Origin of the sequence: Dentiradicibacter hellwigii, from assembly GCF_041770905.1 — a bacterium.
GTDB lineage: Bacteria > Pseudomonadota > Gammaproteobacteria > Burkholderiales > Rhodocyclaceae > Propionivibrio > Propionivibrio hellwigii.
The window spans coordinates 52,679-110,349 of the sequence record NZ_JBEUWX010000001.1; the positions used below are offsets into that span (position 1 = coordinate 52,679).

45 protein-coding genes and 1 riboswitch (2 of these 46 running past the window's edge) are annotated in these 57,671 nt (G+C 59.0%); of the genes, 19 read left to right on the forward strand and 26 right to left on the reverse strand.

The genetic code is table 11. The features are described from left to right. From ABCS64_RS00370 to ABCS64_RS00410, 9 genes are all read right to left on the reverse strand, one after another. Positions 1-2,093, reverse strand: the 5' portion of a protein-coding gene (locus ABCS64_RS00370; RefSeq protein WP_418889965.1) for a TonB-dependent receptor. The gene continues 91 nt to the left of window position 1, outside the view; 2,093 of the gene's 2,184 nt are visible here — the first part of the coding sequence; its start codon is at positions 2,091-2,093; the stop codon falls past the left edge of the window. Between the two features lie 481 nt (positions 2,094-2,574). After that, positions 2,575-4,854, reverse strand: coding sequence for a TonB-dependent receptor plug domain-containing protein (locus tag ABCS64_RS00375; RefSeq protein ID WP_418889966.1), 2,280 nt, complete (start codon positions 4,852-4,854; stop codon positions 2,575-2,577). 126 nt (positions 4,855-4,980) lie between these two features. Continuing rightward, a complete protein-coding gene (locus ABCS64_RS00380) occupies positions 4,981-6,519 on the reverse strand; it encodes a PepSY domain-containing protein (RefSeq protein ID WP_418889967.1) in 1,539 nt (512 codons plus the stop codon). Positions 6,520-6,522: 3 nt separating this feature from the next. After that, entirely contained in the window at positions 6,523-8,649 is a 2,127-nt protein-coding gene (locus tag ABCS64_RS00385; RefSeq protein ID WP_418889968.1) for a TonB-dependent receptor, read from the reverse strand. A gap of 29 nt (positions 8,650-8,678) precedes the next feature. Continuing rightward, on the reverse strand, positions 8,679-10,850 hold the full coding sequence (locus tag ABCS64_RS00390; protein WP_418889969.1) for a TonB-dependent receptor: 2,172 nt from the start codon (positions 10,848-10,850) through the stop codon (positions 8,679-8,681). Between the two features lie 548 nt (positions 10,851-11,398). Further along, entirely contained in the window at positions 11,399-12,565 is a 1,167-nt protein-coding gene (gene meaB, locus ABCS64_RS00395) for a methylmalonyl Co-A mutase-associated GTPase MeaB (protein WP_418889970.1), read from the reverse strand. A 234-nt stretch (positions 12,566-12,799) separates the two neighbouring features. Further along, complete coding sequence (scpA, locus tag ABCS64_RS00400) at positions 12,800-14,971, reverse strand: methylmalonyl-CoA mutase (RefSeq protein ID WP_418889971.1); 2,172 nt, start codon at positions 14,969-14,971, stop codon at positions 12,800-12,802. A 6-nt stretch (positions 14,972-14,977) separates the two neighbouring features. Beyond that, entirely contained in the window at positions 14,978-17,158 is a 2,181-nt protein-coding gene (locus ABCS64_RS00405) for a methylmalonyl-CoA mutase family protein (protein ID WP_418889972.1), read from the reverse strand. Then, on the reverse strand, positions 17,151-17,600 hold the full coding sequence (locus tag ABCS64_RS00410; protein WP_418889973.1) for a hypothetical protein: 450 nt from the start codon (positions 17,598-17,600) through the stop codon (positions 17,151-17,153). Before ABCS64_RS00410 ends, ABCS64_RS00405 begins: the two co-directional genes overlap by 8 nt. 215 nt (positions 17,601-17,815) lie before the next feature. After that, a riboswitch (cobalamin riboswitch) is annotated at positions 17,816-18,041 on the reverse strand. Positions 18,042-18,490: 449 nt separating this feature from the next. Between ABCS64_RS00410 and ltnD the strand changes: the two genes are divergently transcribed. From ltnD to ABCS64_RS00440, 6 genes are all read left to right on the forward strand, one after another. Further along, on the forward strand, positions 18,491-19,387 hold the full coding sequence (gene ltnD, locus ABCS64_RS00415; RefSeq protein ID WP_418889974.1) for an L-threonate dehydrogenase: 897 nt from the start codon (positions 18,491-18,493) through the stop codon (positions 19,385-19,387). A gap of 1 nt (position 19,388) precedes the next feature. Next, on the forward strand, positions 19,389-20,639 hold the full coding sequence (gene otnK / locus ABCS64_RS00420) for a 3-oxo-tetronate kinase (RefSeq protein WP_418889975.1): 1,251 nt from the start codon (positions 19,389-19,391) through the stop codon (positions 20,637-20,639). Next, positions 20,636-21,268 carry a 3-oxo-tetronate 4-phosphate decarboxylase gene (otnC, locus tag ABCS64_RS00425; RefSeq protein ID WP_418889976.1) on the forward strand — a complete coding sequence of 211 codons (633 nt, stop codon included), beginning with the start codon at positions 20,636-20,638 and terminating at the stop codon, positions 21,266-21,268. The genes otnK and otnC overlap by 4 nt, the downstream gene beginning before the upstream one ends. A 2-nt stretch (positions 21,269-21,270) precedes the next feature. Further along, positions 21,271-22,053 (forward strand): 2-oxo-tetronate isomerase, encoded by a 783-nt coding sequence (gene otnI, locus ABCS64_RS00430; protein ID WP_418889977.1) that lies wholly within the window; start codon positions 21,271-21,273, stop codon positions 22,051-22,053. 25 nt (positions 22,054-22,078) lie between these two features. Continuing rightward, positions 22,079-23,719 carry a GntP family permease gene (locus ABCS64_RS00435; protein WP_418889978.1) on the forward strand — a complete coding sequence of 547 codons (1,641 nt, stop codon included), beginning with the start codon at positions 22,079-22,081 and terminating at the stop codon, positions 23,717-23,719. Between the two features lie 315 nt (positions 23,720-24,034). Further along, positions 24,035-25,819 carry an alpha/beta hydrolase gene (locus tag ABCS64_RS00440; RefSeq protein WP_418889979.1) on the forward strand — a complete coding sequence of 595 codons (1,785 nt, stop codon included), beginning with the start codon at positions 24,035-24,037 and terminating at the stop codon, positions 25,817-25,819. A gap of 231 nt (positions 25,820-26,050) precedes the next feature. Here ABCS64_RS00440 and ABCS64_RS00445 read toward each other — a convergent pair whose 3' ends face one another. The 3 genes from ABCS64_RS00445 to clpS all read right to left on the reverse strand — a co-directional run bounded on the left by ABCS64_RS00445 (position 26,051) and on the right by clpS (position 30,368). Further along, complete coding sequence (locus ABCS64_RS00445) at positions 26,051-27,430, reverse strand: IS1380 family transposase (RefSeq protein WP_418889980.1); 1,380 nt, start codon at positions 27,428-27,430, stop codon at positions 26,051-26,053. Positions 27,431-27,791: 361 nt separating this feature from the next. After that, positions 27,792-30,056: an ATP-dependent Clp protease ATP-binding subunit ClpA gene (gene clpA / locus ABCS64_RS00450; protein ID WP_418889981.1), complete on the reverse strand. Its 2,265-nt coding sequence runs from the start codon at positions 30,054-30,056 to the stop codon at positions 27,792-27,794. Then, positions 30,057-30,368 carry an ATP-dependent Clp protease adapter ClpS gene (gene clpS, locus ABCS64_RS00455; RefSeq protein ID WP_418889982.1) on the reverse strand — a complete coding sequence of 104 codons (312 nt, stop codon included), beginning with the start codon at positions 30,366-30,368 and terminating at the stop codon, positions 30,057-30,059. A gap of 235 nt (positions 30,369-30,603) precedes the next feature. On the opposite strand from clpS, the gene ABCS64_RS00460 reads away from it, so the two are divergent. The 3 genes from ABCS64_RS00460 (at position 30,604) to ABCS64_RS00470 (ending at position 32,831) form a co-directional block, all read left to right on the forward strand. Further along, positions 30,604-30,807 (forward strand): cold-shock protein, encoded by a 204-nt coding sequence (locus ABCS64_RS00460; protein WP_418889983.1) that lies wholly within the window; start codon positions 30,604-30,606, stop codon positions 30,805-30,807. A 198-nt stretch (positions 30,808-31,005) separates the two neighbouring features. After that, a complete protein-coding gene (locus ABCS64_RS00465) occupies positions 31,006-32,547 on the forward strand; it encodes a beta-barrel assembly-enhancing protease (RefSeq protein WP_418889984.1) in 1,542 nt (513 codons plus the stop codon). A gap of 56 nt (positions 32,548-32,603) precedes the next feature. Beyond that, positions 32,604-32,831 carry a sulfurtransferase TusA family protein gene (locus ABCS64_RS00470; protein WP_418889985.1) on the forward strand — a complete coding sequence of 76 codons (228 nt, stop codon included), beginning with the start codon at positions 32,604-32,606 and terminating at the stop codon, positions 32,829-32,831. Positions 32,832-33,000: 169 nt separating this feature from the next. On the opposite strand, the gene ABCS64_RS00475 is transcribed toward ABCS64_RS00470, so the two are convergent. Then, positions 33,001-33,600, reverse strand: coding sequence for an LOG family protein (locus ABCS64_RS00475; RefSeq protein WP_418889986.1), 600 nt, complete (start codon positions 33,598-33,600; stop codon positions 33,001-33,003). 446 nt (positions 33,601-34,046) lie between these two features. Further along, positions 34,047-34,475 (reverse strand): FAD assembly factor SdhE, encoded by a 429-nt coding sequence (locus ABCS64_RS00480; protein ID WP_418889987.1) that lies wholly within the window; start codon positions 34,473-34,475, stop codon positions 34,047-34,049. 229 nt (positions 34,476-34,704) lie between these two features. Here ABCS64_RS00480 and ABCS64_RS00485 point away from each other — a divergent pair, with 229 nt between their 5' ends. The 3 genes from ABCS64_RS00485 to ABCS64_RS00495 all read left to right on the forward strand — a co-directional run bounded on the left by ABCS64_RS00485 (position 34,705) and on the right by ABCS64_RS00495 (position 37,233). Further along, the gene (locus ABCS64_RS00485; protein WP_418889988.1) at positions 34,705-35,691 is read left to right on the forward strand and encodes a malate dehydrogenase; all 987 of its coding nucleotides are present in this window, start codon (positions 34,705-34,707) and stop codon (positions 35,689-35,691) included. A gap of 144 nt (positions 35,692-35,835) precedes the next feature. Then, positions 35,836-36,819 carry an HpcH/HpaI aldolase/citrate lyase family protein gene (locus ABCS64_RS00490; RefSeq protein WP_418889989.1) on the forward strand — a complete coding sequence of 328 codons (984 nt, stop codon included), beginning with the start codon at positions 35,836-35,838 and terminating at the stop codon, positions 36,817-36,819. Between the two features lie 57 nt (positions 36,820-36,876). Further along, a complete protein-coding gene (locus tag ABCS64_RS00495) occupies positions 36,877-37,233 on the forward strand; it encodes a nucleotide pyrophosphohydrolase (protein WP_418889990.1) in 357 nt (118 codons plus the stop codon). A 349-nt stretch (positions 37,234-37,582) separates the two neighbouring features. Here the strand turns inward: ABCS64_RS00495 and ABCS64_RS00500 are convergent, their stop codons facing one another. The 5 genes from ABCS64_RS00500 to ABCS64_RS00520 form a co-directional block, all read right to left on the reverse strand. Further along, positions 37,583-38,149 carry an IS256 family transposase, variant Zn-binding type gene (locus ABCS64_RS00500; RefSeq protein ID WP_418889991.1) on the reverse strand — a complete coding sequence of 189 codons (567 nt, stop codon included), beginning with the start codon at positions 38,147-38,149 and terminating at the stop codon, positions 37,583-37,585. 751 nt (positions 38,150-38,900) lie between these two features. After that, positions 38,901-40,988 carry a TonB-dependent copper receptor gene (locus ABCS64_RS00505; protein WP_418889992.1) on the reverse strand — a complete coding sequence of 696 codons (2,088 nt, stop codon included), beginning with the start codon at positions 40,986-40,988 and terminating at the stop codon, positions 38,901-38,903. A 125-nt stretch (positions 40,989-41,113) separates the two neighbouring features. Then, the gene (locus tag ABCS64_RS00510) at positions 41,114-41,533 is read right to left on the reverse strand and encodes a cupin domain-containing protein (RefSeq protein WP_418889993.1); all 420 of its coding nucleotides are present in this window, start codon (positions 41,531-41,533) and stop codon (positions 41,114-41,116) included. 218 nt (positions 41,534-41,751) lie between these two features. After that, positions 41,752-42,633: a 23S rRNA (adenine(2030)-N(6))-methyltransferase RlmJ gene (locus ABCS64_RS00515; RefSeq protein ID WP_418889994.1), complete on the reverse strand. Its 882-nt coding sequence runs from the start codon at positions 42,631-42,633 to the stop codon at positions 41,752-41,754. Between the two features lie 71 nt (positions 42,634-42,704). After that, positions 42,705-43,631: an AEC family transporter gene (locus ABCS64_RS00520; RefSeq protein ID WP_418889995.1), complete on the reverse strand. Its 927-nt coding sequence runs from the start codon at positions 43,629-43,631 to the stop codon at positions 42,705-42,707. Positions 43,632-43,868: 237 nt separating this feature from the next. Here ABCS64_RS00520 and ABCS64_RS00525 point away from each other — a divergent pair, with 237 nt between their 5' ends. The 4 genes from ABCS64_RS00525 to ABCS64_RS00540 all read left to right on the forward strand — a co-directional run bounded on the left by ABCS64_RS00525 (position 43,869) and on the right by ABCS64_RS00540 (position 46,010). Further along, a complete protein-coding gene (locus ABCS64_RS00525) occupies positions 43,869-44,015 on the forward strand; it encodes a hypothetical protein (protein WP_418889996.1) in 147 nt (48 codons plus the stop codon). Between the two features lie 4 nt (positions 44,016-44,019). Then, entirely contained in the window at positions 44,020-44,235 is a 216-nt protein-coding gene (locus ABCS64_RS00530; RefSeq protein ID WP_418889997.1) for a LysR substrate-binding domain-containing protein, read from the forward strand. 186 nt (positions 44,236-44,421) lie between these two features. Then, a complete protein-coding gene (locus ABCS64_RS00535) occupies positions 44,422-44,748 on the forward strand; it encodes a PepSY domain-containing protein (RefSeq protein WP_418889998.1) in 327 nt (108 codons plus the stop codon). 134 nt (positions 44,749-44,882) lie between these two features. Then, the gene (locus tag ABCS64_RS00540; protein ID WP_418889999.1) at positions 44,883-46,010 is read left to right on the forward strand and encodes an NADH-dependent flavin oxidoreductase; all 1,128 of its coding nucleotides are present in this window, start codon (positions 44,883-44,885) and stop codon (positions 46,008-46,010) included. A 1,850-nt stretch (positions 46,011-47,860) separates the two neighbouring features. Here ABCS64_RS00540 and ypfJ read toward each other — a convergent pair. Both ypfJ and ABCS64_RS00550 read right to left on the reverse strand, forming a co-directional pair. Then, positions 47,861-48,730, reverse strand: a complete 870-nt coding sequence (gene ypfJ / locus ABCS64_RS00545) for a KPN_02809 family neutral zinc metallopeptidase (protein ID WP_418890000.1) — start codon at positions 48,728-48,730, stop codon at positions 47,861-47,863. Further along, entirely contained in the window at positions 48,721-48,990 is a 270-nt protein-coding gene (locus ABCS64_RS00550) for a hypothetical protein (RefSeq protein ID WP_418890001.1), read from the reverse strand. The genes ypfJ and ABCS64_RS00550 overlap by 10 nt, the downstream gene beginning before the upstream one ends. Positions 48,991-49,100: 110 nt before the next feature. On the opposite strand from ABCS64_RS00550, the gene ABCS64_RS00555 reads away from it, so the two are divergent. Together ABCS64_RS00555 and thpR are read left to right on the forward strand one after the other, a co-directional pair. Next, complete coding sequence (locus ABCS64_RS00555; RefSeq protein ID WP_418890002.1) at positions 49,101-49,343, forward strand: hypothetical protein; 243 nt, start codon at positions 49,101-49,103, stop codon at positions 49,341-49,343. Positions 49,344-49,512: 169 nt separating this feature from the next. Beyond that, the gene (gene thpR, locus ABCS64_RS00560) at positions 49,513-50,058 is read left to right on the forward strand and encodes an RNA 2',3'-cyclic phosphodiesterase (protein WP_418890003.1); all 546 of its coding nucleotides are present in this window, start codon (positions 49,513-49,515) and stop codon (positions 50,056-50,058) included. 133 nt (positions 50,059-50,191) lie between these two features. On the opposite strand, the gene pta is transcribed toward thpR, so the two are convergent. Next, on the reverse strand, positions 50,192-52,243 hold the full coding sequence (gene pta / locus ABCS64_RS00565; protein WP_418890004.1) for a phosphate acetyltransferase: 2,052 nt from the start codon (positions 52,241-52,243) through the stop codon (positions 50,192-50,194). Positions 52,244-52,812: 569 nt separating this feature from the next. Between pta and ABCS64_RS00570 the strand changes: the two genes are divergently transcribed. Continuing rightward, positions 52,813-53,493, forward strand: coding sequence for a hypothetical protein (locus ABCS64_RS00570; RefSeq protein ID WP_418890005.1), 681 nt, complete (start codon positions 52,813-52,815; stop codon positions 53,491-53,493). A gap of 316 nt (positions 53,494-53,809) precedes the next feature. Here ABCS64_RS00570 and ABCS64_RS00575 read toward each other — a convergent pair whose 3' ends face one another. The 4 genes from ABCS64_RS00575 to ABCS64_RS00590 all read right to left on the reverse strand — a co-directional run. Next, entirely contained in the window at positions 53,810-54,187 is a 378-nt protein-coding gene (locus ABCS64_RS00575) for a DUF2195 family protein (RefSeq protein ID WP_418890006.1), read from the reverse strand. Further along, the gene (locus ABCS64_RS00580; RefSeq protein ID WP_418890007.1) at positions 54,180-54,683 is read right to left on the reverse strand and encodes a tlde1 domain-containing protein; all 504 of its coding nucleotides are present in this window, start codon (positions 54,681-54,683) and stop codon (positions 54,180-54,182) included. Before ABCS64_RS00580 ends, ABCS64_RS00575 begins: the two co-directional genes overlap by 8 nt. Before the next feature lie 265 nt (positions 54,684-54,948). After that, a complete protein-coding gene (locus ABCS64_RS00585) occupies positions 54,949-56,010 on the reverse strand; it encodes an ABC transporter ATP-binding protein (protein ID WP_418890008.1) in 1,062 nt (353 codons plus the stop codon). A gap of 9 nt (positions 56,011-56,019) precedes the next feature. Beyond that, a protein-coding gene (locus ABCS64_RS00590; protein WP_418890009.1) for an ABC transporter permease crosses the window boundary here: on the reverse strand, positions 56,020-57,671 show its 3' portion. It continues 58 nt past the right edge of the window; only the last 1,652 of its 1,710 coding nucleotides appear in the window; its start codon lies beyond the right edge, outside the window; its stop codon occupies positions 56,020-56,022.

A 57,671-nucleotide genomic window follows, 5' to 3' on the forward strand; every position in this document is an offset into this window, starting at 1 on the left:
GGCTGCTCGTCGAGACCGAGGAAGATCGGGTGTTCGTTAACGTTAAACAGGTTGTTGACGGCGGCGAAGAGCTTGACGTTGGGCGTCAGTCCGAATTCACCACGCAGATTGACCACGGTGAACGGTGATTTGCGGTGGATGTAACTGCGGCTCGGTTCCGCCCAAGCGTGCAGGTTCTCTTCGGTGTCGTACCACATCGGCCCGCGCAGAACGCCTTCGACGAGCAGCGACCAGGGATGCGCGATGCCGCTTTGTCCGATGCGCGTCCCCAGCGCAGCCTGATACTGGTAGGCGCGCTGCGGTTTGTCGGAGTTCGCCGTCGCGCTCACGCCCTTGTCTTGCATCTTGAAGTTGTAGCCACCGTTGGCAAAGACCGACCAGCGCCAGGCCGTGTTCTGGTGGCCGAGCAGCGGCAGCAGGTTGGCGTTGGCCTGGATTTCGATGCCGCGGATAAGAATGTCGCCGCTGTTGTTGATGTAGTCGGAGGTGTTGGCGACGCCAGGGCGCAGGCGCGAGATGATGCGATCCCGGATCGTGTTCTGGAACAGGGCGAGGTCGATTTGCCAGTCGCGCGCCGCGTAGGCTGCGCCGACTTCGAACTGGCGGCTGCTTTCCGGCTTGATGCCGGGGTTGCCGAAGATGCGGCCGCCGCCGAGCGTGACGAAATCGGCCGCCAGCTCGGAAGCCGTCGGCGCGCGGAAGCCGGTCGAGATGCCGGCGCGCAGCGTCAGGGCCTGCGTCGCCTTGAACGTGCTACCGAAGGAGTACGTCGTCTGGCGATAGTTTTGGCTACGCGGCCGCAGCGCGGAAAGGTTCGGCGTTTTTTCGAGCGAAGTCTTGCCGAAGGTCCGGCGCACGCCGCCGCGAATGACCAGCCGGTCGTCAAACAGTTTTTGCGAATCCTCGAAATACAGCGCATTGACCGTTTCGCTCTGGTTGATGTCCTGCGGCGCGACCTGCGCGAGATTGTTGCCAGGCACGCCCAGGCGGAAGCGGTCGGAACGCAGGCGGCTGTGTTCCCAGTCCCAGCCGACGAGCAGGTCGTTGCCATGCCAGAGCGTTGCGCCGGGCTGCACGCGCAGGCCTTCGATGTCGAGCGTGCGCGTGTTGTGGTCGACCCGGGTGCCGCGCGCCGGTTTGCCCGTGCTGCTACGGATGACGGGCGAGGCCCATTTGAAGTCGTCGATGTCGCGGATGGCGTAGGCATGCGTCAGCCAGCGCACGCGGTTGTCCGGCAACTTGCCGGAATAGACGAGGTCGGCGGAACGGTTGCTGCGGTCATCCTTGCTGTGGATGTTGGCGCCCGATCCGCGGAAGCCTGCATCGTAGATGCCATCGGCGCGCAGCGACAGATCCAGCCGGTGGTTATCGTTGACCTGCCAGCCCAGCCCGGCGGCCACGCCATGGCGATCCCAGTCGGTGTTGGCCAGCTTGCTGCCGCCGGAGCCGGAGTGATAATTGCCGCTTGCGCCAGCCGTGACGCCGGCGTACCAGTCGAACGCGCCGCTTTGTCCGCCGGTCTGCGCGCGCCCTTGCCACAGCCCCCAGGAACCGGCCGAAGCTTCAAGCAGCGTGCCTGGCGCCGTGCGCCCGTTCTTCATGATGATGTTGATGATGCCGCCGATATTCTGGCTGCCATAGACGACGGAGGAGGGGCCGCGCACGATTTCGACGCGCTCGACATCCGAGGGCGAGAGCTTGGAAAGATTGGCGGTGCCGGCGCGGCGGCCGTTGACGAGCACCAGCACCTGGCTGCGAAAGTCTTTCCCTTGCCCGTCGGAAGCGCCGCCGCGGATGTTGATCGAGGTCTGCGCTGGCGTCCACTGACTGAAGAAGCCGACGGCGTTTTCGGCCAGCAGTTCGGTCACCGAACGGGCGGAGGATTCCTCAATGCGGCGAGCGTCGATGACCTGCACCGTGCCGGCGATCTGCGCGCGCTGTTCGGGTTTGCCGGTGGCCGTGACGACAACGTCGCCAAGCGTGGCCTCCTGTTCCTCCGCGGCAGCGGAAAAGCCCATCAGTGACAAGGACAAGGCGATCGCTTTCATCGCCAAGCGTCTTGCCGTGCCGCGGTGTTGTGGTGTTGCGTGCATTGTTGATTCTCCTGTTTTACGTTGATAAAAATTATTGGATAGTGTGTGATGGCGTCCTTGCGGGCAAGCGGCTTCTGACAAGGCCTTGCGAAGGATTTGACTGGCTCCCGATCGCCGCGCCATAGAATTGGAGGCCGCTGCTGACCTGGCCGCCGGCATAGGCGGGCGACAGTGCGTTCGTCTTGCCGATTACTTCCATGGATGGCAACTGCGTCGCTGTGTTGCGCGCCGAGTCGTGCTTTTCATGCCGCGGTATCATGTTTCCCTGGTGTTTTCGGTTGTGGCGCAGAAGTCCGGCGCCACAGAACGCGGAGCATGAAGTAGCCAGATGCATTGTATATCGCCTCAATGGTTTCACTAATCTCTGGGCGTTCATTTTTTCAGGTACCCGGTGGCGCGGCCATTCGGGGGCGTTGGCAATTTGTTGCCATACCCGCTAAAAGACGCCCGCCTTTCCGCCATCTGCGTCCCCTGGGTGTCATCAGAAGCTTGCCTCCATTTCCACGTAAGCATTACGTCCCGGCATCCGGTAAAACTCGTAATATTCTTTGTCGAACAGGTTGTTGATGCCGGCGGAGAGCTTCAGATACTTGTCGAAGGCATAGCTGACGCGCAGGTTGGTCAGCCAGTATTTGCTGGCGCTGCCATAGACATTTTTGACAACGTCGCTATTATTTTCGCTCGAGAATTGCAGGCCGGTATACGTCGTACTCAGATTGGCACGCCAGTTCTGCCACTTGGCGTCCAGTGCAAAACTGGCCAGATCACGCGGCACATTACGCAGTTTCTTGCCTTCCAGGCCGGAACCGCTTTCGTCCTTGGTGATCCGCGTGTCAGTTCGACTATAGCTGGCCGAGGCACGCAGCCATTTCGTCAGCGGGATTTCGCCGCTCAGCTCCAGACCGCGCACGTAGGCCTTACCGGCATTGGTCGGTGTTGAAACATCTGTCACTGTAATAAGCGTGCCGGTCTTCGGCCCGGTGTATGGGCTGATCTTGTTGTAGATCATGTCCTTCATCCGCCGTTCGTAATAGGCAGCTTTCAGGACCCCCTCATTGGGCAAAGCCTTCTCGATGCCGAGATCCCAGGAGAGCGAGCGCTCCGGCTTAACATTGGGGTTGGGAAGAAGGATCTGGTATTGGCCGTGTTGCATGGGGGTGGCATACAAGCTGAAGTTACTCGGTGCCTTGAAACCACTCCCTACTGAACCGCGTACGGTCAAGGTATCCGTCCAGCGATAAACGGCGGCGAATTTTGGCGAGAAGGCCGAGTGCGTGCGCGCCGGTGAATCAAAGACGCCCGTAGGCGAGCCAACGTATTTCTTCGCCACGCCGTGTGTCGTCCAGCGGTCGTAACGGCCGCCGAGATAGAGCGTCAGCGCATCGTTGAGGAAGAACTGGTCTTGCAGGAAAAGCGCATGGTTCGTGCTCGTGCCCGACGATTCTTCATTGACCCGCGTGCGCGAGCCTTCCGGGTCGCGCCAGCGGGAGAGCTGGTAGATCTTGCGGTCGAGCGTGCCGCGCGTGAGCGCGTAGCCGCCGATCAGATAGTGTTTTTCGCTGATCGCCGTACCCAGCTGTACTGAGCCGTCGAGCGTGGTATTCGGTGTATTGGTGTTTGTTCCCGGGCCATCACGGAAAGTCGCGCCCCTACCGGAAGCCACATAGTAGCCTTTGCGAGTGAAATAACCCACATTGACCTTGAGGTCGTATTTTTCTCCCAGTTTGCCGTCGTAGCCGACGATATAGCGGTTTTCCTCGCGCAGGTTTGGGTTGCTGGTATCCCAGAAGCTGGTCGGCCGCACCGTACCGAGACGATCCCCGTTGATCGAGACATTGTTGGTCGGCAGATTGAGCGGTCGGCCGTTACGCGTCAGGTAATTGTGGAAGTCGTTGAAGCCGACATGCGATTGGGTATATGCAAAACTGGCAAAGAAACGCGATTTTGCGTCCAGCGCATAGTACAGCCTGGCGTTGAAGTAAGCGGCATGTGAAGGCGTCGCGCCACGATCGCCGACGACGTAAGCCGGTACACCCGCGGATGTCATCGTTTTCCTGCCACCTTGTACGGCATTGCGGCCATTCCCGGCGCCGGTTACCGGCAGCACGACCGGGTTGTTGTCGACAAAACCGGCCATATCCTCGTAACGGGCGGTCAGCGCGAGCGCGAGTCCATTCTCCCAGTGGTCGCGGTAGCTTGCTTCGGCGATGTTTCGCTTGGCATCGTTGAAGCCGCGTAGATATTTCAGGCGATATTCTTTCTTGGTTGGCATCTTGGTGATGACGTTGATCACGCCGCCGACCGCCTCGCTGCCGTACAAGGCCGAAGCAGAACCGGGCACAACTTCGATTCGATCGATATCACTGATGTTGATGCTCGTCAAACTGCTGAGCGATCCGGCATTGCCGTCACTCAGGCTGATGCCGTCAAGCATCATACGGACGCCGCCCGGACCGCGCAGGCTGACGACTGGCCCGCCGTTGATCCGTGTTGATGTGCCCAAGCCACCACGCATGTACAGGCTCGGCACCTTGGCCGTCAGCGCATCGCCGACGCGTATGGCGCCGGATGTTTCGATTTTGTCGCGGTTGACGACGGATACATTGGCCGGCGACTCCAGCGTGTTTTGTTCGATGCGTGCGGCAGAAACGACGACATCACGCATCGTAGCCTCGTCCTTGTTGTCGGCTGCTACTGCCTCGCCGATGGTGCACTGGCCAGCAAACATAAGGACGATCAGGGTTCGGGATGGTAATTTCATTTTCCTCTCCTGAATGGGGGGACGGATTGTTGATGAAAGACGTCGAACTTCATTTGGCTATTCGAACTATTCGAAGGCCTGCCTTTGCGGGAATGTTTGGATCCGTATGTTCATGGGGTGTCCTGATCATCGCCGGAAACGTTTCCAGGCCAGCACACCTGCGCCGATGCAAAGTGCGATGCCGATCGCCGAAGTGACGAGGATGAGGGCGATGCGCCCGTTTTCCCAGAAGTCGAGCGGTGGAAAATCGAAGCGGTGCAAGGCGCTGAACAGCCAGCGGTAGCGCCGACTGTTATCGTCGATCTTGCGCACGACGCTGCCGTTGGCCGGATCAATGTAGTAGGCCGTCCCGTTGGCATCATCAAAACGGATGCGCACGACAGGTAGTGTGGGCGCACGATGCCGGCGCGGGTAGTATTCGCTATCTGGTTTTTCCAGCCACTCGGCCGTGTGGATGCGGGCATCCGGTAACAAACCCGCTGCGCGCTTGGCAATTTCTTCCAGTGAAAGCCTGGCAAATGGTGGTTTGTCTGTGCCGAGGGCGACCAGGCGCGATGTTTCCGCGCTTTGCAGCAGGATGAGCGGTTGACCGGCAAAACGCAGCCAGCGGATTTCCCGCACATCTGCCGGCAATTCATGCGGTGGGGCATGTTGCAAAAGCTCGGCATCAAGCGCGCCGCCAGTCAGCCACTGCCTTTCCTCAATGGATAGTTGTCCGCCCCGAAGCAGGCCCAATGGCGCCATCGAAATCCAGCCGCTGAACAACCAGGCGATCAGGAAAACGCTGCCGGCCAGCCCCAGCCAGTGGTGCCAGAGTTTCCAGCCGTCACGATAGGGCGAAAAGCGCCCGCCCGGATAAGGTTGTCGGATGCGCAGGCGCTGGATGCCCAGCCAGAGGCCGGAAATCGCCATCAGCAGGGCGGTGAAGCTCAGCCAGATGACGACTTGCCGCCAGACTTTCGGCGCGGCGCGCAGCGGGGTGATGTAAATCCAATGGACGGTCGTGCCGAACCAGTTCCAAAGGCGTTCGGCGCGTGTCATGTCGAGAACGACTTCGCCGGTTTGCCTTGATACGTAGAAGGTCTGGCCGTCGGCATCATTGAGCTCGACGCGGTAAAACGGACGCAGCGGATCAAAGCGCGCCGTGACCGTCCATTGATCGCGCGCGATGAGAGTAACGGTGGGCGCCGGGCTGCCGAGGCCGGCTGCATTGGAAGCGTCTGCATGGCGACCGGTTTTTGCGGCGCTGGCTTCAAGCGCACGACGGATGGCGGCTTCGGCGGTAAAGTCTTCCACCGTCAGGCGGCGTCCGTCCGCGGCATCGACCGTCAGCCAGGCGGGGTCGCGGGTCTGGAAACGGTACACACTGCGTTCGCCGATCCGGTGCAGGCGCACGCTTTCGGGCAGGTCATCCCGCCCAAGCGCGCGCCAGGCCTCCCAGGGCGGCATGGGCGGCTGCCATGCGGCGTGTGCTGTCTGCGTGAGGTCGGCTGTCAGCAAAGGCAGCGCCGCCAGACGTTCCTCCTCGCTCCAGCGCGGGCGTGCTACGAATACCATGATGATTCCGGAAACGAACCAGGCTAATACCAAGGCGCCCAGTGCGATGCCTGACCAACGATGGAAGAGATGGAGGATGCGCAGCAATGCGGCCGGTGTCTTGAACATTTTTTAAAACTTCATTTCGGCGATTAAATCAAAGCGGCGCGGCTCGCCGAGGAAAAATTGCGTGTTATAGGCGTTCGTCGCATACACCTTGTCGGTCAGGTTGCGCCCAAGCAGGCGGAACGTCAGCCGGTCGCTGTAATGCCAGGTCAGGCTGGCGTCGGCGACGGTATAGGCTTTCATCGTGAAGGTATTGGCATTGTCCCGGTAACGCTTGCCGACGTGGCGCAGGCCGAGCGAAGCCTGCCATTGCCCGAAGCGGTAATGCCCCCACAGGTTGGCAACCTGCTGCGGCACGTTGGATGGCGTGTTGCCGGCGCGTGAAACGCTGCGGCCGCCGGAAGATTCGTTCAGTTCGTCGAACTTGGCGGTGAGGTAGGTGTAGTTGCCCTCAAAACGCCAGTTTTTAACAGGCGAGATGTTTGCCGCCAGTTCGATGCCCTGCGAATGCATGCTGCCGCCCTGGACGGAGATTCGGGGATTGTTGGGATCGCGCGTGATGATGTCGTCCTTCTCGATGCGGTAGAGTGCGGCCGTCCATTCGCCGAGACCGCCGCCCAGCGTCTGCTTGATGCCGACTTCGACTTGTCGTCCGGTCGTCAGCTTGAAGCGGGCATTGCTCAGATTCATGGTAACCAGACTGGTGACCGGATCGTGTCCGGCGCTGATTTGCCCGTACACGCTGGTGTCGCGCGTCAGATGGTGGGTGAGGCCAAGTCGCCAGGCGGTGCCGTTGATCCGGGCCGAAAAGTCCGTGCCGGAAATCAGCTGGGTGCGCGAAATTCTGGCAAGGTCGCGGCGGATGCCGGCCATCAGCAGCCAGCGATCGTTAATCTGCCAGGCGTCTTCGACGTAAAAGGCGTTGAGCGTCGTGTCGGTGTCGAAAGAAGCCCGAATGGGGTCGGGGCTGTTCCATGAACCGTGATTAGGATGATCGACAGATACGATGGACGAGCCGCGATAGGGTGAATTGTTGGTATGCCGGAAATTGATTTTGGCGATTTCCCAACCCGCCACGGCGCGGTGTCCCGCCCCTTTGAACGAGGCTTCCAGCCGGTTGCCGGTCTGATCGAGGTTGTGTTGGATGTACAGATAGTCGCTGCGCTCGATGGTGTTGTTACGTAAATTCAGCGTCTGCCCTTCGATGTTCTTCCAGATTCGCTCGGTTTCCAGATAATACAGTTCGTTGCTCAAGCTCAGCCAGTCGTTCGCCCGCCAGTCGGCCTTGGCGCGCAGGCGCGTATCTTCGTAGCGAAGCTCCGCGTCGGCGGCATTATAGTTTTTATCGCGCAATGATTTGATGATGCGGCCGCCCGGTGCATACGGCGTACCGAAGTAACGCTCCGGATGCGTCAGGCTGTAGTCCGCCGTCAGGTCGATACGCAGGTCAGAATTCGGCTGCAGCCGCAGCCGGCTCATCAGCTTGCCGCCGTGCGCTTTGCCCAGGTCACGATAACCATCATTGTGGAAACCGTAAGCGTCGACGCGATAGCTGGCGATCTCGCCAACCGGCCCGGCGGCGCCGACGCCCAATTGTTTGTAGCCGTCGGTACCCAGTCCTGTCATCAATTCGTAGCGGCGTGTCCGGCTCGGCTCTTTGCGGACGGCGTTAATCGTTGCACCGATGGTCCCGCTGCCATAAACGATAGAAGCCGGACCGCGCAGGACTTCGATGCGTTCGTAGCCCCAGACATTGGAAGGATAGTTCTGTGTGCCCGACGCGGTCTGGAGACGCACGCCGTCTTCGGCAATGCCGACGGAACCGGTGCCCGCAAAACCGCGGCTGGAAAACGACAGGCCGCCATTGCCGGGGGAAGCGTTGTTGGTCAGCCCAGTTGTCCGCACGATGGCCTCGCCGATTTGCGTGTCGCCGCGCTCGCGTATCGTTTCGCCGTCGAGGATTTCCATGCTGGCAGGCAGTTCTTTTGTCGTGACGCCGGTCCGGCTGCCGCTTTGCGTCGGCTGGTTGAGGTGGAGCGTTGCGGCATCACGCGTGCTGCGCACATTGACCGTCCCCAGCATCGTTTCTTCCGCATGGGAGAGCGGGCCGAATGCGGCAAGCAGCGCCCCGGCCAGTAATGAGGCACAAAAGGGCGGATAAGAATGATGACTGGAAAGAATTGAGGGGTTCATGGAAATGCCTTTCTTTAGGGCTGGATGGGTTAAAACTTCATTTCGGCGATCAGATCGAAGCGGCGCGGGCTTCCCAACGAGCCTCGGATTCCGGATCCGGTTTTTACATACATCTTGTCGGCCAAATTGCGGGCGAGCAGGCGGAACGTGGTTCTGCTGTCATAATGCCAGGCCAGGCTGGCGTCGGCGACGGTATAGGGTTTCAGCTTGAGGGTATTGGCGTTGTCGCTATAGCGCTTGCCGACGTGACGCAGGCCAAGCGAGGCCTGCCATTGCCCAAAGCGATAGTGGCCCCACAGATTGGCGACATGCTGTGGCACGTTGGATGGCGTATTGCCCGCGCGTGAAACGCTGCGGCCGCCGACGGATTCGTTCAGTTCGTCGAACTTGGCGGTGAGGTAGGTGTAGTTGCCGTCGAAGCGCCAGTTTCTGGTTGGCGAGATACTTGCCGACAGCTCGACCCCCTGCGAATGCATACTGCCGCCCTGGACGGAGAGCGCCGAATTGTTCGGGTCGCGCGTGATGATGTCATCCTTCTCGATGCGGTAGAGTGCGGCTGTCCATTCGCCGAGGCCGTTGCCCAGCGTCTGCTTGAGGCCGACTTCGGCCTGCCGCCCCGTGGTCAGGCGATATTTTGTTCTGCCCATGTAGGACAGGGTCGTGGTCGGGTCGTGACCGACGCTCACCTGACCATAAAGACTGGTGTCGCGCGTCAGATGGTGGGTGAGACCGAGCCGCCAGGCGGTGCCATTGAGCGAATGCGGGAAATCGCCGCCCGTAGCCAGTTCATGACGCAAAATGCGGATGAAGTCGCGGCGGATGCCGGCCATCAGCAGCCAGCGATCGTTGATCTGCCAGGCGTCTTCGGTATAGACAGAGTCGATATCCGTACTGGTGTCGAAAACGGGGCGGATTGGATCGGGGCTGTTCCAGACGCCGTGGTCCGGATTACTAGCTGAAACGATCGAGGAACCGCCATAGGGCGAACTGTTCGTATGGCGAAAATCGACCTTGGTCATTTCCCAGCCGAGGACGGCGCGATGGTCGGCCGTGTTGATCCTCGCTTCCAGGCGGTTGCCACGCTGATCGTGGTCGTGATGGGCATAGACGTAACTTGTCCGCGTCACGGTATCGGCCCTCAGGTCGAGCTTGTAGTTTTCTACGTTTTTCCAGAGGCGATCCGATTCGAGAAAATAGACTTCGTTGCTCAGCCCCAGCCAGTCGTTGACCTGCCAGTCGACCTTGGCGCGCAGCCGCGTGTCCTCGTAACGCATTTGCGCGTCGTTGATGTTGTAATTCTTTTTGCGCAATGCCCTGGGTACCTGGCCGTCAGGCCCATAGGGAGTGCCCCAGTAGCGCTCGGGATGTTCGAGGCTGTAGTCGGCGGTCAGGTCGATGCGCAGATTGGCCGTAGGTTGCAGCCGTAGCCGGCTCATCAGCTTACCACCGCGCGAATCGCCCAGCTCGCGAAAGCCCCTGTCATTGTGTCCGTAGACGTCGATCCGGTAGCTGGCGATTTCTCCAATCGGCCCGGCGGCGCCGAAGCCAAGCTGTTTGTAGCCATCGGTACCCAGTCCCGCCATCAATTCGTAGCTGCGTGTCCGGCTCGGCTCTTTGCGGATGGCGTTGATCATCGCGCCGACCGTTCCTGTGCCATAGACGACAGAGGCCGAACCGCGGGAAATATCGAAACGCTCATAGCCCCAAGTGTTGCCTGGGTAGGTCTGAGCGCCTGGCGTGACGCGTATGCCGTCGTCGGCGATACCGACCGAGGTCTCCCCGGTAAAGCCGCGGCTTGAAAACGACAGGCGGCCGGTGTCGGTCAGGCCGACTGTCCGGCTGAGCGTATCCCGCATCTGGGTATCGCCGCGCTCGCGTATCGTTTCGCTGTCGATGATTGCCATGCTGGCGGGCAGTTCTTTTGCCGTGACGCCGGTGCGGCTGCCGCTCTGGCTCGGCTGGTCGAGGTGAAGCGTGGCGGCATCGCGCGTGCTGCGCACGTCGACGGTGCCGAGTACGGTTTCCTCTGCGTTAGCGGAGGTGGCGAGCGCCGCGCCCGCCAGTGCGGCAAATAGTGCGCCGGCGAGCGGCATTGTGCGCAACGGACAGGGCATGTGCGCCTGCGTGTTGCCCGACAAGCCGCCTGGAATTGAGGGATGCCGAATTCGCAAACCGTCAACGGAACGTAATAAATGCCCCATGATGTTTCCTCCTTGAAATAGGGATTGAGGGCCATTCCGTTTCCGAATTGTCGGAATTCATCGGCGACGGCGCCGTTTTTTGGCCGCGTTGAGCGGCGTTCCGATCCCGACCTGTTATTGCCGGGGCTGTATTGGGTTTTATTTGTTTTTTAGCCCAATCTTTACATCCAGGATGGCCTTGTTTGCCTTGCCGTATATGCGGTCACGCAATCGCTTGGCGATAGCAAATTCCGGCTTTCTCTAAGAATGTAAATAGGTCAGGTGATGTTTTTTACGGCGCGCCGCGGCATGTGCCATATGCAAGGCGTCCGGATGTTGCCGGGAGCGTGAGAAAAACCGCACGGCAATGGCAACGAAGCGGGTAATGAAACATATCGGCGGACGGCACAGCCGCCGTCCGCCGTGTGGAAATTGTGCTGGAATCCCGAAAACCGCGCATGCGCTGGCATCCGTGACCCGCGAACAGCAGGCTGACCAGGCATTTGTCCTGTGATCCCAATAAACATGCGGCATCACGCTTCCGGGCTCCTTCCAGCTCCAAGCGCCTGTTAAGTCAGACTGACGACGTTTTGCTGCTCGAACAGATCGAGCAGCATCAATGCCGCCTGCGTCGAGGAAAGTTCGCCGGCGCGGATTTTCTCCTCGATGGCCGGCAAGTTGATACGGATGTTGGGGTGGCCGTAGAACGTGCGCTTGAGGTGTTCGGAAACGAGGTTATGCACCCAGTCAATGTTCTGCTGCTGGCGGCGACGCATCAGCACGCCGGAAGCTTCCGTCGTCTGGCGGAATTCTTCGATCGCTTTCCAGACTTCCGGCACGTTGTCGCCCGTGTAGGCCGAGCAGGCCAGCGCCCTTGTCTTCCAGCCTTCGGTCGACGGCTGGAGGAAATGGATAATGCGTTCGTAGTCGGCGCGCGCGGCCTCGGCGCGCAGCTTGTTATCGCCGTCGGCCTTGTTGACAAGAATCAGGTCGCAGCGCTCCATGACGCCTTTTTTGATGCCTTGCAGTTCATCGCCGGCGCCGGCAATCTGAACAAGTAGAAACATATCGACCATCGAACGCACGGTGATTTCGCTTTGTCCGACGCCGACGGTTTCGACCAGAAGGACGTCGAAACCGGCTGCTTCGCAGACGATCATCGTTTCTCGCGTTTTACGCGCGACGCCGCCGAGGACGCCGCCGCTGGGCGAGGGGCGGATATAGGCGCGTTTGTCGCGCGAGAGTTTTTCCATGCGCGTTTTGTCGCCGAGGATGCTGCCGCCGGTGACGCTGCTGCTCGGATCGACGGCGAGCACGGCGGGGCGATGTCCCATATCGCACAGTTGCAGCCCGAGCGTCTCAATCAGCGAGCTTTTGCCGGCGCCGGGAACGCCGGTGATGCCGACGCGAATCGTCTGGCCGGCGTGCGGCAGCAGGCGCGACAGCATTTCCTGTGCCATTTCCTGATGCCGGTCGGCGTTGCTTTCGACCAGCGTGATGGCGCGCGCCAGAATGGCGCGGTCGCCGGAGAGCACGCCGTCAACGTACTCATCGATGGAAAGCTCGTGCTTGCGCGCCACCAGCTTGTAGGCGGCATTCTGGGTGTTCTGTGCGTAATTGCCTGGCATGCCGTCATGCCGGCTTTCGATGCCGGACATCACGTTGGTTGTGAACCCCTTGTGGTGCTCGTCGTCTTCCGGGAACCATTCCGGACGTATCAGTTTTTCGTCACTCATCAATCCGCGCCTTGATAGTAAAAAAGGGTTGCCGCCAGCAAGACAGCAAAAATCGGCGGCAACCTGAGGAGAAAGTCTGGAGACCCATTGTCAGAAAACCGGCGGCTGCCCGGAAAATGGATTAAGGGATCAAGAGATCTGATGTTTCTCCCAGGTTTTCCGTCGCGTTTAACCGGCTTTAGCGTATCCCGCCGACGCCAGCGTAGCCGGCGCCGGCAGGATACGTAACGAACGTCAGCCGAGCTGCTCGTTGAGCTTTTCGAGAACTTTCTTCGCTGCGACAGGAATGACGGTGCCGGGTCCGAAGATCAGCGCTGCGCCGTTCTTGTAGAGGAAGTCATAGTCCTGAGCCGGAATGACGCCGCCGATACAGGCGAGAATATCTCCCCGGCCGCGTTTTTTCAGTTCCTGCACGAGCTGCGGCAGCAGGGTATTGTGGCCGGCCGCCAGCGAACTGAAGCCGACGACATGTACGTCGTTTTCCACCGCCATGTCGGCGGCTTCTTCCGGCGTCATGAACAACGGGCTGACGTCCACGTCGAAGCCCAGGTCGGAGAAAGCGGTGGCAATGACCTTGGCGCCCCGGTCGTGGCCGTCCTGGCCGATTTTAGCGACCAGCATACGCGGCCGGCGACCGTGCTTCTTCTCGAATTCGGCGCACATATTCTGCACTTCCTTCAGGTCGGAGTTTTCCGCGTACTCTGAACTATAGACGCCCGAGATGGAGCGAATGACCGCCTTGTGACGCGGGAAGACCTTTTCGATGGCATCGGAGATTTCACCCAGGCTGGCGCGCGCCTTGGCCGCTTCCACCGACAGTTCGAGCAGGTTGCCGTTTTCGCGCGATTCTGCAGCACGCGTAATGGCTTCCAGAATCTGTTTGACGCGGGCGTTGTCACGGTTGTCGCGCAGTTTCTTGAGCCGCTCGATCTGCGCAGCGCGCACGGCGGTGTTGTCGATGGAGAGGATGTCGATCGGGTCCTCGTGTTCGAGACGGTATTTATTGACACCGATGATCGGCTCGGCGCGCGAGTCGATGCGCGCCTGACGCCGCGCTGCCGCTTCCTCGATACGCATCTTCGGCAAGCCGGTTTCGATGGCCTTGGCCATGCCGCCGAGGCGTTCGACTTCGACGATGTGTCCCCAGGCCCGTTTGCGTAACTGATCGGTCAGCCACTCGACGTAGTACGAACCGCCCCACGGGTCGATCGTCTTGCAAATGCCGGTTTCGCTTTGCAGATAAATCTGCGTGTTGCGCGCGATGCGGGCGGAAAAGTCGGTCGGCAGGGCGATGGCTTCGTCCAGCGCGTTGGTGTGCAGCGACTGCGTGTGACCGAGAGTGGCGGCCATCGCCTCAATGCAGGTGCGCGCGACGTTGTTGAATGGATCCTGCTCGGTGAGGCTCCAGCCCGAGGTTTGCGAGTGCGTGCGCAGCGCCAGCGATTTTGGATTCTTCGGGTTGAACTGCTTGAGCAGTTTGGCCCACAGCAAGCGGCCGGCGCGCAGTTTGGACACTTCCATGAAGTAGTTCATACCTTCGGCCCAGAAGAACGACAGGCGTGGCGCGAACTTGTCTACGTCGATGCCGGCGGCGATACCGGTGCGCACGTATTCCAGACCGTCGGCGATGGTGTAGGCCAGTTCAATGTCGGCGGTCGCGCCGGCTTCCTGCATATGGTATCCGGAGATACTGATGCTGTTGAACTTAGGCATGAACTTCGAGGTGTATTCGAAGATGTCGCCGATGATGCGCATCGAACCTTTCGGCTCGTAGATGTAGGTGTTACGCACCATGAACTCTTTGAGAATGTCGTTCTGGATGGTGCCGGCCAGTTGGTCGAGGCGGGCGCCCTGTTCAAGACCAGCGACGATATAGAAGGCCAGTACCGGTAGCACCGCGCCGTTCATCGTCATCGAGACTGACATTTCATGCAGCGGAATGCCGGAGAAGAGGATTTCGGCGTCGAGAATCGAGTCGACCGCCACACCGGCCTTACCTACGTCACCGACGACGCGCGGGTGGTCAGAGTCATAGCCGCGGTGGGTCGCCAGGTCAAAGGCGACTGACAGCCCTTTTTGCCCCATCGCCAGATTGCGGCGATAGAAGGCGTTACTTTCTTCGGCGGTCGAGAAACCGGCGTACTGGCGGATCGTCCAGGGGCGCTGGACATACATCGTCGGGTAGGGGCCGCGCAGGTTGGGCGCCAAGCCGGCCAAAAAGCCCAGATGTTCGATGCCCTTGATGTCGGCTTCGGTATACAGCGATTTGACCGGAATCTGTTCGTTGGTCATCCAGATCGGGTCTTGGTCGATACGCGCTTCCAGTGCTTTCTTCCAGGTCTTTTCATCGACCTTGGCGACCTTCGGCTGGTAATCCATTTCGGTGAAATTCGGGAATGTGCTCATCGTGATTTACCCCATGTACTTTTCTTGCAGTTTTTTGTTGATTTCGTAGCAGTTGGCGCGAACGTGGATGTAATCGTCCACCCCGGCCGCATTGAACGTCTCGGTGACTTCGGGCGGTTGCTTGCCAGCGACGATGACCGTGGTATTCGGCTTGGCCGCTTTGATCCGTTTTGCGACAGTCGGCACATAGTCGGGATAGGTGGCATCGGTCGAGCAAATGACGACGACCGGTGCGCCGGAAGCCAGCGCTGCGTCCGCCGCTTCTTCCGCCGTGGCGAAGCCCTCGTTGCCGATGACCTCAAAGCCGGCGACTTCGAAAAATCCGCGGGCGAAGTCCGCGCGCGGCTTGTGCTGGGGAATCGGCCCCATGTTGGCGAGGAAGAGACGGAGTTTTTCGCCTTTTTCCGCAAACCGGGTTTCGACATCCTGGCGCAGATGCTCGAACGCCTCTGCCAGACGGGCGATCTTGAGCGGTTCGGCGGTAGGACGTTCACTGTCGAAACTGCTTAGCACTTCAAAGAGCTGGCTCAGCGTTGCGCCTTTATCCACCGCGTCGATAGCCAGTTCGACGGACGCGCCGACCGGGCTGGAAAAGCCTTTTTCGATATTGGTGAGATCGAATCCCAGCGTGTAGTCCTGATTGATGTGGGCGTGCTGCGCAACATCATCGACGCGCGTTTGCTTGAGCGCTTTCCGATCGACAAGCGGCACTTCGATTTTCTTCTCGACCAAGTTGGCGTACATATTGGTGCCGAGAATGACATCGCTGCGTGTTTCGACAGCCTTGGCGCGTTTTGCTGCAGTGGCTGCGGCCATTTTTTGCGGCAGGCCGGCCATGATTGCGGCGGACATGCCGCCATTCTTTTCGATTTCCTGGAAAATTTTCCAGGCGGACTGACCGAATTCATGCGTCAGCTTTTCGATGGAGTAGGCGCCGCCGCCCAGGTCGATCGGCATGGTGAAGCGCGATTCTTCCTGGAGCATGACCTGTACGTTGCGCGCGATGCGGCGTGAGAAACGATCCGGCGTGCGAATCGGTTCGTCGAACGGCGACAGATGCATGCTGTCTACGCCGCCCACTGCGCCGGAGAAGCCTTCGCTGGTAACGCGCAGCATATTGACGTAGGGGTCGAAGACCGTCTTGTTATATGCCGAGGTGCGTCCGTGAATCGTCATTTTCTGTGCGTCTTCATTACCGCCGAAGGCGGCGACGATCTGCGCCCACAGGATGCGTGCCGCGCGCAGTTTGGCAATTTCCATGAAGAAGATCGAGCCAAGCGAGAAGCCGAAGCGAATGCGCGGGGCGACCTGGTCGATGGACAGGCCTCTTTGGATCATTTCACGCAAATACTCGGCCGCCGTGGCGAGCGCGAAGGCGACTTCTTCCGTCGAGGCTGCGCCGGCATTGTGATAGGGATGCCCCTGCACGAAGATCGTTTGCAGCTTCGGTGCTTTTTTGGCTGCCCACGCTGTCGCTTGATGCATGCTGTCGTAAGCCATCTTAAGCGAAACCGGCAGTTTGCCTTCGGTTGCCAGTACGGCCAGCGGGTCGCTGCCGACACAGCCGTCGACCCAGTGCAGATGATTGACGCCCGCTTCGTTGTCTTGCATGGCAACCGACAGCATGGCCAGCATGGGTAGTGAAATAGCGCCCGTGAAGCACTGCACGGGGACTGTTTTCAGATCGATGCCCTGAAAAATCGTCGAAACATCGTGCAGGGTTTCCAGCGAAACGCCATCGCGGCCGACGTCCTCTTCAGAAGCGTTGGCTGGGCTTTGCCCGCTGCGCGTCGGATGGTCGAGCACGATGTTGAGGCCGGTCTGTCCGCGGGCGATATCAAAGCGCGCTTCCTCATTGAACGTTTGCGGGAAGGCGAGCGTGAGTTCCTGATTGATTTTCCACGGCGCCTTGATGTACCCGTTCGGGCGCGTACTGCGCACGAATGGCTGGAAGCCCGGCTTGGATTTTAGGTGCGGCAAGCCTTCAATATCTTCGGCCATGTAGATCGGCTCGATCGTCAATCCCTCGTAGGTCTTGGTATACATGACCTTGTCGAAGGGCGCGCCTTTCAAGGCGGCGGTAGCCTCCTCTTTCCACTCCTCCTTGCTGGGCTTCTTGAATTCATCGAAAAACCCGCGCTCGGCATCGATTTTCGTGATGTCGACCGTTGTTTGTTGGTCACTCATAACTTTCGGCTCCTGTAGTGTTGCCGGGATATGTCTCCATAACCCGCGCCTGTTGTGTGAAGTTGGCGTAAAATGGCGTCGCCGCAGCCTCCTCGGCGGTCATGTCCAGTGAAAGCGTTGCAGAGGCCTTGGCGACATTGACTGACGATGTCGGCGCTACGCAGGTACGTATGCCGACATCAGAAATCTGGAAACGAACGGATGAGCCTGGCGGCTTTCCCCAATTGCCGCCGCCATCCCGACTATCCGCAGTACGCGTGCCGGCGCGATGGCGCAAGCCATCCGCGCGGCGTGCATTCTGCGCGTGAAGACAGCCGGTATAACAGAGATAAGCCATACCAGTGCGTGTGCACTGGAGACCTGCGGCGGCAAAGGGCCGAAAGGGTAAAGTTCGGTTGGTCGCGTTTCCAGTCATCTGGAAGAGATTTTCCATCAGCGTCATGATTCACCTTTCTCGAATACGATGCATGAATTCGTGAAAAGGGGAATCAGGTCGTGAGATCAACTGCCGGGAATTCGTAAAACTACGAAAACCGTACGAATGCACGTTTTTGTGCGAGTCTGTACAGACCGCAATCGTTGTAATTGGCGTTTCTGAACGGTATCGGAAAAACCGGGCAGCTAATCAACGAAACCTCACCCCTCACCCCGAGGTTGGCAGTTCGTTCATCCCAGGCCGGTCTTCTGGCTTGCCTTCATCCTCTTCCGGCGCCTTCCCATGCGATGCTTTGCACAGTGGCACTGTTGCCGGATTCGTCAGGCCTACAGCAGCGGGGGGCTGCACCGGAATGCTTGTCAAAGGCTGTCTCGACAAGACCACCGGTTTCCCGTTTCACCTTCCCCACAGAACAGGGGGCGAGGCACCTGAAATTCAGGCCGTAGGGTAAATCGCAGCGCCCGTCTTGGCAATGTGGTTAACCACATTCAGACGGGCAATATAAAAGACTTTGAATTTTTGGCCGGTTTTCTCATTTATATAAAATGGTGAAATGATGGCATGAGGAGATAAACAGGCTGGCGTGCAGGTCGCCCCGGCCGGTTTATTGAGGAATGTGCCAGGCTGTTCGGCATGGGAACGCCGCGTTGCGTGGTTCTCCGGCTTCGCCGATGCCCCCGATTGGGCGCCATAATGAGTTTTCTTTTTTCGACGGAATGTTATGCCGACACTCAATCGGTCTGACGAAATTCACTTTGTTTTCCGGTCGGATGGCACTATTCTGTTATCTGGGGTTTGTTCGGTTTCCGCAGGATTAAGCGTGTCCGGGCGAAGCCGTCTGCCGAAACAAACACCTGATATCCATGCAGATACGAAGATACGATGAGGAGTCCGTCATGGCGTATTCAGTAGCGGTCATTGGTTTGGGTGCGATGGGTATGGGAGCGGCGCAGTCCTGTGTGCGCGCCGGTCTTGATACGTATGGCGTGGATTTGTCTGCGCAGGCGCGCGACATTTTGCAGGCTGCCGGTGCGAAAGCGGTTGCAGCATCGGCGGATGGTTTTGCCGACAAGCTTGATGCGGTGCTGCTGCTCGTGGTCAATGCCGCGCAGGTGGACGCTGTGCTTTTCGGCGAAAGCAAGCTCGCTGACAAGCTCAAGCCCGGCACGGCGGTGATGGTTTCTTCAACGATTGCCGCGCAGGATGCCTGCCGTTTTGGCGAGGCGCTCGCCGCGCGCGGCCTGCTGATGCTGGATGCGCCGGTTTCCGGCGGCGCGGCGAAAGCGGCAGCGGGCGAGATGACGGTGATGGCAGCCGGTGATGACGCTGCGTTCGCCAAGTTGCAGCCGGTGCTGGATGCGGTCGCCGGCAAGGTGTACCGCTGCGGCAAGGACATCGGTCAGGGCGCGACGGTCAAGATCATTCACCAGCTGCTCGCTGGCGTGCATATTGCCGCCGGAGCGGAGGCGATGGCGCTGGCCGCCAAGGCCGGGATTCCGCTCGATTTGATGTACGACGTGGTCACGCACGCCGCCGGCAATTCGTGGATGTTCGAGAACCGCATGAAGCACGTTGTCGATGGCGACTACACGCCGCTGTCGATGGTCGATATTTTCGTCAAGGATTTGGGCCTGGTGACGGATACGGGCAAGGCGCTGCGTTTCCCGCTGCCGCTCGCGTCCACGGCGTTCAATATGTTCACCGAGGCGAGCAATGCCGGGCACGGCAAGGAAGACGACAGCGCGGTAATCAAGATTTTCAGCGGCATCGAGTTGCCGAAAAAAGGGGGCTAAGATGTTGCAGTTAGGGGTGATTGCCGACGATTTCACCGGCGCGAGCGACATCGCCAGTTTTTTGACGGAAAACGGTCTGCGCACGGTGCAGATGAACGGCATTCCGGCGCGCGCCCTGCCGGACGGCGTTGATGCGGTGGTGATCAGCCTGAAATCGCGCTCGATTGCCGCGCAAGAGGCGATAGCGCAGTCGCTCTCGGCATTGCAGTGGTTGCAGGCGGCAGGCTGCCAGCAGTTTTTCTTCAAGTATTGTTCGACGTTTGACAGCACCGCCGCCGGCAATATCGGCCCGGTGACGGATGCGCTGCTCGATGCGCTGGGCGAGGATTTCACGGTGATTTCCCCCGCGCTGCCGGTCAACGGGCGGACGATTTTTAACGGCTATCTGTTCGTCGGCCAGGTGCTGCTCAATGAATCGGGGATGCAGGATCACCCGATTACGCCGATGCGCGATGCCAGTCTGCCGCGCCTGATGGACGCGCAGGCGCGCGGCAAGACAGGGCTGGTCGCCTATCCGGACATGGCGCAGGGCGCGGCGCACGTCAGGGACTGCTTCGCCCGTCTGCGCGCAGACGGCTACCGCTATGCGGTCGCCGACAGTGTCGATAACGCGCAACTGGCGGTGCTGGCCGAGGCCTGCCGCGATTTGCGCCTGGTTACCGGCGGTTCGGGGCTGGGCGCGTATCTGGCGGCGCTACTTTCCGGCAGCAAAAAGGGCGACAACGCTTTTGTGCCGAAGAAAGGGGCGACGGTGGTGCTTTCCGGCTCGTGTTCGGTGATGACCAACAAGCAGGTCGCCACCTATAAGGCCGTCGCGCCGCACCGCTTCGTCGAGGCGCAGGCCTGCATCGAGCGGGGCGCGGACTATGCCGCTGAACTCGCCGCCTGGGTCGTCAGCCATTTGGACGATAAACACGCACCGCTGCTCTACGCCACCGTGCCACCGGATGAACTCAAAGCCATTCAGCAACGCTTCGGCATGGAAAAATCCAGCCATGCCATTGAGCAGGTGTTTGCCGCCGTCGCGGAAAAGCTGCGCGCGCAGGGCGTGGTGAATTTCATCTGCGCGGGCGGGGAAACGTCCAGTATCGTCGTGCAGCGTCTCGGCGTGGACGGCTTCCACATCGGCAAGCAGATTGCGCCCGGCGTGCCGTGGCTGCGCGTGCTCAATGGCGAAGTCTATCTCGCGCTGAAATCCGGCAACTTCGGCACTGAGGATTTCTTCGCCTATGCGCAGGGGATGTTCGCATGACCGAACTTGAGCAAAAAAACCAGATGGTGGCGCTGGCCGCGTCGCTGTTTAACCGGGGTTACAGCGTCGGCGGGGCGGGCAACCTGTCCTGCCGCCTGGACGGCGGGCGTTTCCTCGTCACCCCCACCGGTTCCTCGCTGGGGCGACTGACGGCGGAACGGCTGTCGGTGCTGGATAGCGACGGCAATCTGCTCGCCGGCGACAAGCCGAGCAAGGAGTCCGTCTTCCACCTCGCGCTGTACCGCAAGAATCCCGCTTGCAACGCCATCGTCCACCTGCATTCCACCTACCTCACCGCGCTATCCTGCCTGCAAGGGCTGGATCCTGCGAACGCGCTCAAAGCGTTCACACCGTATTACGTCATGCGCGTCGGCGCACTGCCGGTCATCCCTTATTACCGCCCCGGCCACCCCGACATTGCGCGTGAACTGGAAGCGCGGGCGCTCACGGGCCGCGCCTTCCTGCTCGCCAATCACGGCGTGGTGGTCACGGGCAGCGATCTCACCGACGCGGTGGATAACACCGAAGAACTGGAAGAAACCGCCAGGCTGCATTTCATCCTGCGCGGCGAAAACATCCGCTATCTGACGGATGACGAAGTTAACGATCTGAAAAACCGGGGGAAATAACCATGCCCAAATTTGCTGCCAACCTGACCATGATGTTTGCCGACCGCCCCTTCCTCGAACGCTTCAAGGCGGCGGCGGACGCGGGCTTCCGCTACGTCGAATACCTGTGGCCCTACGACTATCCCGCCGCCGAGCTGAAAGCGCTGCTGGACAAGCACGGCTTGAAGCAGGTGCTCTTCAACAGCGCGGCGGGCGACACCAAAAACGGCGAATGGGGGCTGACCGCCCTGCCGGGGCGCGAAAGCGAGGCACGGCGCGACATCGACCAGGCGCTGGAATACGCCATCGCCCTGGAATGCCCGACCGTGCATATCATGGCGGGCGTCGTCCCCGCCGGCGCTGACCGCAACGCCTATCTCAACACCTACATCGACAACGTGCGCTACGCCAGCGAACGCTTCCGCCCGCACGGCATCCACATCGTGCTGGAAGCTCTCAGCCCGCAGGTCAAACCGAATTACCTGCTGAAAAGCCAGTACGACACGCTCGCCGCTGTCGAAGCCATCGACCGCGACAACGTGCGGATCCAGTTCGATTACTACCACGCGCAGAACGTGGACGGGCAGTTGAGCGCGATGACCAAAGCGATGTTTGCGCGCATCGGCCACATCCAGATTGCCTCCGTCCCCGACCGCCACGAGCCGGACGAAGGCGAGGTGAACTACCCCTACATCTTCGCCCTGCTCGACGAACTCGGCTACGCGGGCTACATCGGCTGCGAATACAACCCGCGCGGCAAAACCGAAGACGGGTTGGGCTGGCTTGCGGCCTATCGGGAAAAATGACACCCAGATCGACGATCCACAAGTAATGGGAAACGCCGGTGTGGCTTGCAGCCCGCACTGGCGGCTGGTCGCTGTGCCGATCGACCTGTTCCGCCGCCAGCCGGCAAACGACTTTCTAACGTACAACCTGACTGAGGAGCCTGATATGGAAACAGACACCGCAAATACGCTGTTTGGCTTGCCGATGCCGATCGTCGGTTTGATCATCGCGGTTTTTGTCCTGATCTATCTGGTCTTGCGCACGCGGGTGCACGCGTTCATCGCCATGCTGATCGCTTCCGCCATCGCCGGTATGCTGGGCGGCCTGAGCGCGACCGATACCGTCAACGCGATTACCAAAGGCTTTGGCAACACGCTGGGCAGCATCGGGATCGTCATTGGCCTGGGCGTCATGATGGGGCGGATCCTCGAAGTTTCAGGGGCTGCCGAGCAGATGGCCTACAGCTTCATCCGCTTCCTCGGCAAGAAAAAGGAAGAATGGGCGCTGGCGATCACCGGCTATATCGTCAGTATCCCGATTTTTGTCGATTCGGCCTTTGTGGTGCTCTATCCCGTTGCCAAGGCGCTGTCGAAAAGCAGCAAACGCTCGCTGCTGACGCTGGGCGTCGCGTTGGCCGGCGGCCTGGTCGTTACCCACCACACCGTGCCGCCGACGCCGGGGCCGCTGGGTGTCGCCGGGATTTTCGGGGTCGATCTTGGCGCCATGCTGCTTTCCGGCATGATTTTCGCCGTACCTTGCGTCATCGGCATGGTGCTCTATGCGCAATGGCTGGACAGACGTTACCCGGACTTTAACGCGGAGGCTTTTGGCGAAGCGGCCATGCCAGAGACGTCCGCAAACGACCCGGACCTGCCGCAAGGCAAGCCGCTGCCCAGCCTGTTTCTGTCCATGCTGCCGATTGTTCTGCCGATTGCGCTGATTTTCATCAAAGCGATTGTCGACATGGGCGCCGGCTATTTTATTGAAGGCGGCGATGCCCTCAAGCTGTTCAAAACGGGTGCGTGCTACCAGACCATTGCTTTTGTGGGCCATCCGGTCGTTGCGCTTGCCCTGAGCGTGCTGGTTGCCGTGTATACCCTGATGCCGCGCGCCAACGCTCATGATACGGCCATGCGTCTGGAAGAAGGGGTGACCAGCGCCGGCATCATCCTGCTGGTCACGGGGGCCGGCGGTGCACTCGGCGCCATTCTGCGCGACAGCGGGGCGGGCAAGCAGCTGGCGGAACAGATCGCCCAGCATCTGCCGTTTTCGCCAATCATGATTCCTTTCATCGTCGCCACACTGATGCGTTTCATCCAGGGGTCGGGGACGGTGGCGATGATCGCTGGCGCGTCCATCTCGATGCCGATTCTCTCCGAAATCGAGGGAATCAACATGCTGATGGCCGCCAATGCCGCGACCATGGGGTCGCTATTCTGCGGGTATTTCAACGACAGCCTGTTTTGGGTGGTGAACCGGATGATGGGCATTGCCGAGGTGAAAAAGCAGATGATTGTCTGGTCGGTTCCGACGACTATCGCCTGGGGCATCGGCGGCGCGTGCGTCGCTTTGGCCAACTTCGTTTTCGGTCAAGGCGGCAAACTGATCGATCCGCTGCTGCCGCTGGTGATTCTGGCCTTGGTCATGGCTTACGTGTTACATATGAACAGGCAGATTGCCGAATGAATCATGGCGGTCGATGCTGGGAAGCCCGTGTAATACGGGCTTCCCAGCCTTGGTGCGTCAGAAAACACGTTAGAAATTTTTGAAAAACAGGGGCAAAATTGCGGCAGGAGGGTAGGTGTCCATAAAATCCGCTCCGGCAAAATATCAATGTGTAAAGTATTCGTTGCCTGCAGTGCCGTGTTGCCTCGCCGCTGCGCATTGCCGGCGCCGGTAGCGCGCAAGCGGGCGTTGTTGCTGGGCGGGCCGATTGACCGGGGCTGACCGGAGCTGTCCGGTTTAGGCCGTGGGCCGCCAATCTTTTTCAGAGAAAACGACATGAAAACTTCCTCTTCCCGCCGTAGTTATTTTCTGGCGGCCTTGTTGGCTTTCCTCGCGCTATGCGTGTCCTGGCTGGGAAATCGCATTGAGCGCGATTTCGGCCGGGTGGACGTCAACACCGTGATATTCATGACCGAGGAACTGCAGCCCGTGGTCGCCAAGTTGTATCGCCCGCTGACGGCGACGGCCGAACACCCCGCGCCGGGGCTGCTTGCCTTGCATGGTTACCAGAGCGATAAAGAAGCGGCTTCCACCTTTGGCGCGCTGGAGCTGGCGCGGCGCGGCTATGTAGTGCTGGCGATCGACCAGTTCGGCCACGGTTATTCGACCCAGTCCCCCGCTTCAAACAAGAACATGAGCGGTTCAAACAATGGTTACCAGTACCTGAAAAGCCTGCCTTTCGTCGATGCAAACCGCCTGGGCATTTTTGGTCACTCCACCGGGGCGCTCAATGCCATCCGTGTCGCCAGAGCCAACCCCGATCATCGTGCAGTCAATGGGCAGAGCAGCAACGGCGGGGAGATGAGGGGGTTGAACAACTACCTGCTGACTCAGGGCTTGTATGAAGAAATCGGGGGGTATCGTGAAAGAACGTTTCCGGTCAAGGATCTTGTCCGCAATGCCACCCGTCTCAAGGCGTTCGATTTGCCGGCGGACGCCACGTTGGAATGGAACCATACCTACGGAAATTTTACCGACGGCAGCGCTCGGCGCGCCGATTTGGTAAGCGGCACCCATCTGGGCGTCATGATTTCCGCCGAGACCAACCGGAGTGCCATCGACTGGTTCGGGCAGGCGTTCGATCAAAAAAATAATATCGATGGCTACACTTACTGGCATAAGGAGTTTTGCGGCCTGGCTGCGCTTTTCTTCGCCTTGGCGGCCATGCTCTTCCTGGCTAACGGCCTGCTGGCATTGCCTTACTTTGCCGCCGCCTGCCAGCCGGTTGAGCGTGCGTCCTGGCTGCCTCGGCGGACCTGGCTGGGCTTGGGCATGATCAATATCGCCCTGACCATGCTGCTTTATCCCGTTTTCACCCAATGGGGCGGAGCGAACGAGCCGATCGCCGCCGTGCTGCCGTTCATGCCGCTGGAAATGGGCAATGGCATCATCACCTGGCTGCTGGTCAATGCCCTGGTCAGTGTCGTGTTCTTCATTTTATGGCGGCACGGCCAGCCCATTCCGCTTGATCGTCTTGGCATCACGGCGGCGCCTGCGCAGGGGCGGGGCATCTGTCGCCATGTCGTACTGGCGTTCCTTCTCGCTGGCACGCTCTATGCGTTGACATTGTTCATCTATAACCTGTTTGCCCAGGAGCTGCGCTTCCTCTGGCCCTTGCTCAAACCGATGACCAACGCGCGCTGGCGGATTTTTCCTGTTTACTGGCTGCTCATTTTTATCGCTTTTGCCGCCATCAATGGCCTGATCCTCACCGCGCAGATGAAGCAGCCGGTCGGAAAAAGCTTTGCTGTGACCTGGTTGCGCTGGAGCCTGGGCAGCATCGCGATCTCGGTTGGCGGCCTGTGCATGCTCTGGTGCCTGCACTTTATTCCGAATTACCTGCAAATCGGCCCCGGTTTCGATGTGCTGGGATTGCCGAAATTTGGCGGCCGCTGGATGATGATGTTGCCGGTCATCATCAGCCAGTTCTGCGCGATGATCGTCATCAATCACTGGTGCTACCTGAAAACGGGCTATATCTGGCTGGGCGTGACACTCACTTCGCTGCTGATGGCCTGGATGATGGTTGGCGGCCAGGTGATTGGCCGTTTTACGGCTTAACCCGCATTTCTCACACTCTCACGGTTCGGCCCCCGTTGGCGCGGTTTTTTCCTTCACGCGTCGCCGTGACCGCGAGGATTCAGGCCCGCGAGCGGCCAATGGAGTGCAGGCGGGTGAGGTTCTGCGAGCGGTCAGGTGCGTTGAGGGGGCAAGCGGCGCTGTTTGGGCATGAGACCGCCTCGCGCGAACGGGAGCGCGATCGGATCAGCAGGGCCACGGTGGCGTGGCGGATCAGCCGGGGGCGAGTCTGGCCTGGGCCAGGCGCCAGGTGGTCTGGAACGGATGACTGCTGGCCATGCTGACATGGATGCGGCGCACGCTGATCTTGACCCGTGCGCCGATCTTGAGCAGTTTCAGGCGCAGGCTCTCGCAGGTGGCCTCGGCCAGTTCGGTGCCAGCCAGCCCGATGCGGCGCAGCGCTTCGAGCATGACGTAGGCGAAGGAGGCGAACCACAGCCGCAGCTGATTGGCCCGCATCGTCGCCGTTGAGGTGCGATCGGCGAACAGGTGTAGCTGGCACTCCTTGATGCGGTTCTCCATTTCGCCTCGGGCGCAGTACAGCGCCTCGTACAGTTCGCGTGCCGGCCAGCGCTGAGCGTCCAGGCTGGTGACGATGAAGCGCGGATTGGCCTTGCCCGGCAGCTGCTCGGCCTTGCCGACGACCCGCCGGGCGCACGACCAGCTGTCAAGGGTGCGGTAGGTGAAGTCGCGAAACCGCCGTGCGGGCTTGCCGGTCTGGGTGCATTCGGCCTGCGCCTGGCTCATCTCGGTTTCGATCTGGGCCTTGAGCCGGTCGTTCTTGGCCAGCCCGAAGACGAAGTCGATGTGCGTCTGCTCGCACCAACTCATCAAGGCATCGCGCGCAAAGCCCGAGTCGGCACGCAGCACGATGCGCACCTCCGGCCAGTGGCGGCGGATCTGGGTGACGATGCGTTCGAGTTCATCGATGCTGCCCGCCGAGGCATCCGTGTTGGCCCGGCGCAGCTTGGCGGCGAGCAGATGTCGGCCGCAGAAGATGTACAGCGGCAGGTAGCAGTAGCCGCCGTAGTAACCATGGAAGAAACGCCCTTCCTGCTGGCCGTGCAGCGGGTCGTCGGTGGCGTCCAGATCGAGGATGATCTCGTCAGGTGCCTGCTCGTGCGCCTCAATGAAGCACGCGACGAACAGCGACTCGAAGGCCGCCGGATCGTGAGCGATCTTGTGATAGCGCGAACCGTCCTTGGTGTCGGGGGCATGTTCGAGCCGGTTCAAGGTCGACTTGCCCGCCAGCGGCTCGCAGCCCTTGCGCCGAGCGCTGAGCTTACCGGCCAGCGTGGCCAGTACCGGGTCACGGCGCAATTGATCGTGATCGTTCAGGTCCTCGTAGCCCAGCGCGATCCCCACGATCCGTTGCATCACCAACGTGTGCACCGTGTGTTCGATCAGCTCCGGATCGCGCCCATCCTCGAAGCAGGCCGCCACCCGTTCGGTCAGCCGCAAGGTGCGATCGACCTCGCGCAGCAACAGCGCGCCCGCATCCGAACTGATCTGCCCTCCGTCGAAATCCACCGCCACCTGGCGGCCATCAATACGCTTCGCGCATGGGCTGACTACGGTACACTGTGTCGGCATCGCGGCTTCCTCAGAGATATGGTTAAGTCGTTCTCGCAAAAAAACTTTCTTATATCTCCGGCCGCGATGCACCTTCTATCTGTGAGAAATGCGGGTTAAGTCCGGGGCGTCTGGAAAATGCACGTAAAAATGCGCCCGCCTAAAGACCGGAGGCCGCTATGCCGGCGCATTTGCGGCCATATCGACCGTGCCGCTTCCGCAGGCACCGGCTTGGTGTCGGGCGCAGACATATTTCTAAAGGCCAAAGGCCCGAATCTGGCGGGTGGTGTGACGAAACGCCGATGCTGTAGTGGCTGCCATCTATTACGCCTGGGTAGGTCGTGGCGAAATGATGAAAGGCGCCGGAGTGTTTTTAGTCCGGTCAGACGGCGACGGGAGTTTCCGTTTCTGGCAGCAGCAGCCGAACCTTGCCATCCGCGTCGATATCGACGTCGACACGGCCGCCATGAGTCAGGCGTCCGAACAGCAGCTCGTCGGCCAGCGCCGCGCGAATGGTGTCCTGAATCAGGCGCGCCATCGGACGTGCGCCCATCTGCGGGTCAAAGCCTTGATCAGCCAGATAGGCCTTGAGTGCATCCGAGAAGGTGGCTTCGACTTTCTTTTCGTGCAACTGGGCTTCCAGCTGCATCAGGAATTTATCGACGACGCGCAGAATAATTTCCGGACTGAGCGGCTGGAATGGAATGATGGCATCGAGCCGGTTGCGGAATTCCGGCGAGAAGATACGCCGGATCTCGGCCATTTCGTCACCGGCCTGGCGTGCGCCGGTAAAACCGATCGTGCTTTTCTGCAAATCTTCCTGGCCTGCGTTGGTGGTCAGGATGATGATGACGTTGCGAAAATCCGTCTTGCGCCCATTGTTGTCGGTCAACGTGCCGTGGTCCATGACCTGGAGCAGGATGCTGTAGATGTCGGGATGCGCTTTTTCGATCTCGTCGAGCAGCAGTACGCAATAAGGCTTTTTGGTGACGGCTTCGGTCAACTGGCCGCCCTGATCGAAACCCACATAGCCGGGCGGCGCACCGATGAGGCGGGAGACGGCGTGGCGCTCCATGTATTCGGACATATCGAAACGCAGCAGGTCGATCCCCAAGCAATAGGCGAGCTGCCGGGCGACCTCGGTTTTACCGACACCGGTTGGCCCGGAAAAGAGAAAGTTACCGATGGGGCGGTCCGGCATACCCAGTCCCGAGCGCGCCATTTTGATGGCTCTGGCCAGCGCCTCAATGGCGGCATCCTGCCCAAAAACAACGGCTTTGAGATCGCGGTCAAGATTTTTCAGCGCATTGCGGTCATCGGCGCTGACCTGTGTGGAAGGCACTCGGGCGATGCGGGCGACAATTTCTTCGATATCCTGCCGGCCGATGACTTTTTTCTGCTTCGATTTGGGCAGGATGCGCTGTGCTGCGCCCGCTTCGTCAATGACATCGATGGCCTTGTCGGGCAGGTGGCGATCGGTGATAAAGCGCACCGATAGATCAACCGCCGAACTCAGCGCTGCCGCCGAATAGCGAATGCCATGGTGCGCCTCGAAACGCGATTTCAGCCCTTTCAGAATAGCCAGCGCATCGGCCGACGAGGGTTCGCTGACATCGATTTTCTGAAAACGGCGCGATAACGCATGATCTTTCTCAAAAATGCCGCGATACTCGTTATAAGTCGTTGCACCGATGCATTTGAGCAAACCGCTGGACAACGCCGGTTTGAGCAGGTTCGATGCGTCCATGGTGCCGCCGGAGGCCGCTCCTGCGCCGATCAGCGTATGAATTTCGTCGATAAATAAAATGGCTTCGGGCATTTCGGCCAACTGCTTGAGTACGCCTTTGAGACGTTGCTCGAAATCGCCGCGATACTTGGCGCCGGCCAGCAGCGCGCCCATATCCAGCGCGTGGATTCTGGCCTGTGCCAGTATCGCCGGCGCCTCGCCGTCGACGATACGGCGTGCCAGGCCTTCGGCAATGGCGGTCTTGCCGACGCCGGCTTCGCCAACCAGCAACGGGTTGTTCTTGCGGCGGCGGCAGAGCGTCTGGATGAGGCGTTCTAGCTCGGCGTCCCGCCCGATCAGCGGGTCGATGCGGCCTTGCAGCGCCAGGGCGTTGAGGTCGATCGTATAACTGTCGAGCGGGCTGGTTTCCGGCAATGTTTCGCTTTCCCCGTGTGCGCCAGGCGCTTCCTTCTGCGCTGTGTCCTGCGGTGTTTTGCTGATGCCGTGGGCAATGAAATTGACGATGTCGAGCCGCGTGATGCCTTGTTTTTGCAGGTAATAGGCAGCGTGCGATTCCTTTTCGCCAAAAATGGCGACGAGCACGTTGGCGCCGTTGACCTCCTTCTTGCCGGCTGACTGGACATGCAGCATGGCACGCTGGATGACGCGCCGAAAGCCCAGCGTGGGCTGCGTGTCAATTTCTTCGTCACCATCAATTTGGGGCGAATGCTCGTTGATGAAGACCGTCAATTCATGCCGCAGTATTTCGAGCTGACCGCCGCAGGCGCGCAGCGCCGCCGCCGCCGAGGGATTATCGAGCAGGGCAAGCAGTAGATGCTCGACGGTGATAAATTCATGGCGATTTTGCCGCGCTTCGACAAAGGCAAGGTGCAGGCTGACTTCCAGTTCTTGTGCAATCATTTAATTTTTCTCCATGATGCAGGCGAGCGGATGATCATTCGCGCGAGCGTAAGCCATGACCTGTTCTGTCTTGGTGGCCGCGATATCGCGCGGATAAACGCCGCAGACGCCCTGGCCTTCCGTATGCACCTTGAGCATGATCTGCGTTGCCCGCTCGTGGTTCATGGCAAAAAATTTTTGCAGGATGTGGACGACGAAATCCATGGGCGTAAAGTCATCATTGAGCAGCAGCACGGTATACAGCGGCGGCGGAGCAAGCTGGGTGTGCTGTACTTCGAGAAGAATGTCGGTTTTCGGCTGTTTGTCGCTCATTGGCGCATTGTATAGCGAATGGGTTTCGTTGAAGCCGTGCAAGGCGGCGATCGCGGATTACTGCCGTAATTTCCGCTGTCGTGCCAGGAAATATTTCACATTTGGAGGTTAAAAACGCTTGACGCATTGTGGGAATTTAGCGTACAAAGCGGGCGTGCCTGAATCCGAATGTTTTGGGTTCCAGGCATGTAAGTCGGGCATGGCCCGGATTCTGTTTTTTTTAAGGATGTAGCATATGGCAACAGGTACAGTAAAGTGGTTCAATGACGCCAAGGGTTTTGGTTTTATCACCCCGGATGATGGTAGCGAAGATCTCTTCGCCCATTTCTCGGCGATCAGCATGAACGGATTTAAAACCCTCAAAGAAGGGGAGAAGGTTTCTTTTGATGTCACTCAGGGGCCCAAGGGAAAACAAGCTTCCAATATTACGCGCGCCTAAGCAGCGACCGATGTAATATCCAAAACCCGCTTCGGCGGGTTTTTTGCGGCCATTTTCCGGCATTCCCCGCAAAAATATGGTGCGTGCTGGCAGGCTCGCAGGCACGGACGAAAAAACAAACTGACACAAACGGATGGCCAGGGCTTCGGTATCATGGCATCCGTTTTTTATTCACTTCTGTGCCATCGATACACTGCCATGAAAGCGATTTTCCGCATCCCTGCCTCCTCGCATCACATCGTGCAGGCGCTCCCCAGCGCCGGCGTTCCAGCGCGTTCTTCCCGGCTGTTTCGGCAGTGTGCGTGCAGTCTTCTGGCGTTGTTCTTGTCTCTGCCGTCTGCCGCGTTTGCGCAAGCAGACGGTCTGCCGGAATTGGGCGAGGCGGCGCGCGCCGATCTTTCGCCGCAGATCGAACGCCGCATCGGCGAGCGCATCATGAATGAAATCCGACAACGCGAACCGGCGTATGTCGAAGACCCGGAAATCAGCGATTACCTGAATCGCCTGGGTCGCCGCCTGGTCGAGGCCAGCAGTGACCCGACGGGCCGGTTTTATTTCTTTGCCATCCGCGACAATGCAATCAATGCATTCGCCATGTTCGGCGGCTACATCGGCGTCAATACGGGAACGATCCTGACGGCACAGACGGAATCGGAGCTGGCCGGCGTGATTGCGCACGAAATTGGCCACGTCACGCAAAATCACCTGGCCCGCCAGATTGCCAAGGAAAAACAAAATACGGTGCCGATGCTGATTGCCATGGCCGTGGGCATATTGGCTGCGCGCTCTAACTCTGATGCGGCGATGGGTGCGATCGTCGGGGCGCAGGCAGGCGCTGCACAGGCGCACCTGGCTTATTCACGGGAATTTGAACGAGAAGCCGATCGCGTCGGTTACCAGATCCTCAGCAAAGCCGGGTTTGACGTGCGCGGTATGCCAGATTTTTTTGGGCGCATGCAGCAGTCTACGCGTATTTATGAAAGCGCGGCGCCGGTGTATTTGCGTTCGCATCCGTTGACGATCGAGCGGCTGTCCGACATGCAGAACCGTGTGCGGGAATCGCCCTACAAGCAAATCGTCAGTCATCTCGATTTTTATCTCGTGCGCGCCAAGCTCCGCGCCTATCAAGGGACGCCAGAGGAGGCGGTGCGCGATTTCGACATGCAGGTCAAAGAACGCAAATCGGTTTCCCTGGCGGCGGCGCGTTACGGCCTGGCGGCGGCCTATTTGCGCGCAAAAAATACACAGGCTGCGCAGCGTGAGCTGGAATCCTTGCTGGCTTTGCGCGTAGCTTCACCGCTGATTTCCGGCCTGGCCGGCGCCATCCGCATGGCGGCACATGATGCGGCAGGTGCGGCGAGCGTATATCGCGAATCGCTGCAACGTTTTCCGCAGGCAAGATCATTGGTGTATGGCTATGCTGATGCGCTGTTCGATGCGCGCCGGTTCGATACGCTGCTGGATTTTCTCGAATCGCGGCTGCGCCAGAATCAGGCCGATGCCCGGTTATATGCCATTCAGGCTAAAACCTACGCAGCGCTCGGCAAGCGCTTTCAGCAGCATCGCGCCCAGGCTGAGGCCTATGCGCTGGAAGGTCAGTTGGGGGCAGCGATTGAGCAATTGCAATACGCGCAACAGGCCAAGGACGGCGATTTTTACGAGCAGTCGGCCGTTGATGCGCGCCTGCGCGAATTGCGCCAGCAGCAAGCGGAAGAAGACCGCCAGAAAAAAGACCTTTGAACAGGCGGGATTGGGCCAAGAGGTTCAGAAATTCAAAGAGTTGATGGAGAGTCATCATGCAGTTTGACCAGGAAATTGATGTCAAGGGGATGAATTGCCCTCTGCCGATTCTGCGCACGAAAAAAGCCTTGTTTCAGATGGAAAGCGGTCAGGTGCTGCATGTTCTGGCGACCGATCCGGGATCGGTGCGGGATTTTCAGGCCTTTGCTAGACAGACGGGCAATCGTTTGCTGGAAATGTCTGATGCCGGGCCGGTCTTTGAGTTTTACTTTCAGCGTAAATAAAAAGCATTTTAAATTCAAAGTCCCAGACGAAATCTGGCCGCGCTGGGGAAAGCCTTTATGCAGCCGGGCAGATAGTTGCTCAAGCGGCCGCTACATTAAGCGCTGGGCGATTGACGCCGGCAAAGGCATGCAGTACGGGTTGTATCTGTATCCTCGATGGTGCTGTCTTTCAGGTTTGTCGCGCCTCTGTGAGCCATTTGGAGACCGGCTCGGCGCGATAGGCACTCATGCGCATGAGCAGACGCCGGATGTCGGTATCGACGAGCGCAATGTCGCGGTTTGACTGAATCATGAACCGCTCAGCCACGGCGCGATCAAACAGCGCCAATAGCGGGTCGTAGAATCCTGCAACATTGAGCAGCCCGACCGGCTTGGTATGAAAGCCGAGCTGGCTCCAGGTCAGAATTTCACACAGCTCTTCAAAGGTGCCGAAACCGCCCGGCAGGGCGATGAAACCTTCGGCCAGTTCCGCCATGCGTGCCTTGCGCGCGTGCATCGAATCGACGATTTCCAGCCGGGTCAATGCCCGGTGATCGACGGGACGGCCAGCGACCTCTTTGCCCATCAGGGCTTGCGGAATGATACCGATCACCTCGCCGCCCGCAGCAAGGCAGGTGTCGGCCAGAACGCCCATCAGGCCGATATTGCCGCCGCCGTAAATAAGGGTGATGCCGCGTTCGGCCAGCGTTTGACCGAGCGCCTGGGCAGCAGCAGAGAATTCGGGGTCGCGGCCTGCATTTGAGCCGCAGAAAACACAAAGTTTTTTCATCGATAGTTCCTGATTGATGTGAAGGCCGTTCTTTAAGGCGGTATGAAGCCGCAGAGATGTTACTCGGAGATGTTGCCTTTCCCCGCCCAGGCAACACGTGCAAGCGACAGGTGGCGCGGCGCGTTCGTGTCGTTTTATGTGTTGGAAATTCGTCCGTGAGTTTTCTCGTATCGCTGCATCGTTGATGTGGGAGGCGTTATTTCCGGGGAGTAGCTGGCGCTAATCGATATGGTTGAAATGGGTAGTGTGGTCGGAGCAACTGGATAAGGTGACTGGGTAACTGGGTGATTGGGTAATTGGAATAGCGCTGATCAGCCGGGCATCAGTCTGACTTTTCTGTGCCCGTGTGCGGAATGGGTTTGGCGCTCCCCATTCGCCATGGCACGCTTGCCCGCCTTCAGTTCGCCGCTTAGGAGGGGTGTATGGGTTTCATTGGCGAGGGCATTCTATTTCAGCCGCACCTGCCGAAGCATGGCCAGGACTTCCGCCTGCACCGGATCATCGCAGCTTATCCGCCCCGTGAGCAGCGGCCACAGGTCGATATCTTCCATATCCGCCAGCTGCGCGAAAGCTGCTGCCTGCGCCGGTGTCAGGTGTGTATAGTGCGTATCGAGAAAGCCGCCGAGCACCACGTCCATTTCATGCATCGAGCGCTGGTTGCAAATCCAGCGCAGGCGGTTGTAAGTCACAGGGTCAGGCATCTGATGTTCTTCCACGATGTGTCTGTTTTCCTTTTGGGTGGGCGGTTTGAACGGTATGTCGCAATATTTCGACACTTTCTTGCTGGCGTTCCAGGCATATCCGGCAATTGCCAGCGCATCGGCATGCGGAAGCGCGTATGCACAACAGTTTAGCGCAATTGTCTGCGCGTTCACGCTGCTCGTCACGCTGGGGCGGAGGGCAATATCTGGCGATCGTCTCAACCTCTCCGGTTCGCGCCGCAGTGCCACGCCATCGACATGAAGTGCGCCTGGCATCAGCCAAGGCGGGGCAGAACGGTAATGGGACGGCATGATGCAAAGTATGGGTTTTCCGGCGCATTCGCTATAGAATGCCTGCGTCAATCGAGATCTCGGTCTGTTTTTCAACCCAAGGAGCGTTAGCATGTCGAAGACCCCCGTTCGTGTTGCTGTCACCGGCGCTGCCGGCCAGATTGGTTACAGCCTGCTTTTCCGCATCGCTTCCGGCGAAATGCTGGGCAAGGATCAGCCCGTCATCCTGCAATTGCTCGATCTGCCGCAGGCGCAAAAGGCTTGTCAGGGCGTCATCATGGAGCTGGATGACTGTGCTTTTCCGTTGCTGGCGGGCGTTTTTGCCACTGACGATCCGGATACGGCGTTCAAGGATGCCGACATCTGCCTGCTGGTCGGCGCACGTCCGCGTGGTCCCGGCATGGAGCGTTCCGAACTGCTGAACGTCAACGGCGCGATTTTTACCGTGCAGGGTAAGTCGATTGCCGAGCATGCGAAAGAGGGCGTGAAGGTGCTCGTTGTCGGCAACCCGGCCAATACCAATGCTTATATTGCCCGCCAAGCGGCGATCAAGGTCGGCCGCACTAATCCGGCCAATTATCACGGCATGCTGCGCCTGGATCACAACCGCGCCCTGTCAATGGTTGCCGCCAAAGCTGGCCGTCCGGTCGATAGCCTGCGCAAGATGGCCGTCTGGGGCAACCATAGTCCGACAATGTACGCCGATTACCGTTTCTGCACGGTGGATGGTCAAAGCGTCAAGAGCATGATCAACGACGAAGCCTGGAACAACGACGTATTCCAGCCGGCCGTGGCTAAGCGCGGCGCAGCGATTATCGAGGCGCGCGGCCTGTCTTCCGCGGCTTCCGCCGCCAATGCGGCAGTCTGCCATATACGCGACTGGGTGCTCGGCACCGACGATTGGGTGACGATGGGCGTACCGAGCGACGGTTCCTATGGCATTCCAGAAGGCATCATTTTCGGCTTCCCCTGCGAGTGCAAGAATGGTTCATACAAAATCGTTCAGGGGCTGGAGATCGACGCCTATTCGCAGGAGAAACTCAACAAGACGTTGAAGGAGTTGCAGGACGAGGCCGAAGCCGTCAAGTCGCTGCTGTGAGGGCAGGCTACGCTCATGCCCGTTTCGGAAAGCCGCAGAAACTCCTGCGGCTTTTTTCATTCATACTTTACCCGTTTTCACCCATTTGCCGCCGTGGCCTTGCCGGCGGTTGATGAACTGTCCTGATTTTTTGTGGAGACCAACATGCGCCATCCGAGTACCGTCCTTTTCCCCGGTGAAAAACCGTTCCCCATCCTGCCCGCCGTCGATCATTACGCGGGTTCGGAGAAATTGCTGAAAAAAGCCATCCAGATTCAGGCTGAATTGGGGCCGATCTTCGATATCACCTGCGATTGCGAGGACGGTGCGCGCGCTGGCGCCGAGCGGGAACACGCGGAAATGGCCGTCAGCCTGGTCATGGGCGCGGAAAATCGCTTCGGCCGCGTCGCCGTGCGCATCCATGATGTGACCAGCGAACACTGGCGCAGCGATCTCGACATCGTCATCCCGCAGGCCGGCGAGCGTCTGCCGTTCGTCACCCTGCCCAAACCCCGTCGCGCCGAGGACGTGCGCGTTCAGATTGCCTATCTGCGCGAGGTGGAGAAAAAGGCCGGCCTTAAGCGCGCACTGCCCGTGCATGTGCTGATCGAGACGCTTGGCGCGCTGCATGATGTGTGGGAGATTGCGGGACTGCCCGGCGTCGAGTCGATTGATTTCGGCCTCATGGATTTTGTGTCTGACCATCACGGCGCCATTCCCGGCGCGGCGATGAAGAGCCCAGGCCAGTTTGAGCATCCCCTGATTGTCCGCGCCAAATGCGAAATCGCCACGGCGGCGCTGGCACGGGGTGTCGTACCGACGCACAACGTGACCACAGAACTGAAGGACATCGACTTCATCCGCAATGACGCGCGTCGCGCCCGCAACGAATTTGGCTTCCTGCGTATGTGGAGTATCCACCCGAACCAGATCGTCCCGATCGTCGAGGCCATGCGTCCGGACTTTTCGGAAGTCGAACAGGCGGCCGCCATTCTGGTTGCCGCGCAGGACAAGGACTGGGGGCCGATTTCTCATGAAGGGCTGCTGCATGACCGCGCTTCATACCGCTACTACTGGGAGCTGTTGGCGCGCGCGCATGCGACGGGTATGGATTTGCCGGAGACTGCGCGGCAACGTTTCTTTGCCTGAACACGCTGATTCTGTCGCGGGATGGCCATGCCTGCCGCGACTTGCGGAACCCCCTGTATGTCGTCCCTGACTGAACTGACCCGCGCTGTGCTCGCTTTCCGCGACGCACGCGCGTGGGCGCAGTTTCATGATTTGCGCAACCTGATCGTCTCGCTCAATCTTGAAGCCGCCGAATTGCTTGAACTAACGCAATGGAAGAGCGATGCTGAGATTGCTGCACTGCCCGATGCGCCGGCAACACGCGAAGCGCTGGCTGACGAATGCGCCGACGTATTGCTCTACCTGCTGCTGGTTGCCGAAAAAGCCGGCATCGACCTGGAACAGGCCGCCAAGGATAAATTGCGCAAAAATGCGGAAAAATACCCGGTCGCACAGGCCTATGGCTCGCGTCGGAAATATACGGAATATCGCTGAACGGACGTTTTATAGTTAAAACCCTGAAGTTAAAGGAAAGCCGGGTAGCATGGATAGAGAAAAAATTCGAATTCCTTCGGTTTCTTTTTTATCGCATTTTCCTGCTTCCTGGGTGATTCAACATTAACATCTGCGGCGCTTCCCTGGCTCGCCCCTAGCAGCACCCTTAGGCCGGCGTTCATGCGTACGGGCCGTATCTCAAGGGCGTCAACGCTGCGTATCTATGCCGCGCGCGGCGCTGATACGGCCGTGTACGGTAATGATGAAGCGTTATGATGATCTATGGCGTAATGGACAAAATAGGTGTTTTTTTCGAGACATAACGCTCTAATAGACAAAATAGGTGTTTTTAGGACGGATCCTTTGCGAAATAATGTTTTATAAAGCGCAACTTATTCTCCTTTTTCAAACCCCGATGACACCGCAAAAGCCGCTTCATATCGCTGAATTTCCCTTCCAGCAAATTGGTCGTATTCGGGATGCCTAGCCTGGGAAAACGCTCATAGGTAAACAACCATGGCAGATGCCGTTTCAGGCTGTTGTACGCGGCGCGCAGACGCTTATGCGTGTAGTGAGAGCGGCCTGTTTTCTCGTTCACGCTGCGTTCGTTCAGGAAGGCGGCGTACTGCTCGTACCAGCCCTTGAGGGCCTCCTCGAACGCCGCCTGAGTGTTCTCCGTCAGGGTCAGTGACAGGGCACGCAGCGCCTGTGCTGCCGGGCTTTTAGGCTTTCTGGTCAGGTGGCGCACGACGATTTTGATTTGGTGAAACTGGCACATTTGCACGGGTATATCCGGGAAGGAGCCTAGCAAGCCGCTTTTGCCATCGCAGATAATGCTTTGTATCAAAACCCCTTTTTCTTGCAACGCAGCGACTTCCTGTGTGTAGAGCGCGTTGGTTTCCCGCTCGACTGCCACGACCCAAGGCGCGCTTGCTGCGAGCGTCGTAGAGAACCATGACGCCCCATTTTCGGCCGAAATAGGTGGTGTCCATGATGAGGTTCACGGGTGCCTGTGGCAGCACGCAATCGGCCTGTGTAGGGGCTTTGGCGAGGTGACGACGGATGGTTTTGAGGCTGTATCCGTACTGCGCGGCAAGCTGTGCGGCACTTTGCTTGCCTTCGCTGTAGCGCTGCCAAAGGGTGTTGGGGTTTAGCTTTTTCCCGCCGCTGAAACGCTTGTGACAGGACACGCATCTGTAGCGTTGTTTGCCACTTTGGGTGCCATCTTTCCTGACCTGTTTGGAGCCGCAAAAAAAGCATTTTTTGTGTTCAAAGGTTTTGACCTCTTATAAAGCCTTGCAGCGTAAGGAATACAGCGATTTTTAACACCTATTTTGTCCATTACACCCGCCTTTTGGGCGTTTCATCCGGGCCGCCTCTACAGCCCTTATCGATAGGGCGTTTGCCGGCAGGCCGGTTGGAAGTGCCCGTAAATAATGGACTTACAGATAGACCGCCCGGGAACCCGCGTAAACACTGGGCTGGCGAGTAGTCCCTCCGGAGATGCCCGTTTTACGCGGGGTTCGGGGCAGGCCGCTGCCGGCAGTATTGGTCGTACGGCGAGGCGCGCCAATACGCTCCAGTTATTTCTGGAATTCGTCTGAGCGGCTGCTTTGGCGAGATAGCGGCGGGTGGTAGGCTACATTCATGCTGTTCCGCGCTGCCGGCTACCATTTGACATCGATGCGCGCCCACAGGGAGCGCCCTGGTTCGTTGATGCGCACGTTTGATCCCGCGTTAGGGTTGATGCCCAGCGCATTGTAAAACTCGGGCGTTTGCATGGCTTTGGTCAGGTGTTCGGCGTACAGGCGGTTGAACAGGTTATCGACGCCGAAGCTTAGGCGCACGGCGGGCGAGAAGCGCCAGTGACCGTGAATGCCAAAGACGGCGAAGCCGGGCGTTTCGCCGATGTCGACGCCGTTGACATTGCCTTGTCCGACGGCGACGCGCGACTGGCGGGCGGCGAAGCGCAGCGTGGCCATGAGCGAAGCCTGTTCGGTATCGTAGCCGGCGCGCAGGCGGCCTTCCAGCGGCGGAATTTGCCCAAGGGGCTTGCCGTCGCTGCGGTTGCGCCCCCAGGTGTAGGCGAGGTCGCCGCCCAGTTTCCAGCGCCGGTCCCAGACGTATTCGGCGCCCAGCTCGAAGCCGTAGCGGAGGGCGTCGATGTTGCGCGCGAAGGAGTTTGCCGCCAGGTCATTGAGCAGCGGGCTGTCCGTTTCGACGAGAATATAATCGTCGATGCGGTTGGCGAAGGCCGAAGCATTGATGCGCAGGCGTTCGCTGGTATAGGCCGTGCCGATGTCAAGCTGGAGGCTCTTTTCGGGCCGTATGTCGCGGTTGCGGTTCCGTTCCCAGAAGTCTGGCGCGCGCTCGGTGTAACCTAATCCGGCATAGTTGCGCCACGGGCCAAGACCGAATTCATAGCGGCTGAAGCCAGCGGTCAGGTTGTAGTGGGTGTGGATGGGCGTGGTGAGCGTGCTGTTCCAGAATCCCGGGTGCGCCGTAGCGCGCGTGCGGTCGTGCCGCAGCCCCGCCACCCATTGGCGCCCGTTGCCCAGATCCATCGTGTTTTCGGCGAACAACCCCAGGTTATGGCTGCTTTCGCTCTTGCTGCGCGGCATGCCGGTGTAGGCGCGGCGGGCGCGGTGCTCGTCGGAAAACCAGTCCGCGCCGATAATGATGTGATTGGCGTCCGCCCAGTTCAGCTCGGCGCTGGCCTTGCCGTTACGCGTGATGCGGTCGGGGTTGCCGCCCGCCATCAGACCGCGAAACTGTCGTCCCATGATGATGTCTTGGTGGCTCTGGCCGGCTTCCAGCGTGATTTTTCGCACGACGGGCGTGATGCGCATGATTTCGGCCTTGCCGCCAAAGGAATTCCGGTCGATTTTGCCGGCATCCAGTTGCAGGCTGGCAAATTTGGCTTTGCTGCGGTTGGCGTCGCCGAACAGCTCGAAACGCAGGTCGGACGTGGGCGTGACGGCCAAATTGAGCGAAGCGCTCTTGCGCTTATACCAGGAACGAACCTTGTTGCCGCTGCCATCCTCATAATCGTCGCTCCCGCTGGCGGTCAGGATGGTGCGCAGCGCGGCGACAGAATTGCCGGCTGAGAGGTCGGCGAAACCGTCGTAATAATTGAAACTGCCGGCGCTGATTCCTGCCTCGAAATCGAGGGATGGCTTGCTATAGGTTTTGGGGTGGCGAATGAATTCGACGGCGCCGGCAACCAGACCAGGACCTTTAAGAACGGTCTGCGGCCCTTTAATGACTTGCAATTCGTCGTAGGACTGGGGGTTGATATAAGCCGTCGGCGTATCCATGCGGATGCCGCAGCCGCCGTAAAGAAACTGGTCGTTGGCAGTAATCGCCAGGCGTGATCCGCCCAAGCCGCGAAATACGGGGTCGCCGGACTGCTGCCCTTTCCGTACCACGCTCATATTGGGAATTTCTTTAAGCAGAGAGGCGCCATCGGTGAGGCGCGCCGGTTGTTCGGGCTGGCGGGTGTCGATATTAACCTGCCCCGGGACTGTCCAGGGACGGTCGGTGACGTTAACTGGCGGTAATGTATGGTAATCATCTGGTGACGGATTGGCGCTCGCCGATCCTTGCCGTGCCGCATCGGAATGCGCTTTTGTTGGCTGGTCACTGGAATCAGTGCCTTCGGCGTACGCCATGCCGGAGCCAACAGCCAGCATGGCGGTAACCAGTAAGATGACAGAGCATCCTGGCGATATTTTGTTGTAGGGCAACGTGTTCATGGTTCGTGCTTTCGTGAGTTTATGGCGGGGCGACCCGCGGCAAGCCGGGGGACGCAAAGTGTCGGGCGGCGCGGCGGAGCGGGCAGGTCATCTCCCCCTCTCCCACATCCGCCCGGCGTTTGACGTTATTGCCCGTGTTTGGCGTCCTTGGTGGCGGCAGTATTGGGGCGGATGCTGGTGATTTGCAGGACGACGGGTTCATTGCCCGTACGCGCGAAATGCTGCTGCGAAGTGGGGTGCGTGAAGATGCTGCCCGGCGGCAGGGTCTGGAGTTTGGCGGCGTCGTACTTTGACCCGAACCCGAGTTGCAGCGTGCCGCTAATGACGGTCACGATGAAGTAGCCTTCTTTCGGCCCGTGCGGTTCCAGTTCTTTGTTGGCGGGAATCTGCACGCGGATGGTGCGCACATGAAAGTCACTATTTTCGTCGATGACGGTGCGTCCGTCCTTGAGAAGGATTTTATCCGCAGGCAAAGCAATGTCCCCCGCGGCATGAACCATGAATGAAGACAACAATAGGGCAACCAGCGTTGAAAGTTTTTGCATCGATACTCTCCAGTAAAAGGTGATGAACAGAGGAGAAGCGATGATACAAAATGATAATGAATATTATCAACCACGTACAAAAAGTGGGTATGAGCGGGTATACCAGCGCGTAATGGGCAATTGTCCGCCGCGTATACATGACGTGCCCAGACGCATAACGCGCCTAAACGCGGAGAGATGTTTTTTCAGGTAATGTTTGTTTTGGCGGCGGCGACTCGCTACACCACCGGGCGGGCGGATGCGGCAGACGAGGCAGCGGGTTTCTGCCGTTCCAGCGTAAAACCGGCGCCGTCATCCTGCCCCAGCGTTGCCGCCAGATACGGCATGGTTGCGGACAGCGTGTCGTACAGCGTCCACGGCGGGTTGATGATGAACAGGCTGCTGCCGTGCATGCCGAAACCGTCTTTTGCCGGCGTCCGCACGCGCAGGGCTGCGTGCAGCCAGTCCGTTGCGGGCAGTTTTTTCAGGCGCGCCGGCAGCTCAAAAGCCTCCTTGCGCGTTAGTTGCGGATACCAGAGCATGTATGTGCCGCCGGCAAAGCGCCGTAGCGCGTCTTTGAGCGCATTGACGACGCGCTCGTAATCGCGTTTTTCTTCGTAGGACGGGTCGATCAGTACCAGTCCGCGCCGGCTGGGCGGTGGCAGCAAGGCTTTAAGGGCGTCGAAGCCGTCGCTTTGCGAGACGATGAACTGCTTGCCGGCATCGGCAAAATTCTCGGCCAGCAGGTGCGCATCGCGGCTGTGCAGCTCAAACAGCCGCAGGCGATCCTGCGTGCGTAGCTGCCATCGTGCCAGCAGCGGCGATCCCGGATACCTGCGCAGGCGGCCGTCCGGGTTGAGGCTTCGGATCATTGCCACATACTCGGCAGCGGCCGGCGGCAGATCGTCCCGCGCCCACAGACGGCCGATCCCGTCACGGAATTCTTCCAGCTTGCCGGCGGGCGCCGCATCGAGCGCATAGAGGCCGGCCCCGGCGTGCGTATCGATGATCCAGAAGGGTTTTTCTTTCTGGCCGAGGTAGCGTGCGATCTGTATCAGAACGAGATGTTTGAATACGTCGGCATGGTTGCCGGCATGGAAGGCGTGGCGGTAGCTGAGCATGAGGCGGGCAGTAAGGTTCGGTAATGAATGGCGGCAATGCGAAAGCCGGCATCATCGCATATCCGGCGCCGTCAGACGGTGATCAGCGTCATGACGAGCGGCGTGGTGACTGCGGAAAGCACGGTCGACAGCACCAGGCTGCTGGCCGTCGGGCCTTCCAGTGACCGGAACTGGCGGGCGATGATATACACGTTGATGCCCAGTGCAACCGAGCCGAGCAAAACGACGACCTGTGTTTCCATCGCCGGCAGATTGAGCAGCCGTGCCAGCAGCCAGACAGCAAAAGGCTGCACGAGCAGCTTAATGAACGTGATCGCCAGGCTGATTCGCCAGCCGGTGCGGATGCCGTAGTGCACGAGACTCATCCCCAATGCGATCAATGACAGGGGCGCTGTCATCTGCGCCATCATGGTGAGCGGCGTGTCGATCATCGCCGGCAGGGTCAGGCCTGACATACGGATCGCCGTGCCGAAAATAATCGCCAAAATCAGCGGATTCATCAGCACATTCTTTGCCGTGAGCGTAAATCCTTTGAGCGAAAAACTGCCGTGGCGCGCCCATTCGATCGAAACCGTCGCCATTGTCCACATGGTCATCGCGTTGAAAACGAGCACCAGCGCAACGGAGGGAAGTGCCGCCTCGCCGATCAGGCTCCTGGCCAGCGGCAGGCCGAGCATCAGATTGTTCGAGAATACTCCGCCCAGCGCGAAGATCGTCTGCCCGGCGCCGTCGAGACCAAAGACTTTCCAGGCGAATAGCCGGCCGAGTATAAAAACGATAACGCAGCTGCCAAAAAAGGCGATCAGCAGGCGGATATCGACCGGAGGGAGTTGGCGCATGCCGCTCATCGTTTTGAACATCATGGCGGGCAGGGCAACGGTAAAGACAAATTTCGTCAGGCTGTCGGCGATTTCATCCGGCCAGCGAGTCAGCCGCATGACGAGATAGCCGACCAGCACCAGTGCGAAAAGCGGCGAAGCCAACGCGATGTGATGCAACAGGGTATCCATGCCGGGGCGGTTAAATATAGTGCGGGAGAATGATAGACGGCGAAACGGGGGGTAAGGCAGCCCACAAGCCATTACGGCCGCCGACGATGGCGGAATTGAACGCGATCGAACGCAATCGGCGCAATTCAGAGCAGTTGGGTGCAATTCGCGTCGCTATTCTACCCGTAAGACGGCGCTGCCTGAGCCGGAATAATCCGTTACATTGTTTGTGCACCGGCGGCAAACTTGCTTGACCGCGTGCCGGTCGGCAAAGCGCTGGAACAGTTCGAGCCGGTTGCGGCGGAGCGCCGGGTCGCCGTATGGCAGGCATGGTTTGCAGACGCCGGCATCGCCCGCCGTATCCGCACTGCCTTACGGTTTACGGATGAATAGTGGGGTGGCAGTGTTGCAGGCGGCGATAGACGGGCAGGGCATCGCGTTGGCGCGCAGCATCATGGCGGCGGATGATTTGGCCGCTGGGCGTCTGGTGCGCCTGTTCTCTGAAATTACCTGCGCCTCAGCGTGGTCATACTGGCTCGTTTATCTGGCAGAATCGGAGAAACAGGCAAAAATCCGGGCATTCAAACGCTGGTTGCAGGCACAGACAGTTTAATGGCGGTTGCGTGCCCTGGCTGGGATGTCGCGTATGATGTATTTCTATTCGGCACGATGAATGGCACGGGAAGCGCCAGACCGCACAGTCGGCGCCTCAGCGTTGAATGAGGCATGCCTGGCCGTGTTGATCATCCTGAGTGTCAGAACGGTGCGATCCTGATCGCATATAAGGACGGAGCAAGCAATGAGAATTCATAAAAAACTCGCTGTGTTGCTGGCGGTTTCATGCATGAGTGTTGCGCTTCCCGCGCTGGCCGATGATGACTGGGATGATGACGATGAAGGCGATGCGCGCTATCGCCGTCAGGTGTGTGCAGACTATATTGGCCGGCAACGTGCGGCTGCGATTGCGCTTTCCCGTGTCGTCGGCCGCGTGAAAGATATCGACTTGGAATACAGCCGCCGCTGGGGCGCATATTACGATGTTGAAATCAAGAAACGGCGCGGACGGAAGTACAAGGTTAAGGTCAACGCGCGCAACGGGCACGTGATCTCCATACGCCGCGATTGATTGCTCCGCTATCATCAATGTGCCTTTAACGTTTCTGTGGGAGGCCTGTTTCTGCCGCAAGCATTGCCGACTTTCTATAGAATTTTCAGTTCGCCGTTTGCAACCCTTTTGTCAGCTCCCTGTGAGGTTTCACCATGCCCTACGAAAATCTCTTTCAGCCCTATACCTTTAACAATGGCGTGACCGTGAAAAATCGCCTGGTCGTCGCGCCGCTGACGCACTTTGCCTCAGATGACGATGGGCATATCACCAACGACGAACGCCGCTTTCTGACCGACCGTTTCCATGATTTCGGCCTGTTTATTTCTGCTGCCACGCTGGTGCACGACGGAGGCAAGGCGTTTCACGGGCAACCCGAAGCCATTGGCGAGGAAGACCTGCCCAGTCTGCGCGAGGTCGCCCGGATTATTCAGTCCCAAGGCGCAAAAGCATTGCTGCAAATTCACCACGGCGGCGCCCTGGCCATTCCCGAACTCAACGGCGGACAAATTTTCGCACCCTCCGCGCACGCTGGAAGCGGCGTGCAGGCTCTTTCCGAAGACCACATCCACCGTCTCATCGCCGGCTACGGTCACGCAGCCGAACTGGCGCTAAAGGCCGGTTTCGACGGCGTGGAAATCCACGGTGCAAACGGCTATTTGATTCAGCAGTTCTACTCCGCGCAATCCAATCAGCGCAGCGATCGATGGGGCGGCAGCGCCGCAAATCGCCTGCGTTTCCCGCTCGCCGTGGTCGATGCCGTCACCGCCGCCCGCGAAAAGCACGGACGTCCGGATTTCATCGTCGGTTACCGTTTCTCGCCGGAAGAGCCGGGCGAGCATGGCCTCACCATGCAAGAGAGCTTTACCCTGATCGATGCCCTGACAGCCAAGCCTTTGCAGTATCTGCACGTTTCCCTGTGGGATTTCTATAAACATGCCCGGCGCGGCGCGGATGAAACCCGCACACGCATAGAACAGCTTCACGCGCGTATTGGCGGCAAACTGCCGCTGATCGGCGTGGGCGATCTATACACCGCGCAACAAGCTGCGGAAGCCTTGGCCACAGGCTGGGCGGAATTCATCGCCGTCGGCAAAACCGTGCTGCTCAACCCGAATTGGGCGCAACGGGTGCGAACCGGTGGAGACATCCGGACCGAACTCGACCCTGAATGCGCCGCAGAGTATCGTTTGCCGGCGCGCTTGCTGCAGCTCAGCCTCACAGGCACCGCTCCCTGGTTGCCGCCAGTGAAAGGCATACCGCATCAGGGCATCGATATCTGAAGGCTGTGCGGCTTTGCTGCCGCCCCCATTCTTGTATGCAGGTTAGGGCATTTAGCAGGCCGAACAGGCGCTGCAGCGGGCGGCGTTAATTTTGAATTGCCGTATGGCATGACGCTTTTCATCTGGGCGCCTGATTCTCGATGAAAATGTGTTGCGTTTTAGGCGGCATTCGGCCGCAGCGAAAGGCCCCCAAAAATTCGGAAGATAAGGATGGGGCGATCAAGGTCTATTGCCGCCTGTCGGCGAACTTGATTAACTCGCTTACGCTCAAACAATCAAGCCCTTGTTCCCGACAAGCTGCCCCGCGCCTCTCTGAAATAGCGGCTTCCTTTGCCAAGATACGGCGTTGCTATGTTGGCCTTGCCGTACTACTCGTACTGTCAGCGGCTTACCGCCTTGTCTTTTGGAAAAGTCCAGCCGCTATGAGGCTTTCGGGCACACTTCTGAACCCCGCGTGGATAGGGCGTTTGCGGGAAGGTGCCTCTGGAACCCTTATGAATAAAGGGCTTCAGGGCAGGTGCCATGAAACTAAAAACAAGAATTTCCTCCGCATGCGCATTGACCTCCACCCACAAAACTCCTTTTGATGCCGTTGCGCTGTGCGGCAGCGCGCCCCGCTGACTTTCTTTGCCTCGCCAAAGAAAGTCAGCAAAGAAAGGCGACCCCAGGCGCGGACGACTCCTTGTCGCGGGCCGCTTGTCGGCGGGCTTGATTAACTCGCTGTGCTCAAACAATCAAGCCCTTGTTCCCGCCAAGCTGCCACGCGCCCCTCTGAAATAGCGGCTCCCTTTGCCAAAATACGGCGTTGGCTTCGCCTTGCCGTACTGCTTGTACTGTCAGCGGCTCGCCGCCTTGTCTTTTGGCAAAGTCGAGCCGCTATATAGGGGGATTAGGGCATCCCTCTGAAGCCCTTATGGATAGGCCATTTCCGGGCAGGCACCTCTGGAACTCTTATGGATAAAGGGCTAGCGGGCAGGGTGCCCGGAGATGTCCTAAATACGTGGGCTTCAGGCCACCTCTTTTTGGAGATGCACTTGCGCTGCTGCCCCCCGCGTTTTTCCAATTCGGGAATGCACCGAAACCCGCTCGGATAAAGGACTTCAGGGCAGGTGCCATGAAACTAAAAACAAGAATTTCCTCCGCATGCGCATTGACCTCCACCCACAAAACTCCTTTTGATGCCGTTGCGCTGAGCGGCAGCGCGCCCCGCGTCTGCGGCTGCGCCTAAGGGGGTTTTGGGTGCTTCGTAGTGATCGAATACCAAATGAGCATGCCTGGAAGCCCGCGTGGATTGGGCGTTTCCGGGCAGGCACCTCTGGAGCCCTTATAAATAAAGGGCTGGCGGGCAGGGGGCTCTGGGATGCCCTGTTTACGCGGGCTTCAGGCTACCTCTCTTTGGAGATGTACCTGCGCTTCCGCCACCCGCGTTTTTCCAATTCGGGAAGATGCACCGAAACCCGCTCGGATAAAGGACTTCAGGACAGGCACCTCTATAACCCTTATAAATAGGGCGTTTGCGGGCAGGGTGCCCGGAGATGCCCTGTTTACACGGGCTAGCGGGCACCTCCTCTGAAATGCCCTAAATACGCGGAGTTCAGGGCGCCTATATGCCTATATTTGAGATACCGCTAAATATAGCGGCTCGACTTTGCAAAAGACAAGGCGGTAAGCCGCTGACAGTACATTTAGTACGGCAAGGCGAGCTAACGCAGTATTTTGGCAAAGGAAGCCGCTATGGCATGACTTTGCCAAAGACAAGACGGTAAAGCCGCTGACAGACCATTCAGTACGGCAAGGTCAGGTCAACACCGCAACGCAGTATGTTGGCAGAGGAAGCCGCGATGTCTGGATTACAGCGCGTCCGTCCGGAAGGTGTCGCACTGACGGAAATCGCCGCTTTCCATCCCGCGTTTGAACCAGCGCACGCGCTGTGCAGCGCTGCCGTGGGTAAAGGATTCCGGCACGACGCGCCCTTGCGTGCGCTGTTGCAGGCGGTCGTCGCCAATCTGGGCGGCGGCGTTGAGCGCTTGTTCGATCTCACCCGGCTCGATGATGGCCTTGGCGGCATCGGCGCGGTTTCCCCAAACGCCCGCCAGACAGTCGGCCTGTAATTCGAGACGCACCGACAGCGCATTGGCCTTGGCGCGGCTGCTGCGTTGTTGCGCCTGATGGACTTGATCCGAGATGCCGAGCAGGTTTTGTACGTGGTGGCCGACTTCATGCGCGATGACGTATGCCTGCGCGAATTCGCCCGGCGCCTGGAAACGCTGCCGCAGATCGCGGAAGAACGATAGATCGATATAAACGCGTTGATCGCCCGGACAGTAAAACGGTCCCATCGCCGACTGTCCCATGCCGCAGGCCGTCGGCGTCGACCCGGAGAACAGCACTAGGCGCGGCTGCGTGTAGGTGCGGCCATTCTCACGGAAGACCTGTTCCCAAACCGCTTCGGTGCTGCCCAGCACCTTGGCGACAAAACGCGCTGCCGCATCATCGGCCGGCGGTTTTTGCGCCGGCGCCTGCGTGTGTACTGAGGAAGCGCCTTGCAGGTTAGAGGTCAGGTCGATGACCGTCATCGGGTCGATGCCAAAAAAATAGCTGGCAATCAGCGCCAGCGCGATCGTCCCGATGCCGATGCGCCCACCGCCGAAACCGCCGCCACGATAGCCGCTGCGCCGATCCTCAATGTTGTGGCTTTCTTCCTGATCATCTAGTCGCACGTTTCTTCCTCCTGCGCTGGGTTTTCCGTAGCGCCCTGCAAGGCGTCTGCCGCCTGCCTGCGCATGGTTGCCGTCTGCGCCTGTCTGCGTTTTTGTTCGAGCCGGGTATTTTTTCCGGCGTCAAAAAATACATAACGACTATACAGTTCGCAGCCTTTCATGCCCGGATCGCACGGGCGATTGGCGACCTTGCTGCACAGATCGTTCACTTCGTGCGGGCATCCCCATCCACCGCCTCCACCACCTCCACCGCCGGACATCGTTCTTGCTCCATCATCCAAAAGCGTATTGTCCATGCAGCCGGTCATGCGGACAAGTTTTCCGGCGTACAATGGCCCGCGTCCATAAAAAACGGGGAGCCGAGACGGCAATGAGCGAATGGGTACTGATTTTGACCATCAATTTGATGACTTTTCCCGGCGAAATGCGCGATGTCTCGCCGATCGTCATTGAGGGCTTCAAGTCGAAACAAAATTGCGACAGCGCGGCATCGGCAGTGACCGGACGCACCCTGGCGTTGCTGGGAAAGGCCCGCGAGCAGCAGGGCATCCGGCCGGATGACAGCCGGGGCGTTCCGGCGATTTGGTACGAATGCATCAAGATCACCAAATAATGCGAAGCGGCGGGGCGGGATGCCCGCACAGGCGTAATTTTCATGGTGCAGCGGGGATAAGATGTTGGTGGCGCTGGGTGGCGCTGCATGGCGTTGGCTGGCGCTTGATGGCGTCTGATGGCCGCTTGCGCACGGCCGCCGGTACTCGCGGCGTAGGATACGGTGGCGAATGAGACTGTTTTTTGCCTTGTGGCCGACCGCCCCCGTGGCGAAAGCGTTAAGCGATGTGGCGGAATGCTGCGCGCAGCGCTTGGGCGGGCGGGCAACACGGACGGCGACGATTCACATGACGCTCGCTTTTCTCGGCGAGCAGCCGCGGGAAAAGCTGCCGGAAATTCTCGCTGCGGCGCGTGCCGTGCGTATGGCGCCGTTCGATCTATCGCTCGACCGGCTGGGCGGCTGGCGGCATCATCGCCTGCTTTGGGCTGGGTGCCAGTCGGCGCCCGCTGCCTTGCAGGATCTGGCGGCGGGCTTGCATGCTCGTCTGCGGAATTCCGCGGCTGCGTTCGGTGCGGGTGATGCGGAGCGGGCGAAATGGCATTTTTTCCCGCATGTCACGCTGGTGCGCAAGCTGCCTGCGCAGGCGTTTCCGCTCGCGCTGCCGGCATGCCAGCCGTTGTCGTGGCCCTGCCGGAGTTTCGTGCTGGTCGAATCGCGCCTATCGGCCGCCGGCGCGGAGTATCGCCTGATGGATACTTTTGACTGTTGTGGCTGACAGGCCGTATGCGTCGTCGCCTCATCGGCGAAGCAGGCGTCGGTGAGCACGGCGTTTTCTACGGCATTGTTTTGTCTTGCTCTTGTCTTGCGCTGCGCCCGATCTTTTCATGCCGCGCCGGTTTCATTGACCTTTAGCCCGAGGCCGTTTGCGCCTGAATGGCGGTCAGGGCAATGGTGAACACGATGTCGTCGACCAGCGCGCCGCGCGAGAGGTCGTTGACCGGCTTGCGCAAGCCTTGCAGCATGGGGCCGACGGAAACCACATTGGCGCTGCGCTGTACGGCCTTGTAGGTGGTATTGCCGGTGTTGAGGTCGGGGAAAATAAAAACGGTGGCCTGCCCGGCGACGCGGCTGTCGGGGGCTTTCTGCCGGCCGACTTCGGCGACGGAAGCGGCGTCGTACTGGAGCGGGCCGTCGATTTCCAGTGTTGGGTCCGCCTGGCGCGCCAGTTCGGTTGCCTTGCGCACTTTCTCGACATCATTGCCGACGCCAGAGGTGCCCGTGCTGTAGCTGAGCATGGCGATTTTCGGCTGAATGCCGAAAGTGATCGCGCTGTCGGCGCTTTGCCTGGCGATTTCGGCCAGTTCTTCTGCGGTCGGATTCGGGTTGACGGCGCAGTCGCCGTAGACGAGCACCTGATCGGGCATGAGCATGAAAAAAACTGAGGAAACGATCGACGAACCCGGTGCGGTCTTGATCAGCTGCAAGGCGGGGCGCACGGTGCTGGCAGTCGTGTGAACAGCGCCGGAGACAAGGCCGTCGACATCGCCGGTGGCAAGCATCATGGTGCCCAGCACCACGTTGTCTTCGAGCTGGGAGAGCGCCTGTTGCGGCGTGAGCCCCTTGGACTTGCGCAGTTCAACCATCGGCGCGACGTATTTTTCGCGGATGGCGTCGGGGTCGACGATTTGTATCGATGCGGGCAGCGTTACGCCTTGCGTGGCAGCCACGTCCTCGATCGCTTCGCGCTTGCCGAGCAGGACGCAGTGGGCGATGCCTTTTTCTTCGCAGGTGACGGCGGCGTGGATCGTGCGCGGCTCGTCTCCTTCCGGCAGTACGATGCATTTGACCTCGGCGCGCGCTTTCTGGATCAGCTGGTAGCGGAAAGCCGGCGGCGAGAGCTTGGTGGTTTCCGGCAGGCTAAAGGTGGTCGAGATGGTGCCGGTGTCCAGGTGTTCGGCAATGGTTTTGACGACCAGGCGCATGCGTTCAATGTCGTCACCGGGCACGGCGCGCGGCATTTCGCTGATCTGGCGCGCCGTGCTGTAGGTATCGCCGGTCGTGCGTAGGATGGGGACGCCCGTGCCGAGCACGGGGCCGACCAGCTCCATCATCTGCGGATCGATGATGCTGGAATGGGTCAGCAAAATGCCGGCGATCGGAATGCCGCGGCTGACCGCCAGGGTCGTCAGCAGCAGGATATCGTCACGGTCGGCGCAGGTAATGACCAGTGCACCGGGCTTGAGATAAGGGACGTACTGAACGGCCTGGCGCGCGGCGAGGATGATGCTTTGCATACGGCGTGCGGTGAGTTCGCCTTCGGAAGCAATGTCCGCCTTGAGATGGCGGGCAATGTCGAGCACGCGCGGCGCGTAAAGCTGCGGCGTTTCATAAACGACGCCCCAAAGCCGCGTGTAGGCCAGTTCGTCTCTGGCGCCGTCGATGTCGAAATCTTCCGGCGCCATGTTGAGCACCGCGCCGGCGACATTGCAGCCCGCGCGCGCAAACTGGCGGGCACTGATCTTCAGGTCTTCAATCGCCGCAGGCTCCGCCGCGTTGGCCACCAGCACCACGTCGGCCTTGAGGCTGTTGGCGATGTTGATGTTCAGTTGCGAGGCAAAGGTATGCGTCGCCTCGGTATGCAAGCCCTCAATGATCAGGATATCGGTATCGGCGCTGGCGTCCATGCACAGCGTGACGATGTCTTCGAGCAGGTCGGCTTCGTGATTTGAAGCGATCCACTCCGCCGCCGCGGCGAGCGGGATGGATTCCGGCGCGTCGATGCCGTAAATCTTGCGCGCAAAGTTATTCGAGCAATCGCGGATCTCCTGCCCGACCGGCTTGATAAAACCCACCTTCAGGCCAAGCTGCAACAAGGCGTACACGATGCCCAGGGCGGTTGAAGTCAGGCCGGCATCCAGATGCACGGGCACGGTGAGAAATAACTGCGATTTGCGCGCCATTTTTCTTCCTTATCAAGCAAACAGAGGAAAACGGGAAAAGCGGAAAAGTTGAAATCGGAAAGAAGAAATATCAGAAAATCCCAAAAAAACCTGAAGAAGCCAAAGCAAGCGCCGCTATTATCCTGCATCGCCTGCCAGCAAGAAAGGCGGGGGATTATCAGATGCGCGGCGTTTGGTCGGAGGCATATATCCTTCAAAACCGGCTGCAAAGGAATAAGGGGCAAAGTAACAAAGGGCAAAGGCGCGCGCCGTGGCGCCAGACACCGTTTGCAATCATTGTAAACTGACGGGCAAAACAAAGCGCCGCTTTACGCCGACGACGTTTGGCTAGAATAGCGGCCTATGCCGGATGGGCGGCATCCGCAGCATATCGGGCGCATTCCGCTGCATGTCCGGCGGATCTCTGGCTGTGGCAGTGATGTCCGACGCCGTGTCTCTTTGGCGATGCCGCAATGAAAAGGCTGAACGCGGCACGCGCTTGCCCAAATGAAATTTTTTGGGCGCGGCATGGGGAAACGGGTGTATGCCGGCCGCTGGCAGGTAGGTGTTGACGAGGCGATGGAAAAATCATGATGGGCTTACGGATGGCAGGAATGGCGCTCCCTATCGAGGGGCGGGCGAATGGACGGGCGATGCGGGAAAACGCGCGGAAATGCGGGCGGGTCGGCGCCCGGCCTGTGCATGTGAATTCGGGTGCGGGGCGTTTTTTCCGCAATCTGCTGCTGGTGGCCGCCGGCTTGGCGTCATGGCTCGCTTTTGCCGGGTTGGCGATGGCCATTGAGGTTGTACATGCCGAATTCGGCCTATTGACGCCGCGCCAGGCCGGTGCGTCGGGACGGTCGCAGGATCTGACGCTTGTGCCGACACGCATCATTCCGCGTCGAACCGGCACGCGCTACGGCTGGGCCATCGAATTGCGCACGGACAAACGCCGGGTCAGCGTCCGTGAAGATTATCTGCTGCCGGCCCCGGCCCGGAGTCGTCATGACAATAGCCATGCCAATGGGCACGGCGACGGATTGGCGCAGCCAACGTCGTCCGCCCCGACGCTGGCGGATGCGGAAACGCGCACGCTGACTTTCGAGCGGCGCAACACGGTTAGCCAACGCCAACTCGTTCCGCGCAACGGCCTGATTTTCGGCGAATGGGAGATCGGTCCCCATGAGCCGCCGGGGCGGCGGCATCTTCAGGTGATCGTGGAAGGCGAGCTTGCCGCCGATTTTGAATATGAAGTGCGCGCAACGCCGTAAAGCAGATCGCTGTGCCGTGTGGCCCCATGTGGCCGCATGTAGTTTCCTTTATTATTCAATGGCCTGTAGCCCTAGTGAAAAGGGCGTTTGCGGGCCGTTGGCGTTAAAAGGCGCATAAATACTGGGTTTGCGAGCAGGGGTACGGGAATGTCCTGTCCATGCGGGGCGTAGCATATTTAGCGTATTCTTTGCGGGAAAAAGCGCGATGAGATAAGCGTGTCCCCGGCTTTTCCAGACGCTACACGCAAACTGCACTGAGAGTCCATTGATAAATCATTGACAGGCGCGAAAGCGTCTCTTATGAGATGGCTAACGGCTACAATGGATTGGTGCAAGATATTGTTAATATTATTCTCTGATTTTCCAAAAGCGATGGTTCGCTTGTCAGGACAATATCTTTTTCTGCTGTTTTTATAAAACTAATAAGGCCTTCCTGCAAAATCTGCTCTGCTCCGTTTCTAAAAACAGTGCTGGTATAGGTTGCCAGTGCAGAAAAACAGCCGCAATCTCCAATAGGTTTCTTTAGGCTTACTTGTGCGCTAGCGATGGCGATATTATTTATTTCCGTTCTTTTTATAATATTTATTGATACACAAGAGTTTAGCTCATTGTTTATACTAATTCCGCTAGAAAATGCAAACTCAGAAGCCAGAAGAGAGGCAAAAGCAAAAAGAAATACACCGAGTTTAGTCACCTGTTCCTCCATTGGTTGGACGATTTGCTATATATTTGATTTCAATAGTTAGTCGTCGTGATGTTGTTGCACGAAGAGTAGAAAAGAAACTTCCTTCAACCTCAATGCATCCATGGCTATAGCCCTTGGTAGAGTCGTGAATGTAAAAACCACCTCTTCTTGGTCTGCATGCGTTTACTGTTTTTTGATTAGCGGGTTCAATCCGTACTCTATGATTTCCCCAGTTTGCCCAATATGGCTCACAATTTCCCGCGTCTTTCCCTCGGGGTATTGTTTGTACCCCCCAAGCAGGAGAAAGATTGCATTTTCCAGTCCCATCATCCTTGGCAGTACCTAAGTCGGTATTGTAGATATGGTATATCCCTTCCGGAACGGGGCCGCTATCTTTGAGACACTGGTATGAGGGATGCTGGTATTTGTTCATCCCGGTTGTTGCCTTGAATTTCAGTGAATTCCATGTCAACGTTTGACCATCAAAATGCATGTCTATTAGCATCTAATTCCCTCTTTAATAAAGAATTGTAAATTCTATGAAAAGTGCAGGCACTCTAGCTAGCGGCATGAATTACGTCCTGTAAGTTTTGCTATGTTATGTACCTCCATATTTGATGAAATGGCGCGACAAATTAAATTCGGCTACACCTTTTGAAAAGTGATTGCTCTATTTATTAACCCATAAATCAATCCGTCCAGAATCCTTGGAGATTGACGGCAATTCTGCACTGAGCACGGTGCGTTCAAGATGTTTACAGGTCGTCGCCTCAGTCGTCCAACGCGTACCAGTGCGCGCGCGGGAAGGCGAGGCCAATGGCTTCGCCCACGTCCGGGCCGGGGGTGCGTCGACCTTTCTGGATGCGCACTTCGTGTTCGCCGATCTGGACGCGATAGTCAATGGTTTCGCCCAGGTAGACCTTCCGCGTTACCTGGCCGCGCACACCGCCTTCGTCGACGAAATTGATTTCGCTGGGGCGTGCGGCCAGCAATCCCTTGCCTGATGCGATCAGTTCGGCGGAAGGCGCCTGGCCGTTCGGCCACGGATACTCAACGCCGTTGATGCGCATGCCAGCAGGCGACAGGTCGGCGGGCAGAAAACAGGATAGACCGATGAACTCAAACACGAAGCGGTTGGCGGGGGAGCCATATACTTCCAAGGGCGTGCCGATCTGCTGAACGACGCCCGATTTCATGACGAGAATGCGGTTGGAGAGCGCCATCGCTTCCGACTGGTCGTGCGTGACATACAGGATCGAGAAGCCGAAACGGCGTTGCAGGTCGCTGATCTCGAAGCGCATTTCCTCGCGGAAATGCGGGTCGAGGCTGGACAGCGGTTCGTCGAGCAGCATCACGTCCGGACGGATGGCGAGCGCACGCGCCAGCGCCACACGCTGCTTGCCGCCGCCGGACAGGTCGTCGGGGCTGCCGGATGCGTTTTTTAATAGGTTGGTGTGCTTGAGCGCTTCTTCCGTGCGCGCGGCGATTTCTTCTTTCGGCAGTTTGCGGATGCGCAGCGGGAAAGCCACGTTTTCGTAAATCGACAGGTGCGGCCAGACGGCAAACGCTTGGAACACCATGCCGAAATTGCGATGCTCGGGCGGCAGATAGAATTTTTCCCGCTTCGACGAAATGAGCTTGTCTTTGACCCGGATTTCTCCGTCGTCGAGATCCTCGAAACCGGCGACCATGCGCAGCGTCGTCGTTTTGCCGCAGCCGGAAGGGCCAAGCATGGCGACGCATTCGCCTTGCGCGATGTCCAGATCCAGGCGGTCGACCGCTGTGACCTTGCCGAAACGTTTGGTGACTTGCCGTAATTCAATGTAAGCCATGAGAGTTCCTTACGCCGCTTTCTTTTCGCCAATCAAGCGCTTGATGAGCACTTCGCCGGTGACGATGATGATCAGGGCAATACCGGCCAGCGCCGCTGAATATACGGTTTCGCCGTCCTCATTGAGCGTGTAGATGGCGACACCGATGGTGCGTGTCGTCGGCCCGTAGAGCAGCACGGAAACTGTCAGTTCGCGTAGTGCGGGCAGGAAAATCAGGAAGAACGCAGCCATCATGCCGGGGCGGACGAGCGGAATAACAATGTCGCGCAGCGCCTGTCCCATCGTGGCGCCGGCCGCGCGCGCGGCTTCGACAAGCGAGTCGTGCACCTGTTCCAGCGCCGCCGAATTGGCTTTCAGCGAGAAGGCCATATAGCGGGCAATGTAGGCGATCAGGATGATCCAGACCGTATTGTAGAGATTGACGCCGAACTTCCCGCTCCAGGCCAGAATGACGCCCAGGGCGATGACCGAACCGGGCACCGAGAAGGGCAGCATGCCAAGAAATTCGAGGATGCCTTTGCCGCGCACCTTCATCTTGACGATGACGTAGGAGATGATGACCCCGGCGAACATGGTGATCAGTGCGGCGGTCAGCCCCAAGCTGACGCTGTTCCAGATCGAGCCGCGCGTCAGATCCCATTCAAACAGAATGTGCCGGTAGTTTTCCCAGGTGAGGTTTTCCAGCGAGAACGGCAGGCCGTAGGTTTTCAGGCCGCCGACGAGGAAAATCGTCACGGTCGGCAGCACGATGGTGAGTCCGATATAGATGAGGCAAAAGATCAGGATCGGAATGCGCAGACCGCGCAGCTTCAGCTCGCTGGGGCGAAAGCTCTTGCCGGCGATGATCTGGTAACGCCCTTTGTTGAGCACCTTGTTTTGCAGCCAGAGGATCAGTGCGGCGGTTGCAACCAGCACGGTCGCGAGTACGGTCGCCGTGCGGATCGACTCGAAACTGCCGGCGCTCTGGTGGATCTTTTCATAGATCAGCGTCGGGATGTTATAGATGCCCGTCTCGACGCCGAGCACAGCGACCGTGCCAAAGTGCGCCATCGAATACAGCATGATGAGCAGCGCGCCGGAAAGGATCGACGGCATGACCAGCGGAATGGTGATTTTGCGCGTGATGGTAAACAGATCCGCGCCCGAGATTCGCGCCGATTCTTCCAGCGTCGGATCCATGCGTTCGAGTGCGCCGCTGACCTGAATGAAGACAAAGGGAAACAGATACATCGTCTCGACCAGAATAATGCCGGCGTAGGAATAAATATCGAAGAGCGGGCCGTCGAAACCGAACACGTCCATAAAGAGGCGGTTGATGTAGCCAGCGCGCGGCGAGAGCAGCATCTTCCAGGCGAGCGCGCCGATGAAGGCGGGCAGCATGAAGGGGACGAGAAACAATAATTTCATCGCCCGTTTGAAAGGCAGGTCGGTGCGCGTGACCAGCCAGGCGAACAGCGTGCCGATGATGGTGCCGGTGACGGTGACGCCGCCGGAGAGAATCAGCGAGTTGAGCAGCGCTTCATACGTCTCGCGTTTTTGCAGGATTTGCGCAACGTCGGCCAGATTGAACTGCCCGTCGACCCAGAAGGCGTTGAAAAAGATCAACAGCATCGGGAAGGCGACGACAACCAGCAAAATGCCGACGGAGAGGGTGAACAACA

Coding starts and splice junctions, on each gene's coding strand:
- ABCS64_RS00495 (WP_418889990.1), top strand. CDS start 36,877: ATGTCGTCCCTGACTGAACTGACCCGCGCTGTGCTCGCTTTCCGCGAC.
- ABCS64_RS00390 (WP_418889969.1), bottom strand. CDS start 10,850: ATGGGGCATTTATTACGTTCCGTTGACGGTTTGCGAATTCGGCATCCC.
- ABCS64_RS00570 (WP_418890005.1), top strand. CDS start 52,813: ATGATGGGCTTACGGATGGCAGGAATGGCGCTCCCTATCGAGGGGCGG.
- pta (WP_418890004.1), bottom strand. CDS start 52,243: ATGGCGCGCAAATCGCAGTTATTTCTCACCGTGCCCGTGCATCTGGAT.
- ABCS64_RS00485 (WP_418889988.1), top strand. CDS start 34,705: ATGTCGAAGACCCCCGTTCGTGTTGCTGTCACCGGCGCTGCCGGCCAG.
- ABCS64_RS00535 (WP_418889998.1), top strand. CDS start 44,422: ATGAGAATTCATAAAAAACTCGCTGTGTTGCTGGCGGTTTCATGCATG.
- ABCS64_RS00540 (WP_418889999.1), top strand. CDS start 44,883: ATGCCCTACGAAAATCTCTTTCAGCCCTATACCTTTAACAATGGCGTG.
- ABCS64_RS00445 (WP_418889980.1), bottom strand. CDS start 27,430: ATGCCGACACAGTGTACCGTAGTCAGCCCATGCGCGAAGCGTATTGAT.
- ltnD (WP_418889974.1), top strand. CDS start 18,491: ATGGCGTATTCAGTAGCGGTCATTGGTTTGGGTGCGATGGGTATGGGA.
- ABCS64_RS00470 (WP_418889985.1), top strand. CDS start 32,604: ATGCAGTTTGACCAGGAAATTGATGTCAAGGGGATGAATTGCCCTCTG.
- ABCS64_RS00440 (WP_418889979.1), top strand. CDS start 24,035: ATGAAAACTTCCTCTTCCCGCCGTAGTTATTTTCTGGCGGCCTTGTTG.
- ABCS64_RS00510 (WP_418889993.1), bottom strand. CDS start 41,533: ATGCAAAAACTTTCAACGCTGGTTGCCCTATTGTTGTCTTCATTCATG.
- ABCS64_RS00380 (WP_418889967.1), bottom strand. CDS start 6,519: ATGTTCAAGACACCGGCCGCATTGCTGCGCATCCTCCATCTCTTCCAT.
- otnC (WP_418889976.1), top strand. CDS start 20,636: ATGACCGAACTTGAGCAAAAAAACCAGATGGTGGCGCTGGCCGCGTCG.
- ABCS64_RS00435 (WP_418889978.1), top strand. CDS start 22,079: ATGGGAAACGCCGGTGTGGCTTGCAGCCCGCACTGGCGGCTGGTCGCT.
- ABCS64_RS00465 (WP_418889984.1), top strand. CDS start 31,006: ATGAAAGCGATTTTCCGCATCCCTGCCTCCTCGCATCACATCGTGCAG.
- ABCS64_RS00385 (WP_418889968.1), bottom strand. CDS start 8,649: ATGAACCCCTCAATTCTTTCCAGTCATCATTCTTATCCGCCCTTTTGT.
- meaB (WP_418889970.1), bottom strand. CDS start 12,565: ATGAGTGACGAAAAACTGATACGTCCGGAATGGTTCCCGGAAGACGAC.
- thpR (WP_418890003.1), top strand. CDS start 49,513: ATGAGACTGTTTTTTGCCTTGTGGCCGACCGCCCCCGTGGCGAAAGCG.
- ABCS64_RS00580 (WP_418890007.1), bottom strand. CDS start 54,683: ATGCTAATAGACATGCATTTTGATGGTCAAACGTTGACATGGAATTCA.
- ABCS64_RS00490 (WP_418889989.1), top strand. CDS start 35,836: ATGCGCCATCCGAGTACCGTCCTTTTCCCCGGTGAAAAACCGTTCCCC.
- otnI (WP_418889977.1), top strand. CDS start 21,271: ATGCCCAAATTTGCTGCCAACCTGACCATGATGTTTGCCGACCGCCCC.
- clpA (WP_418889981.1), bottom strand. CDS start 30,056: ATGATTGCACAAGAACTGGAAGTCAGCCTGCACCTTGCCTTTGTCGAA.
- ABCS64_RS00475 (WP_418889986.1), bottom strand. CDS start 33,600: ATGAAAAAACTTTGTGTTTTCTGCGGCTCAAATGCAGGCCGCGACCCC.
- ABCS64_RS00460 (WP_418889983.1), top strand. CDS start 30,604: ATGGCAACAGGTACAGTAAAGTGGTTCAATGACGCCAAGGGTTTTGGT.
- ABCS64_RS00410 (WP_418889973.1), bottom strand. CDS start 17,600: ATGACGCTGATGGAAAATCTCTTCCAGATGACTGGAAACGCGACCAAC.
- ABCS64_RS00505 (WP_418889992.1), bottom strand. CDS start 40,988: ATGAACACGTTGCCCTACAACAAAATATCGCCAGGATGCTCTGTCATC.
- ABCS64_RS00585 (WP_418890008.1), bottom strand. CDS start 56,010: ATGGCTTACATTGAATTACGGCAAGTCACCAAACGTTTCGGCAAGGTC.
- scpA (WP_418889971.1), bottom strand. CDS start 14,971: ATGAGCACATTCCCGAATTTCACCGAAATGGATTACCAGCCGAAGGTC.
- clpS (WP_418889982.1), bottom strand. CDS start 30,368: ATGAGCGACAAACAGCCGAAAACCGACATTCTTCTCGAAGTACAGCAC.
- ABCS64_RS00555 (WP_418890002.1), top strand. CDS start 49,101: ATGAGCGAATGGGTACTGATTTTGACCATCAATTTGATGACTTTTCCC.
- ABCS64_RS00405 (WP_418889972.1), bottom strand. CDS start 17,158: ATGAGTGACCAACAAACAACGGTCGACATCACGAAAATCGATGCCGAG.
- ABCS64_RS00550 (WP_418890001.1), bottom strand. CDS start 48,990: ATGTCCGGCGGTGGAGGTGGTGGAGGCGGTGGATGGGGATGCCCGCAC.
- otnK (WP_418889975.1), top strand. CDS start 19,389: ATGTTGCAGTTAGGGGTGATTGCCGACGATTTCACCGGCGCGAGCGAC.
- ABCS64_RS00515 (WP_418889994.1), bottom strand. CDS start 42,633: ATGCTCAGCTACCGCCACGCCTTCCATGCCGGCAACCATGCCGACGTA.
- ABCS64_RS00375 (WP_418889966.1), bottom strand. CDS start 4,854: ATGAAATTACCATCCCGAACCCTGATCGTCCTTATGTTTGCTGGCCAG.